Source organism: Rhodanobacter sp. FW510-R10 (genome assembly GCF_058781105.1).
The window spans coordinates 1,208,669-1,264,387 of sequence record NZ_JBYSWL010000001.1 but is presented as its reverse complement, the minus strand read 5'-3'; the positions used below and the strand labels follow the sequence as shown (position 1 = coordinate 1,264,387).

The following is a 55,719-nucleotide window of genomic DNA, read 5'->3' as shown; positions in this document are numbered from 1 at the left end:
CGCAACCCATGGACACCAGGATGTCGAGTTGCTCCTGGGTCTCGATGCCTTCGGCGATCACCTGCATGTTGAGGCTGCCGGCAAGGGCAATGATCGCAGCGATGATGGTGGATGAATTGGCATGGTCGTCGGCGCTCAGCGCATGCACGAAGGCCTGGTCGATCTTGACCAGGCACAGCGGCAGCGCATGCAGGTAGCTCAACGACGAGTAGCCGGTACCGAAATCATCCAGTGCCGCGCCAATACCCTGCTCGCGCAGGCCCTGCAGCACCGCGCGCACCTGTTCCAGGTCGCCGAGCAAGGTGCCCTCGGTGACCTCGATGATCAAGCGGTCGCGCGCCACTCCGGTGCGCTCCAGCAAGGCCAGCAAGCGGGCCGCAAAGTCCGGGCGCCCGAGATGGCGGCCGGAGACGTTGATGGTAAGAAAAGTATCCGCCGGACAATCCTCGGCCAGGCGTTGGCAGCCCTGCTCGAAAATTTGCCAGTCGATGGCCTCGATCAAGCCACTGTCCTCCGCCACCTTGAGGAATTCCTGCGGGAGCAGCAATCCCCGCTGCGGATGATGCCAGCGCAACAAGGCCTCGAAGCCGACCAGTTTGCCGTCGGCCAGGCGCCGCAGCGGCTGGAAATACGGCTCGAACTGGCCATGTTGCAGGGCGTGCCGCAGGCGCGCCTCCATGCCGAGCATGCCGGTGATTTCAGGTGCCCAAGCCGCATTGAACAGCTCGACCCGATGGCGCCCCAGGTGTTTGGCCCGGTTCAGGGCCAGGTCCGCCTGGCGCTGCAGGTCGTCGGCCACTGCGCCACGGCCGTCAGCCACGGCGACGCCGATGCTGACCGAGGGCGCGATTTCCTCGCCAGCCACGAACAAGGTGCGGTTCACCGCGTCCAGCGCGCCACGCGCCACGGCAAGCGCAGCGCCAGGCGAGTCGACCACGTCGAGCAGGATGGCAAACTGGTCGCCGGACAGACGCGCCACCATGGCCGACGCCTTGACGCTGGCTATCAACCGCAAGGCCACTTCCTTGAGCACGGCATCGCCATGCACGTGGCCAAGGCTGCCGTTGACCACCTTGAAACGGTCGACCCCCACGTACAGGAGAGCGCAGCGGTGCCCGGGCGTCGCGCGCACGCGCTCGAGCACATGGCCCAGGTGCACATGTAGTGCCCGACGATTCGGCAGGCCGGTGAGCTGATCATGCAACAGTTGATGCTCCAACTGCCGCTGCACGCGTGTGCGGCGCAGTTGCTGACGGTGCAGCTCGCGCTGATGCAGCCCGATCTGGTGCTCGAGCCTGGCCCGCGTCTCGCGCAGGCTGCGCATTTCACGGCGCAGGAAGATCGCACTGGCAAGCTGCGGAGCCAGACTGGCGAGGACTGCCTCGTCGCGCGCGCCATAGCTCGCCATGGCATCGCAGGAACTCACCGCCACGACGCCCACCACGTCGCCGCCGTGGCACAGCGGTGCGCCCAGCCACGAGGTCGTGCGTCGCGCGGTCTCTGGGCCGATTTCACCGGCCGCACGCAAAGCCTCGATGTGCGGCTGTTGCAGCAACGTGGGCTCACCCCGGCGCAGTACGTATTCGCTCAGGCCCTGGCCGTTGATCCGGGTCTTGAGTTGGCGTCTGCCGGCGCTCACGCAATAGCGGAACTCGAGCCGTGAGGCATCCACTGATTGCAGCGCGATGGACAGACTTCGTGCATCGAGTAGGCTGCCGATAAGGTCGTGGGTGCGCGCGTAAAACGTGTCGTCGTCGATCTCGGCGCTGGCGAGGTGCGCCAGCTGCAACAAGGCCCCCTGCACCTCGCGCGCACGTTGCTGTTCCAGCACTTCCTGGAGCAGTTGGCCACTGCGGTCGTCCACGGGCGCGTCGTGCGCCCCAGTCCGTCGTTCCGGACCGGCGTGGCCCTGCTGCTCGAGCGCCGACAGGACGTGATTGGCGGCAAACTCCAAGAGTTGCCGATCCTCGGCGCGGTACCAGGCCCCACCCTTGGGATCGTGCACCAGCAACGCACCCTCGACCTGCGCACCACGGCGCAGCGGAACGCCCAGCCAAATCGGCTGCACGGTCGCATCTGACCCGGTGGTGGCAGTAGCCGGCAGCAAGGGTTGCCCTTGCCCGCCCAGGGTCCGGCCCTGGTCCAGCACCTGCCCCAACGGCGATCCAGGCAGGACGCGCAAGACTCGGCCGGCTGGTTCCGGGCCAGGATGTCCGTCGCTGGGCGGGCTGTCGTAAAGCAACTGCACGGCATCGGTCGCGCCCACGCACTGCACCACCAGCAGGTTGGGCGCAGCCATCAGCGTGGCCAGCACGCGGTGCACGCCGCGCAGCAGGTGCCGCAGGCCCAGTGCCGAGCCAGTGATATCGGCGATGGCCAGCAGTGCACGCTGCATGTGCTCGGCCCGTTCCAGCCGGCGTTGCGCCGGCGGCATGGCCAAGCCATGGATGGCACGCGACAGTCGAGCCAATGCCAGCGCCAGGCGACTGCCGAGCGCCTCGAGCAAGGCCGGTACCGAGACTTCCTCGAGCAGCCGGGCCAGCAAGACCACCTGATCAGCCTCCTGCAGGCGCACGGCAACCAGGCCCTGCGCCTGCGCCCTCCCGTCGGCCGCCGCCAGCGCGCTACGCACCAGGCGTTGTTCGACCGGCGTGCATGCGCCACCAGCGACGTCGGTCGGCGCCGTTACCACGCTGGAGTCGGTGGACCAGCACAGCAGGGCGTCGACCGCCAGACCGGAGGCATCGACAAGCTCAATCACGAGTGCCGCGGACTGCTGTGGGGTGGTCGCCACCTGCAGCCGCGCAAACCAGGCGGTTTGCCTGAGGTTGTCCAGTGCAACCGTCGCGACTTCAGGGAGCTTGCTCATGGCAAAGTGGGTAACCTGATCGGGAAACACGCCCACCCTGACCGGGCAGATACTGGCGGCGTACCGCTCCAGTCGTGCAAAGAGATCACATGCAAGGACCCGGCCAACCAGCCAATCATTCGCCGCGGATCGCGGCACTGCTCGTGCATGCTTGAGCAGGCCTGCAAGGACACCATCCGCGCCGCCTACGCGCAGCTGCAGGGCGGTCTGCCGGGCTTTCGCCCGCGCGCCGCGCAGCGGCGGATGATTGCCGAGGTGGCCAAGACCTTTGGCGAGGCCGGCGCCGTGGCCGCGATCGAGGCGCCGACCGGCACCGGCAAATCCATGGCCTACCTCTTGGCCGGGGTTGCCTTGGCCCGCGCCAGGCACAAGCGCCTCCTCATCACCACGGCCACGGTGGCCTTGCAGGAGCAGCTGCTGCGCAACGACATCCCGCAATACCTGGCGCTGACCGGCGGCACGGCGGTGGTGGCGCTGGCCAAGGGCCGGGCGCGCTACCTGTGCCCGCGCAACCTGGCGTTGGCCCTGCGCGGGCTGGACGCTGGTGAACAGCTTGGCCTAGACGGCTTCGAGGCGGAAACCGCGTTGTGGACCAAGCCGCCAACCACAGCCGACCGGCAAGCGCTGGAGCGGTTGGCCACGGCATTCGCCGAGCACAGCTGGCAGGGTGACCTTGACGCCGCCCCGGCAGCCATCGGTGACCTGCTGCGGCCAATGGTGACCACCAGCGCCGGCGGTTGCAGCGGCCGCAAATGCGCCTATTTCGCGCAATGTCCGTTCTTTGCCGCCAGGCGCAGCCTGGACGATGCCGAAATCATCGTGGCCAACCACGACCTCGTCCTGGCCGATCTCATCATGTCCGGCGACCTGGACCACCCGGGAGGCGTGATCCTGCCGCCGCCGGGGGACACCTTGTACGTGTTCGACGAGGCCCATCGCCTGCCCGGCAAGGCCATTGCCCGCGGCACCAGCGAGGTGCAGCTGGGCGCCGCGGCGCGCCAACTCGAACGCCTCGGACTCCTGGTCCACACCGCCTACGCCTTTGCCGGCAAGGCTTCGCTGGGCGGACTGGACGTGGCCCAAGGGGCGGAGAAACTACAACAGCTCGGCCAGGCCCTGGACCTGCTGGATATGGCCATCCGCCGCGACTGGGCCCCCGACGCGGATGACGGCGCCGCCGCCTATCGCGGCTCGCTGGGCCGCCTGCCAGAGTCCTGGGTGGAACAGGCGCGCGCGCTGCACATGGCCACGACCGCGCTGCAACGCTGGCTCACGGCCGTGCGCCGCGGTGTGTTGGAAGCCCCGGAAGGCGGCCCGCTGGAGGAATCCCTGGCCGGTGACCTCGGCCTGGCCCTCGAACGCCTTGCCCGACATGCCGCCTGCTGGGAGGCATGGGCCAGCATCGATGCCACCGACGAACCGCCACTGGCACGCTGGGCCACGCTGAGTGGCGAGCACCAGCTCGTCTGCCACGCCTCAGCAGTCTCAGCCGCCGGGCTGTTGCGCAGCGTATTGTGGGGACATGCCGGCGGCGTGCTGCTCACTTCCGCCACGCTCAGCACGGGCGGCGATTTCAGCAGCTACGCGGATGCCGTCGGCTTGCCGGAAGACGCGCTGACACTGAGCCTGCCCTCGCCCTTCGACCTCGGCCGCCAGGCACGGCTGGAGGTGCCGGTGATGCACCACCTGCCCGATGCACGTGAGGCGCACGCCGACGAAATCGGCGACTGGCTGGCCAGCCACCTCGATTGGGACGCAGGCAACCTCGTGCTATTCACCTCGCGCGCCAAGCTGCAACGCGTGCTGCAGCGCCTGCCCATCGCCCAGGTGCGCAAGGTACGCGCGCAGGGTTCGCTGCCCAAGGCCGACCTGCTCGCCGCGCACGGCGAGGACATCGCCGCCGGCAAGGGCAGCACGGTGTTTGGCCTGGCCTCGTTTGGCGAAGGCCTGGATCTGCCCGGAAAACTCTGCGAGACCGTGGTGATCACGCAACTGCCGTTTGCGGTACCCAGCGATCCGGTCGGCGCAACCTATGCCGAATGGCTGGAAGCGCATGGCCGCAATCCCTTCCTCGAAGTCAGCGTGCCCGAAGCCACGCGCCTGTTGATCCAGTACTGCGGACGCCTGATCCGCAGCGAAAGCGACCATGGCCGCATCGTGTTGCTGGACCGGCGCGTGGTGACGCGACGCTACGGCAGCGGCATGCTCCGCGCCCTGCCGCCGTTCCGCCGCGTCATCGACCATAACCCCTGAGGCGCGCGGCGCTCCCTTACACCGGCTCCCTGCGGGAACGCCCCTGGATGAAGGCGCGCGAACCGCCTTCGGCCTCGGGAGAAGTCCGGCGCAAGCCGGAAGCAGGGCGGGAAGCGGGCGGGGATTGGGCTTTAAGCTTGTTCAAAGCAGGATTGCGCATCCTTGCGGCCGGAAATCCAGCCGTTGAGGTAATGGCATGCATCGTTGGTTGCCGGTCGGCGTACTGCTGGCCCTGCTCGCGGCTCCGGTCGCGGCGCAGTCCGTGCTCAAAGTGAGCGCGGCGCAAACCCAGGCCCTGGGCATCAAGGTGGGCACGGTGCCGGCCGCCACGCAGGTGCCGCTCGAAGGCTTGCCAGCCACCGTGCTGGCCCCGCTGCAGGACAGCACGGTGGTGAGTGCTCCCTTCGGCGGCCTGACCATGGCCATCCTGGCGCGCGAAGGCGAGGCCGTGCGCCGCGGCCAGCCCCTGGCGCGCATCCAGAGCCGCGAGGCCATGACCCTCGGTGCCGACCTGGCCGCCGCGCGCGGCGATTTCCGCGTAGCCGAAGCCCAAGCCACGCGCGACCGGCAACTGCTGGAAGAAGGCATCATCCCAGCCGCCCGCGTGCAAACCGCCTTGGCCCAACGCGACAGTGCGGCCGCCCACCTGCGCGAGCTCGAGGCGGCAACCGCCATGGCCCCGCAGGCGGCTGGGGCCGCGCCCGGCACGTATGAGTTGCGCGCACCGCTGGACGGGGTGGTGATCGAGCGCGACCTGCGCCTGGGCGAACCGGTGGCGGCACTGAGCAAGGCCTTCATCGTCGCCAAGCCGGGCGTGGCCACGCTGGAAATGCAGATACCCGCCCGCTACGCGGCGCAGTTGCGCACGGGGCTGCAGGTGCGCACCGACGATGGCGCTACCGGCACCGTGGATGAAGTGGGTGCAGCCGTCCATACGGCCAGCCAGACCGTGCTGGTGCGCGCCAGCCTGCGCGGTGAACACCTGTTGCCGGGCCAGCAGACCAATGCCACGCTGCTGCTGCCCGCTCCCACGCAGGCCTGGCTGCTACCTGCCGGCGCCTTGACCGAGCACGCGGGTGCGCGCGTGCTGTTCGTCGCGCAGGGCGAGGGCTTCGTCCCGGTGACCGTGACCCTGCTGGCCCAGACCAGCGACGGCCTGAGCGTGGTGGTCGCGCCGCTGACCGCCAGCAGCCGCATCGCGCTGGCCGGGGCCGGCGCACTCAAGGCCATGCTGGCGGCCGGAGGCTGACATGCTGCAACGCCTGATCGCGTTCTCGCTGGCACAGCGCCTGCTCGTGGTGCTGGGCGCCCTGGCGATCGCAGGCGCCGGCGTCTGGGCCTACCTCAACCTGCCCATCGATGCCTATCCGAATATCGCGCCCACCCAGGTCAAGCTCATCCTGAAGGCGCCCGGCATGACTCCCGAGGAGGTGGAAACCCGGGTGGTGGTGCCGGTGGAGATGGAGCTGCTCGGCATCGAACATGCGCGCCTGTTGCGCTCGGTCTCCAAGTACGCGATGGCCGACGTCACGCTCGATTTCGACGAGGGCACGGATATCTACTGGGCGCGCCAGCAGGTGTCCGAACGCTTTGCCTCGGCGGCGGGCGCGTTGCCCGGTGACGTCAGCGGCGGCTTGGCGCCCATCGCCACGCCGCTGTCGGACATGTTCATGTTCACCATCGAGGGCGGCGGGCTGAGCCTGGCCGAGCGGCGCACCTTGCTGGATTGGACGATCCGCCCGGCGCTGCGGACGATTCCCGGCGTCGCCGACCTCAATGCACTTGGCGGGGAAGTGCGCAGCTTCCTGGTCACTCCCGACCGCGCGCGCCTGTCAGCCGCCGGACTGCATTTCCGCGACGTGTCGGACGCCGTGCTGCGCAACAACCGCAATGACGGTTCGGGCCGCCTGCGCGAAGGCGACGATGCGCTGATCGTGCGCGCCGAAGGCGCGGTCAGCACCCTGGCCGACCTGCGCCAGGTGGTCGTGGCGACGCGCGATGGCATGCCGTTGCGCGTGGGCGACCTGGCCGAAGTCAGCTACGGCAGCCTGACCCGCTACGGCGCGGTGACCCGCGATGGCGTCGGCGAAGCCGTCGAGGGCCTGGTGGTTGGGCTGCGTGGCGCCGACGCATCCAAGATCGTCGATGCGGTGCGCGCACGTCTCGCCGAGCTCCAATCGGCGTTGCCCAAGGGCGCGCGCATCGAGGTGTTCTACGACCGTGGCGCGCTCATCGAGCGGGCGGTCGGCACGGTGCGCAGCGCCCTGCTCGAAGCCACGGTGCTGGTGGTGATCCTGCTGCTGCTGTTCCTGGGTGACGTGCGCGCCGCGGTGGTGGTGTCGCTGACGCTGCCGCTGGCCGTGCTGATCGCCTTCCTGCTGATGCATTGGTTCGGGCTGAGCGCGAACCTGATGAGCCTGGGGGGCCTGGCGATTGCGATCGGCCTGCTGGTCGACGCCGCGGTGGTGGTAGTGGAAAACACCGTCAACCACCTCGTGCCCGGGCACAATGGCGAGGCGCCGCCCAAACTGCATCGTGTCTACCGCGCCGTCGGTGAGGTCGCGCAACCGGTGGTGTCGGGCATCATCATCATCTGCCTGGTGTTCATGCCGCTGCTCTCGTTGCAGGGGCTGGAAGGCAAGCTGTTTGGGCCGGTGGCGTTGACCATCATCTTCGCCCTGGCCGCCTCGCTTGCGCTGTCGATGACCGTGGTGCCGGTGTTGTGCTCGTACCTGTTGCCCGAGCGGCCCCACCGGGAGCCCTGGCTGATGCGCTGGATCACGCACGGTTACCGGCCGCTGCTGGACTGGTCGCTGGCACACGCGCGCTGGGTCGGCATGATCGCCGCCGGACTGCTCGCGATTGGCGTGGTCGCCTACCTGGCGATCGGCAAGACCTTCATGCCGGTCATGGACGAGGGCGACCTGCTGATCCAGCTGGTCAAGCAGCCCTCGATCGGGCTGGACGCCTCGCTGGAGCAGGACCTGGCGCTCGAGCGCGCGATCCTCTCGCGCGTGCCCGAGGTCGAGCACGTGATCTCGCGCGTCGGTTCGGACGAGCTCGGGCTCGATCCCATGGGCCTCAACGAATCCGACATGTTCCTGCAGCTCAAGCCCAAGAAGACGTGGCGCGTGCGCGACAAGGCCTGGCTGGAAGAGCAGTTGCGCCAGGTGACCCAGGACTTCCCCGGCGTCGACTACGGCTTCACCCAGCCGATCCAGATGCGCGTTTCGGAGATGCTCACCGGCAGCCGCGGCGATATCGCGGTGAAGGTGTTTGGCCCCGACCTCGGCATGCTCAACCAGATTGCCAATCGGGTCGCCGCCACCATGGAGCAGACCCATGGCAGCCAGGACGTGATTGCGCAGACCCAGGAGGGTGTGCGCTACCTTGGCGTGCGCATCGACCGCCAGGCCGCCGGCCGCCATGGCCTGGACGTGGCGGCGGTACAGGACGAGCTGCGCGGCCAGCTCGAGGGCCTGCCGGCGGGCACCGTGCTTGAGGAGCAGCGTCGGGTGCCGGTCATCGTGCGCGGCGAGAGCCGGCTGACGGCCACACCGGCGATGTTCGAGCGCGTCAACCTCGCCACGCCCGACGGGAACCAGGTGCCCCTGGACCGCGTTGCCAGCCTGCAGGCCACGACGGGCCCGATGCTGATCCACCGCGAGGACGGCTCGCGCTTCGTGCTGGTGCAGGCGAACGTGGCCGGCCGTGACCTGGTCGGCTTCGTCGAGGAGGTCCGCACCGCGGTCGCGCGCGACATCCATCTGCCGGCCGGCTACAGCATCACCTGGGGCGGCCAGTTCGAGAACCAGCAGCGTGCCGCGGCGCGCCTGGCACTGGTCGTACCGTTGGCCTTGGCCCTGATCTTCCTGGTGCTGTTCTCGACGTTCGGTTCCATGCGCCAGGCACTGTTGATCCTGTTCAACATTCCGTTCGCCCTGGTCGGTGGCATCGTCGCCCTATGGTTGTCCGGCCAGTACCTGTCAGTGCCGGCCTCGGTCGGCTTCATCGCCCTGCTCGGCATCGCCGTGCTCAACGGCCTGGTGCTGGTGGCCTACTTCAACCAGCTTGCGGCCACCGGCATGCCGCTTGACCAGGTCGTGCGCGAAGGCGCGATGCGCCGCCTGCGTCCAGTGCTCATGACCGCCTCCATCGCCGCCCTGGCGCTGGTGCCCCTGCTGTTCGCCTCCGGCCCCGGTTCGGAGGTGCAACGGCCGCTGGCAATCGTGGTGATCAGCGGACTGGTGACGTGTACGGCGCTCACCCTGTTGCTGCTGCCGACCTTGTTCCGCCGCTTCGGCGCCCCCGCCCAAGGCAGGAGTGGATGATGGACCAGAACCTGAAACGACTGACGGTGGTCGTCCCGGACGACCTCGGCGAGGCCCTGCTGGAAACACTGCTGGACATGCGTCCGGCCCTGCCCGGCTTCACGACGCTTCCCGTCTCCGGACATGGTGAGCGCTTCGACGGCGCCAGCGTACGCGAGCGCGTGCGTGGCCGCATCGAACGGCGCATGGCCTGGCTGGTCCTGCCCGCCGAGGATGTCACCGGGGTATTGCAGCAACTGCGCGAACGCATGCCGCATCCCGACATCGTCTGGTGGGTCGAGCCCGTCGAGAGCATGGGGAGGCTCGCATGAAGCCCTGGCTTGGCGTGCTCGCCGGCCTGGCCATGCTGCCCGCGGCACTGGCGGCGCAAACCGCGGCCGCGGTGCCCCCGCCCTTGCACTTGCCGGCGGAGGAACTGGCCCTGCCCGCGATTGCCCGCATGCCCGAGATCCAGGCCGCGATGGCACGGCTGTCGCGTGCCGAAGCCGATGCGCGCCTGCGCGACGTCGGCAGCCACGAGGCGACCCTGCTCATGATCCCACAGCGCCGAACCATCCAGAACGGCCCCACGTTCAACGAATGGGAGGCCGACCTCAGCCGCGGTGTACGCTGGCCGCACAAGGCGGGCCTGGACCGCGAGATCGGCGCTGCCGGCACCGAGGCTGCGCAACTGTCACTGGCCGATGCTTACCACGCCGGGGCCCGTCGCCTGTTGGCGCTGTGGACGGGGTGGCAACGCGGGCGCGCCGTGGTCGCGGAGCAGCACGCCCAGGTGGCCATCTGGGAACGCGACTACCAGGCGATCGGGCGCCGGCTCGCGCTTGGCGATGCAGCACGCCGTGACCAGGTCGCCGCCGAGGCGGCCCTGGCGCAGGCACGCGCCGCTGCCTTGCGTGCTGAAGCCGACCTGCAGGTCGCCACGCTGGCCTTGCACAGCACCTTCCCCGGCCTGCCCTTGCCCGGGCACGCTACGGTTGCCGGCGAGCCCGCGCAGCTGGATGGCAGCGACGCGCACTGGAGCGGACTGATCGTCGAGCGCAGCCACGAGATCGGCATTGCCGCAGCGCTGGCCCGGCAACGCGAAGCTGAAGCGCGGCGCGCACGCGCCGACCGCTTGCCCGACCCCACCGTTGGCGTGCGTGTACTCGACGATCTTGGCGGCCGCGAGCGCGCCGTGGGCCTTATCGTCAGCATCCCCATCGGCGTACGCCAGCGCAGCGCCACGGCGGCGGCGGCCGGTGCCGATGCGTTGCAGGCGGAAGCCGAATTGGCCGTGGTTCGTCGCGACATCGAACACGACGCGATCGACCGCGTGGCGCAGATGCGTGCCACACATGCGATCTGGGTACAGCGCAGCCAGGCCTTGCGCGCCGCCGCCGACAGCGCCAGCCGGACCGAGCGCGCCTATACCCTGGGCGAGAGCGGCCTGGCCGAGCTGCTGATGGCACGGCGCAGCGCGCTGGAGGCCGCGCTGGCCGAGCGCGGCGCCGCGATCGACGCGACGGAAGCCATGGCCATGGTGCGCATCGACGCCCACGACCTGTGGCACTACCACGCTGGCGAAGGCGACAACGAAGCACACGACGCCGGTCCAACCCTGCCCCTGCCCTGACCCCAGCCGGTGCGGACAGGGCGTTGACTCGGGTCAAGCGCGGCGGCAAGGCCAGGATTTATAGTTGCGGGCATGGCTTGCCACCCCACACACGACGGGTCGGACATCATGGCCGTCCAGACGGCCTGCTGTCAGCTACTCCTATGACCCACGAACACTCGCCGCGGCCGGATTGGGATCCTCATTCCGGACCGATGCTGGACAATCAGATCGCCGCCTTTGACCGCCTGCGCCGGGAATGTCCGGTGGCAACGGGCGCGCACGGCTACGTGACCTTGCTGCGGCACGCGGACGTGGTGCGCGCGCTGCACGATCCGGGCACGTTCAGCAGCGCGGTTTCGCGTTACCCGTCCGTACCCAACGGCATGGATCCGCCGGAGCATGGTGTCTTCCGCGCCATCGTCGACGGCTACTTCGCGCCCAACGTCATGGCGGGATTCGAGCCCGTCTGCCTGGACATCGCCGAACGCCTGGTGGCACGACTGCCGGCGGCAGGCATGGTGGACATCGTCACCGGCTTTGCCGAGCCGTTCGCGCTGCAGGTGCAGTGCGCGTTCATGGGCTGGCCGGAGGATTTGCACCGGCCGCTGCACCAGTGGACGCGCAAGAACCATGCGGCGATCCGCGCTCGCGACGAGGCGGCCATGGGCGCCGTGGCCTTTGAGTTCGACGGCACCATCCGCAAGCTGCTGGAGGAGCGGCGGCAGGCCGGTGCGTCGGCACCGGACGACGTCACCACGAGGCTGCTGCGTGAGCAGGTCCATGGCCGACCGTTGGCCACGGAGGAAATCGTCAGCATCATCCGCAACTGGACCGTCGGCGAGCTGGCAACGATTGCCGCCTCGGTGAGCATCCTCGTCTACTACCTGGCGGAACACGCCGAACTGCAGCAACGGTTGCGCGGGCAACCCGAATTGTTGCCGGCGGCTATCGACGAAATCCTGCGCATGCACGGTCCGCTGGTGATGAACCGGCGGGTCGCCACGCAGCCGGTGTGTATCGGCGGCCACGAGCTGCGGGCGGGGCAGCGCGTGGCCATCGTCTGGCCCTCGGCCAACCGCGACGAGGCGGTGTTCGGCGACCCGGATGAGCTGCGCCTGGACCGTGATCCGGCGCTGAACCTGCTGTACGGCGCGGGCATCCACGTGTGCCCCGGCGCGCCACTGGCGCGCCTGGAATTGCGCGTGCTCATGGCGGCCTTGCTGCGTCGTACCAGCGACTGGAACACCGTCGCGGGCCACGCCGCGGCGCGCGCAGCCTATCCGGCCAGCGGTTACGCCAGCGCGCCAATAGACATCCGCAAGTCCGGGGCCGAATAGGGCGCCGCGTGTGCGTCCGCTCGCGACGAAATGCCGCGGCGCCCGCGCCTGCGCGCTTTCGGCGCACCGGGTCCATCGACCAGCCGGTGCTCCTATACTTGAAACGTAGCGCCTGCGTCCGGCTGCAGCCGCCGGCCACCTTGCCCCGGTCACGAGTCCCCGCGATGTCCCCCAGCGCCAACGTGCTCGACCTGAACCAGTTGCGCCGCACCTGCCGGACCTGCGCCTTGTACGAGCTGTGCCTGCCGGCCGGGATCGACGGGCCAGGCCTGGTCCAGTTGGACGCCGTGGTCCGCGACCGCCGCCTGGTCAATCGCGGCGAGGCGCTGTATCGCGATGGCGAGCCCTTTACCGCACTGTACGCCGTGCGTTCGGGCGCCTTGAAAACCTATGTACAGAACGCCGCAGGGGACATACAGATCATCGGCTTCCACCTGCCGGGTGAGATCCTCGGCTTCGATGCCGTGGCCACCGATTTCCACGTCAGCTACGCGGAGGCACTGGAGCGCAGCAGCCTGTGCGAGGTGCCCTTCGTGCGCCTGCAACAGGTGGCGCGCGAGGTGCCGGCGCTGCAGCGCCAATTGCTGCGCGTGGCCAGTCGCGAGGTCGCAAACGAACACCAGCATCTGGTGGCCATGGGCAAGCAGCAGGCGCAGGAGCGGCTGGCTGGATTCCTGCAGAATATTGCCGATCGCTACGCCCGCCTCAGCCGCGACAACTCATCGCTGACCTTGCCGATGTCGCGGGCCGATATCGCGAATTACCTGGGCCTGGTGGTGGAAACCGTAAGCCGTGGGTTCACGCGCATGGAAGACATGGGCGTGTTGGCGGTCAACCGCAAGCAGGTGCGCATCCTGCGGCCGGACCTCCTTGCCAGCCTGTGCAGCGCCGACACTGCCGATCTGCCACGGCCACACGCGCAGTCGGGCGGTCGCCACTAAAAAGGGGTCCGTCACCAGCGATGGCTCGGACGCATGACGACTCAGCGACTGTCCACCAGCGGATGCTGGCCGCGCCACTCGAGCTGGAGCCAGAGCTTGCGGTTGTCATGGCCAAAGCCGCGCGCCTGATAGTCGGCGTATTTCACGAGTGCCGCCAGTCCGGGCAGCAGCGGCACGCTGAGCGAGGCATCCCATTCGGTGCCGTAGCGGCCGCCGTGGTCGGCGCGGTAGTCGTGCCAGGTCAGCGCCCATGACGGCCTGGTGTCGAAGGCACCAAGCGCAAGCGCGCCGCTGACGCCAAGGTAGCGGTCCTCGAGGCCACCGGGCGGGGTCACGTTGAACTGGTCATCCCAGCCATTGAACGCATGCAAGGTGGCCAGCGGCGTCTGCAGGGCATGCCGGCCATTGCCACCCAGGTGCTCCCAACCTGCGCGCGCGGTGATGCCCCGCTGGGTCCAGGTCGGTTCGAGCAGCCAATAGGCATGCGTGAAGTGCTGCGGATTGTCCGCATAGTCGCTCTGCCGCGCGGCCTCGACGCTCCAGCCCAAACCATTGCCGGCACGCAGCGCGCTGCCAGTCCAGCGCAAGCCCCAGGTCGCCGTCGATGCCGTGGCCACGTCCCTGTCGTCATGCAGATAGGCATAGGCGATCCAGCGCTGCGCCCCAGTGGCCCACGCGGCGTTGAGCAGGTGCGTGTTCAATCTGCGCTCCCGGGCCTGCCGGTTCAGCGCGTCCGGACCGGCTACCCGATGCACACGGTCGAGCCAGTCGTACTGCACCGTGAGGTGTGCCAGCGGCTGCCAGCTCGCCGCGAGCGCATCGAAGGTCTGCTCCGACTGGCGCCAGCCGCTGTTGCCAACCCAGCGTTGGTTGTCCAGTTGCAGGCGCTGGCGACCGAGGGTTACGCCGGTTCCCGCCCCCTGCCAACCCAGCCAGGCCTGGTTGAGGTCGCTGCCGGTCGGATCGGTCACTGCCGGATACTGGCTGCGGCCATTGGCGCCGCTGTTGTAGCGCGCACTGGCGCTGGCCGTGCCGGTGCCCTCCAGCAAACCGGTCCAGCCAGCCGCGAAGTGGCCGCGAAGACCAAGGCGCAAGCGCAGGGTGTTGGCGTTCGCGTCCTTGCTGAAGGCTGCATCGTCGACCTGTTCATGGCGCCAGCGGGCATCCCACTCCAAGGCCCAGGGCGGTGCCGTGGACGAATCGGCGTCCGGCAAGGGGGCCGCGGCGGACAACCCCGACCAGCCCAAGCCGCCCAGCAGGCAGCCGGCAGCCACGGCACGCACGAGCTCACGCATGTCATTACCCTCCGAAGAAACCAGGATCAGCGCTTGCCCGGCGTGGGTTGGCTCCCCACCAAGAGCCCGCGCACGGCGGCGACGAAGTCAGGGTCGAGCCGACCGATGACGTCGGTGCGGGCCGCGATGCGGCCGTCGGCGTCCAGCAGGATCAGCTCGCTGCTGTGGTTGAACTCGCCATCCGGCAGTTGCCGGTATTGGATGCCCAGCAGCGCGGCAAGCTGGCGCGTGGCGGACGGCGTGGCGTGGGCCAGCGTCCAGCGCTGCAGGTCGAGCTTGCGCATGCCTGCATACTTGCGCAGCGCCTCGGTATCGTCGCGCGCGGGGTCGAAGCTCACCGCCAGGATGTCGAGTCGCTGGCGCGCCGTCTCGTCGAGCGTCTTGCGGGTCTTCTCCACGGTCTCGATGATCATCGGGCAGACCATGGTGCACGAGGTGTAGAACATGGTCACCAGTTGCGGCCGGCCGCGTCGCGCCGCCATGGGCTGCACCTGCCCGTCCTGGTCGGTGAGCTGTACGGGAAGCTGGTAGACGGAGTCGCGGGGCAAGGCGGTGTTGGCCGCGAAGCCCGTGGAGGCCAGAAGCAGCGCGGCACACAGTCCAAACATCACTCGCAGCATGACCTTTTCCTCAGCGTGGTTTCGCGCAGCGAAAACCCAGGTTGTTGGTGGTGTCGACCGCCTTGAGCGCGGAGAGCATGGCCACCCGCATCAAGGTCGCGTAGTTTTCCTTTTCCTGCATGCTGATCGCCCCGGCGCCGCAGAATTTCAGCTTGTTCGCCCCGTCCTGGTCCCGGCTGTCGACGCCGACCAGCAGGGCGTTGAAGTCATCCACCCATTCCCACACCAGGCCGTTCAAGTCGCGCACGCCGAAGAAGTTCGCCTCGCCACCCACCGCTGGCAGGGCCTTGTTGGATGGACGTCCATACCAGCTCAGCATGCGCTCACGCCAGGCAGGATCGGCGCGCGCATCACTGCGCGAGGCATCGGCTGCCGCCGCGTACTCCCATTCGTACCAGGTGGGCAGGCGCGCACTTTCGCTCTCACAGAACGCCTGCGCGGCAAACCAGCTCACCCGCGTCACCGGCTGCCGCGCCAAGGCGCCCGCGCCGAGCACGGTCGGCGCCGACCAATGCGACAGGTAGGCCGCATCGGCCAACACCGTGGCCACCTTCCCCCGTTGCCATTCTGGATGGGCGGTGACGAAGGCAAGAAATTCCGCATTCGTCACCGGCTCGGTACGCAGCTGGAACGGTGCGATCCTGGGCTGCGCCGCCTTGCCATCCGCCGGCAGCACGCTGGCAAAGTCGCCGCCGGGCAGCGCCACGTAGCGACCCTCGGCTGCCGCCGGGCGGACCGCCAGTGCCAGCAGGGGCAGGCACAAGCAGCCTGCCCACCGCAGCCAGCGTGGCGGGCGCCGGGGCATCAGTGCTCCCCGCGTGGTGCGTTGGCGGGTGCAGGCTTCGCGCGCTCCTTGGCAACGTCTTCCTTGGTGATGCGCCCACCCGGGTTGCCCCAGCTGTTCAGCACGTAGGTCAGGATGTTCGCCACCTCGTCATCCGTGAGCTGGGCCATGGGCGGCATGACCGAGTCGTACTCCGCGCCGTTGACCGTGACCTTGCCGGCCAGGCCATGCGTCACCACGCTGATCGCCCGCTGCGGATCGGCCGCGAGGTAGTCGGACTTCGCCAGCGGCGGGAACACGTTCGCCAGGCCCTCGCCGTTGGACTGGTGGCAGACCGAGCAGGTGCCGGTGAAGAGCTGCCTGCCGGCCGCGACTTGTTCCTCCTTGGTTTGCGTGCCTGCCGCATGCGCCTTTGCCGCGACGGTGACCGCCTTGAGGTTCGGCTCGGAACGGTCACTCAGGTAGACCGAGTCGACTTCCTTGCCTGAATACACCAGCTTGTTCTCCGGCCCGTCCACCTTGAGGATGCCGAGCGCGCCCTTGTTGAAGGCGCGGAAGATCGAGTGGTCGACCAGCACGTAGCTGCCCGGCACATCGGTGTGGAACTCCACCGTGGCCGCGCCGCCGGCGGGGATCAGCGTGGTCTGCACGTTGTGCTGCGCCACGGTGCCGCCTTCGGGCTGGACCTTGTCGAAGATCTCGCCAATCACATGGAAGCTCGAGACCAGGTTCGGGCCGCCGTTGCCGATGAACAGGCGCACCGTCTCGTTGGTCTTGGCGGTCAGCGCCTTGTCACCGGTGAGCGCGCCTTCCATGCCGTTGAAGAGGACATAGGTCGGGTGCTCCTCGATCGCCTTTTCCATGTTGAACGGCTGGTGGCCCTTCTCGCGGTATTTGCCGGTCGTGTAGAAGTCGCCCTGCATTACGTAGTACTCGTGGTCGACCGGGGACAAGCCCTCGGGTGGCTCGACCAGGATCAAGCCATACATGCCATTGGCGATGTGCATGCCGACCGGCGCCGTCGCGCAGTGGTAGACGTAGATACCCTGGTTCAGCGCCTTGAACGTGAACTGCGATTCGTGCCCCGGTGCCGTGAAGCTCGACGCCGCGCCACCACCCGGCCCGGTCACGCCGTGCAGGTCGATGTTGTGCGGCATCTTCGAATCCGGCGCGTTCTTCAGGTGGAACTCCACCGTGTCGCCCTGGCGCACGCGGATGAAGCTGCCGGGCACCGTGCCCCCAAACGTCCAGAACGTGTAGCTCACGCCCTCGGAAATCGGCATCTCCTTCTCGATGACCTCGAGCTCGACGATGACCTTGGCCGGGTAATTGCGATGGATCGGCGGCGGGACGTGGGGCGGACTGGTCAACACCGCGTGGATCGGATCCCCTTGCGGCGGGCCAAAATCACCGCGCTGGCTGGGCAGCGACGTCGACACTGCGGGCGCCTGGGGCGCTTCCGCGGCGGGCTTGGACGAGCAGGCGGCCAGCGCAAGCATGCTGGCGGCGAGCAGGGCACTGACGGACAGGCGTTGCATGGTGACTCCCCGTGTGGATTCGAGGTCACACTAAGCGAGGTCAGTCACGCGCGATTGACTTGGGTCAGGGCTCTCCCAGTAAATGCTGCGTCGCGACAATACGCCGCAGTATGGCGCCGCCCAGCAGGCCATGGCACCGACAGCGCGTCACGGATTTGCCTGCCGTGGCAGGCAAGCATGTGTTCGACTCAGGCTGGGGTGTTCAATGACCGCCCGCTCTCGTACCAGCCCTTGGAACGATTCACGATCCAGACGACCGAAAGCATGATTGGCACTTCGATCAAAACGCCAACCACGGTGGCAAGTGCCGCGCCGGACTGGAACCCGAACAGGCTGATGGCCGCGGCGACCGCCAATTCGAAAAAGTTGGACGCGCCGATCAACGCTGAGGGCCCTGCGACGCAGTGCCGTTCGCCAGATATGCGGTTGAGCAAATAGGCAAGGCCCGAGTTGAAATAGACCTGGATCAGGATCGGTATCGCCAACAGCGCGATCACGAGCGGCTGGGCCAGGATCTGTTTGCCCTGAAAGCCGAACAGCAGGGTCAGGGTAACGAGCAACGCCACCAACGAAAGCGGCTGTAGTCGATCCAGCAACCGCTTCAATGCAGGCTCACCGCTGGCCGCGAGCAATCGCCGGCGCAGCAGCTGCGCGGCGACGACAGGCACGACGATATAAAGCGCGACCGAGAGTGCGAGCGTACCCCACGGCACCGTGATGGCCGAAAGACCGAGCAGCAGCGCGACGATCGGCGCGAAGGCGAACACCATGATGGTGTCGTTGAGCGCAACCTGGCTCAACGTGAAATACGGCTCGCCCTTGGCCAGGTTGGACCAAACGAAGACCATGGCAGTGCAGGGCGCAGCGGCCAGGATAATGAGACCGGCAATGTAGCTGCCAATTTGTTCGGCCGGCAGATAGGGACGGAAGAGCCGACCAATGAAGAACCAGCCGAGCGCGGCCATGGAAAACGGCTTTACCGCCCAGTTGACGAACAGCGTGATGCCGATGCCGCGCCAGTGCTCCCTGACCCGCCCAAGCGCAGCGAAATCGATCTTGACCAGCATCGGCACGATCATCAGCCAGATCAGCACTGCGACCGGCAGATTGACGCTGGCGACCTCGGCTTCGCCGATCGCATGGAAAATGCTGGGCAGGAAGTGCCCGAGCGCTATGCCGGCAACGATGCACAGCGCCACCCAAAGGGTCAGATAGCGTTCGAAGACGGACATGGCTCCCTACGCTTTGGCCACACGCTGGCCGTGCTCGTCAATCACGCGCTCGCCGTCTTCCTTGACGAACGCGCCTCGCTGCGGTGGCAGCAGATCGAGCACTTCCTCAGAGGGGCGGCAGAGCCTGACACCCCTGGGGCTGACGACAATCGGCCGATTGATCAGGCTAGGATGCGCCATCATGGCGTCCAGAAGCCGATCGTCGGTCAAGGCAGGGTCGCCCAGGCCGAGTGCCGAGAACGGCGTTCCCTTCTCGCGCAGCAAGGCGCGAGCGCCGATCCCCATGCGCGCGATTAGCCGTTCGAGCAAGATCCGGGTCGGCGGTGTCTTCAGATACTCGATGACATGTGGCTCGATGCCGGCATTGCGGATCAACGCCAGCGTGTTGCGCGAGGTGCCGCAGTCCGGATTGTGATAAATGACGATGTCCATCGCCTGCCAGCCTCCGTCAGCAACAACCGGATCGGGGACCACAGCAACTGGCGGCCGGCTGTTCATCGGGCGACGCGGACGCCGAATCCGGGGCACAGCACGCACCCTCGGCCGAGCACGTCGCGTCGGCGGCATAGTAGGTTGTCGCACCACCGACCGTGCGAAAACTTTCCCAGCGCGTGCCCTGAGGGTCTTCCGCCCACAATTTGTCGGACCGTGCATAACAGCAGACTGCAGCCTGCTCAGGCACGATGGCCGCGCCAGCCGCTTCCAGGCGGTTGCCCAGCGTGTTGAGATCGTCGTCGGTCTCCACTTGGAAACCCAAGTGGTCGACGCCGGGCATTCGGCCGGTATTGGAGATCGCGAAGTTCACCTTGGGGTCGTCCAGCATCCACTTCGCGTAGTCGGGCTTCAGGACCGCCGGGTCCGCCGCGAACAGCGCGGAATAAAAGCGCACGCTCGCATCGAGATCGGCGACGTTGAGGTGGACGTGGAATCGATTCATGTGATGGCTCCGGTCTTGCGCGGGTTGCAGGTGGCGACGGGATCGCAGTCCGCGGTCCCGGCACAGCAGTTTTCAGTCAAATATGCGAGCAGCGCGTTCATCTGGAGATAGTTCGCGCGCACGCGGATGATCCGGCCTTCGCGCTGGTCATGCACCAAGGCAGCGGCACGCAATACGTTGAGATGCGCCGTGAGCGTCGCCGGCGGCAAGTCCAGCCGTTCGCGCAGTTCGCCCACTGGCATCCCGTTGGTTCCAGCTTGGACGAGCGCGCGGAAGGCGGACAATCGAGACTCATGTCCGAGGGCGCTCAAGGCGCTGAGGGCAGCCTTCATTTCCATATTTTTAGTATTTCGGAAGTGTTTGAGCCCGTCAAGGCTCTCCGTCGCCCACACCCAAGGACAGGCGCCCTATTGGCGCCACGCGGCGGAAACCCCGCCGTCAGCTGCCCATATAGGGGTAGCGGTAATCGGTGGGCGGCACGAAGGTTTCCTTGATCGCGCGCGGGCTGATCCAGCGCACCAGGTTCAACATGGAACCGGCCTTGTCGTTGGTGCCCGAGGCGCGGGCGCCACCAAACGGCTGCTGACCCACCACGGCACCGGTGGGCTTGTCGTTGATGTAGAAGTTGCCGGCAGCGTTGCGCAGATGCTCCATGGCTTGCTGGATCGCGCCGCGGTCGCGGGCAAACACCGCGCCGGTCAGCGCATAGGGGCTGGTCCGGTCCACCACGTCCAACGTCTCCAGCCACTTCGACTCGTCGTAGACGTTCACCGTGACCACCGGGCCGAACAACTCGTCGCACATGGTGCGGTAGGCCGGGTTGCTGGTGAGGATCACCGTCGGGCGCACGAACCAGCCCTCGCGGTCGTCGCATTCCCCGCCGACCAGGATCTCCGCGTCGCCGGAGGCCCGCGCCTCCTCGATCGCCGCGCGCTGGGTCTGGAAACTCGCGCGGTCGATCACCGCACCCATGAAATTGCCGAAGTCGGCCACGTCGCCCATCGCTATGCCAGGCACCTGGTCGAGCAAGGCCTGCTTGAGCTGCGGCCACAGGTTGCCGGGCACGTAGATCCGGCTCGGCGCCGAACACTTCTGGCCCTGGTATTCGAACGCGCCACGCAGGATGGCGGTACCGAGCGCAGCGGGGTCGGCGCTGGCATGCGCGATGATGAAGTCCTTGCCGCCGGTTTCCCCCACGAGGCGCGGATAGCTCACGTACTGGTCGATGTTGTTGCCGACCGTGCGCCACATCTGGTGGAACACTTTGGTCGAGCCGGTGAAATGGATGCCGGCCAGGTGCTTGTCCGCCAGCACCGGATCGCCAATCGTCGCGCCGCTGCCGCTGACCAGGTTGATCACGCCATCGGGCAGTCCGGCCTCGCGCAGCACCTGCATCAGGAAGTGCGCGCTGTAGATCGCCGTGCTCGCCGGCTTCCACACCACGGCGTTGCCACACAGCGCGGGCGCGGTCGGCAGGTTGCCGGCAATCGAGGTGAAGTTGAATGGCGTCACCGCAAACACGAAGCCTTCCAGCGGGCGGTGTTCCAGGCGATTCCACATGCCCGGTGCGCTCTGCGGCTGCTCGCGCAGGATTTGCTCGTAGAACGCGACGTTGAAGCGCAGAAAGTCGATCAGCTCGCAGGCGCTGTCGATTTCCGCCTGGTGGCAGGTCTTGCTCTGGCCGAGCATGGTCGCGGCATTGACGGCGTCGCGGTACGGGCCATGCAGGAGCTCCGCGGCCTTCAGGAACACCGCGGCGCGCGCTTCCCAAGGCAGGGCCGCCCACTCGCGTTGTGCGCGCAACGCAGCCTCGATCGCCTGCTGCACCTCCGCCGCGCCGCCCTGATGCACGTCGGCCAGCACGTGGGCATGGCGATGCGGCATCACGGCCTGCGCCAACTTGCCGGTGCGCACCTCGCGGCCGCCGATGACCAGCGGAATCTCGATCTTCTCCGCCGTCATCCTCGCCAGTTGCGCCTGCAGGCTGGCGCGCTCGGGACTGCCCGGAGCATAAGTGTGGACGGGTTCGTTGGACGGGAGGGGGGCTGTGGAGATGGCGAGGGACATGACGACTCCTGGTTTGGACGTCCCATTGTAGGCCGCGCCTGCAGGTCGGGGCATCATCCGGCACGGGACCTGCGGCCTGCGTAGTCTTAACTTGCCGCGTCCCCTTTATTGCAAACAAAAAGGCTCCGCATCGCTGCGAAGCCTATGGCATGGATGGCGCCCGAAGTTGGACTCGAACCAACGACCCCCTGATTAACAGTCAAGTGCTCTAACCAGCTGAGCTATTCGGGCGTGAGCTGCGTAGTCTGCGCAGCGCGCCAGGGCCTGTCAAGGCTCGCGGCGGCGCGGTTCAGCCAGTCTGCACGCGGTAACAGGGCGTGTAGGCGCCGCCGCCGGGAAGTTTCATGCGCTGGTCGGCGACGAATGCCTGCAGCAGCACGTCGAGCGCATGCATGATGTCCGCGTCGCCGTCGATGAGGAACGGCCCGTGCGCCTCGATCGCGTGCATGCCCTCCTCCTTGACGTTACCGGCCACGATGCCGGAGAACGCCCGGCGCAAGTCGGCGGCCAGTTCGTGCGCCGGGAGGCCACGATGGATCTGCAGGGCCTGCATGGCGGCGTGCGTGGGGCGGAACGGCACCTGGAATGCGAGCGGGACCTGCAGCGCCCAGTTGAAAAAGAACGCATCCTTTGTGTCCATGCGGTTGTGCCGCACCCGATCGACGCCCTTGACCATCAGGCGCGCCACAGCCGCCGGATCGTCAATGATGATGCGGTAGAACCGGGTCACCTCGGGTCCCAGCACCAGTTGCAGGAACTGGTCGATCTGCGCGAAATAGCCAGCCGCCTGCGGCGGCCCGGTCAGGATCAGAGGGAACGGAATGCCGGCGTTGTCGGGGTGCATCAGGATGCCAAGCAGGTACAGGATCTCCTCTGCCGTGCCGACGCCGCCGGGAAACACGATGATGCCATGGCCCATGCGCACGAAGGCCTCCAGGCGCTTCTCGATGTCCGGCATGATCACCAGGTGGTTGACGATGGGATTGGGCGATTCGGCGGCGATGATGCCGGGCTCGGTGATGCCGATGTAACGGTTGTCGTACCGCCGCTGCTTGGCGTGCGCAATCGTGGCGCCCTTCATCGGCCCCTTCATGGCCCCGGGGCCGCAGCCGGTACAGATGTCCAGGCCACGCAGGCCGAGCTGGTAACCCACCAGCTTGGTGTAGTCGTATTCCTCGCGCGAAATGGAATGTCCGCCCCAGCACACCACCAGGTTCGGATCCATGTTCGGGCGCAGGATGCGTGCATTGCGCAGAATCTCGAACACCTGCTGGGTCAACCCGGCCGAGCCCTCGAGCGCATAGCCGATTTCCTCGAGCTGGGTCGCCATGTACACCACGTCGCGCACCACTGCCACCAGCAGCTCGTTGATGCCGACGATGATCTGGCCATCCACGAAGGCTTGCGCCGGCGCGTCGCTCAGCTCGATCTTGATGCCGCGATCCTGCTGCAGCACCTGGATGTCGAAGCCCGGATACTGGCCATGCATGCTGCGCGGATCGTCGCCCACCGAGCCCGAGGTGAGCACCGCCAGCGCGCAGCGGCGCACCAGCGCATGCAGGCCGGACCCGCTGGCGTCGCGCAGGCGCGCCACCTCGTTGCGCGAGAGGATGTCCAGCCCACCCACCGGCGAGATGCGGGCATTGACGGTGGCGGGCGTGGGTTGTGCCTGCTCGGCTGGCTGTTCGGCCATGCGGGTCGTACTCCTTACCGGTTATCGGTCATGGGAAAATCTGCAGCGCACCGCCCAGACAACGCTTGCCCCGGCGGCCTCCGCCGCTGCGCAGCCATCCACGACGGCCTCATCCGATGTTGAGGTGCATGAACGAGGCGACGCCAGCCATGAACATCTGCACCGCCATGGCGATCAATAGCATGCCCATCACCCGTTCCAGGGCCGTGAGCACGCTCTCGCCCAGCCAGCGGAACAAATACGTCGAGCTGAGCAGGATCGCGGAGGTGGCCAGCCAGGCCAGGACGAGGGCGATGATCCAGTCCACCGTACGCCCCGGCTGGGTGTTCGTAAGCAGGAGCAGCGCGGCCATGGCCGAGGGGCCGGCCACGCCGGGTATGGCCATCGGCACGATGAACGGCTCGCCTTCCCCCGCCGGCCCGAAAATACCGCCGCCATCGGCTGGTGGAAACACCATGCGGATGCCGATCAGGAACAGCACGATGCCGCCGGCCACGCTGATTGAATCGGCTTTGAGCTGCATGACCTGCAGCAGGTACTGGCCACCGAACAGGAACGCCAGCAGCACGCCGAGCGCAATCAACAGCTCGCGCACCAGCACCCAGCGCCGGCGTCGGGGTGGCACATGCTTGAGCAGGCTGAGAAAGAACGGGATATTGCCCAGCGGATCCATGATCAGGAACAACATGATCCAGGCCGACAAGGTGGTCATCTGGGTTTCCACTCGCGCCCCCGGTCCAGTGGTATGCCGTGCTTCGGCTCAGGCCTTGCGCAGGTCGAGCACGCAACCGCGCGCCGCGGCGGCCGCCGGCCCGAGCAGATGGACGATGGCCTCGGCTGTCGACGTCGGTCCCGGCCAACGCATGCTGTCCTCCCCGGCGTAGGCCTTCTGCCGCAACGGCGTGCACATCGGCCCCGGCAACACCGCATGCACGCGCAGCGGCGTGTCGTCGGTCTCCTCGTGCAGGATCGCGGCGAAGCGCTCCAGTGCCGCCTTGGACACGCCATAGGCACCCCAGTGCGCCCGCTGCAGCCGCTCGGGATCGTCGAGCACGAAGACGACGGCGCTGTCGGACGCACGCAGCAGGATGGGCATGCACGCCTGGGTCAGGGCAAAGGCGGCCGAGACGTTGACGTGCAACGCGCGCAACCAGTCGTTCGGCTTGTGCATGCTGATGGGCGTCAAGCCGGCAAAACTCACCGCGGTGTGCACGATGCCATCCAGCCGTCCGCAATCGCGCTCGAGCCCTTCAGCCAGCGCCGCGTAGTCGTCCGGCGTGGCCGCTTCCATGTCCAGCGGATGGATGATGGGTGCAGCCAGGCCCTCGTTGCGCAGCGCGTCGTGCAGCAGCTCGAGCCGGCGCTTGCGCCGGCCGGTGATCACGACGGTGGCACCGGCGCGCGCCACGGCACGCGTCACGGCACTGCCCAGCCCGCCATAGGCACCGGTCACCAGCACGACCCGGCCCTGCAGGGAGTCGACATCCGGCTGCCACTGCGCAGGCAGGGCAACGACCGGCAATCCGCTCAAGGGGTGCTCCCCGCCACGTCATGCGCCATGCGCGCCAACTCACCCGAGCGCTGCAGGTCCTCGATGATGTCGCAGCCGCCAATCAGGTTGCCGCGAATGAACAACTGCGGGAAGGTGGTGAAATTCGAGAAATGCGGCAACGCCGCGCGCACCTGGGGATCGGCAAGCACATTCACGCTGTGGAATTCCGCCCCGGCAGAACCCAGCGCCTCGACGGCCCGATGGGAAAAGCCGTCCATCGGAAGTTGCGGCGTGCCCTTCATGAAGAGCACGATAGGGTGCTCCAGCAAGGTGCTGCGGATTCGATCGTTGACGTCCATTGGTGGCGCTTCATCTTTCCATTGCATCCAGTTTGCTAGTGTACCAGTGCCGCTACGGCGACTCGCCGTTGCCTGCGCCACGTTTTTCTTCAATCCGTTGTTTATCCGGCTATTCAAGGAGGCCCTCATGGCAATCACCCTTCCACCGCTGCCGTATGAAAAGAATGCGCTTGAGCCGCACATCTCGGCCGAGACGCTGGAGTACCACTATGGCAAGCATCACCAGGGTTACGTGAACAAGTTGAACGACATGATCAAGGGCACCGCGTTTGCCGATGCCGCGCTCGAGGACATCGTGCGCAAGTCGTCCGGTGGCATGTTCAACAACGCCGCCCAGACCTGGAACCACACGTTCTACTGGAACTCGATGCGGCCCAACGGTGGCGGCACGCCCAGCGGCAAGCTCGCCGATGCGATCAACAAGGCGTTTGGCTCCTTCGACAAGTTCAAGGAGCAGTACAGCGCGTCGGCCGGTGGCAACTTCGGCTCGGGCTGGACGTGGCTCGTGCAGCGGCCGGATGGTTCCCTTGGCATCGTCAACACGTCGAATGCCGCCACGCCGATCACCGGCAGCGACAAGCCGCTGCTCACCACCGACGTCTGGGAGCATGCGTATTACATCGATTACCGCAACGCGCGCGCCAAGTACGTGGAGGCGTTCTGGAACCTGGTGAACTGGGATTTCGCGGCCAAGAACCTCGCCTGAGCCCACCCCCGGTGTGCAGCGAAAAACGGAGCCCGCAAGGCTCCGTTTTTTGTCTGCCGTTTGAACGGCCATTGATTGCAAACAACCGAGCCATGTAGGGCGGATCAATCCACAAGGGACTCCCTACGGTCGGGAGCGCAGCGACGGATCCGCCACTGGCGCCCCGGGCTCCAACGGCAAGGCGGATCCGGCCTGCGGCCTCGATCCGCCCTACATCTTGGGCGGCAACACGGAATCTTCCACACGACGCAACACCCGACGTTGCCAGGAAACCGCTAAGCGCCCCGGAGCGCGCGCAATACTGGCGCCGCCTGCGATTCGCGGCCAAGCGCCTTGGCCACGGCATCGACGCGAGCAACCAGGGTGACGGCATCGGGCGCGCACAGCGTGGCATGCCCGACCTTGCGCCCGGGCCGGGCCTGCTTGCCGTAGTCATGCCAATGTGCATCGACCGTCTGCAGCACCGGTCCCTTGGCCGGCAGCTCACCCAGCCAGTTGAACATGGCCGACGGACCGTCCACCCCGGTGTCGCCAAGCGGCATGCCGAGCACGGCACGCACATGGTTCTCGAACTGGCTGGTGTGCGCGCCCTCGATCGTCCAGTGTCCGGAGTTGTGCACGCGCGGCGCCATCTCGTTGCCGAGCAAGCCGCCATCGGTGGTGACGAAGAGCTCCAACGCCAGCACGCCGACATACCCCAGGCGCTCGGCCAAAGCCCGGGCCAAGGCATCGGCGCGTGGCTGCAGCGCGGCAATGTCCGGCGCCGGCGCGAGGCTCATGGTCAGCACGCCGTTGGTGTGCGAATTCTGGCTCAGCGGCCAGGTGCGGAATTCGCCGTCGCGCCCGCGCACGGCCAGCACCGACACTTCGCGCACGAAGGGCACGAAGGATTCCAGGATCAAGCCGTCGGGGACGGCTTGCGCGCCGAGCGCCTGCCACGCTGCATCGGCGTCGGCAGCCGCCTTCAGGCGGAACTGGCCCTTGCCGTCATAACCGAAGCGACGCGTCTTCAGGATGGCCGGCGTCCCGATGGCCACCACGGCGGCATCCAGCTCGGTGCGCGTGCCGACCGCCGCAAACTCGGCCGTCATAATCCCGCACTCCCGGAACAAGGTCTTCTCCGTGACCCGATCCTGGGATACTGCCAAGGCAAAAGGCGGCGGCCATACCGCCACCTTGTCGGCCAGCGCACGGGCCAACTCGGCCTCGACATTCTCGAAATCGAAGGTCACCGCATCGACCTGGCCGGCAAGCTCCAGCAGCCGGGCGTGCTCCGCCCAGCCGGCGACGACCAGGGGCGCGATATGCCCGGCGCAGGCATCGGCGTGCTCGTCGACCACCAGGCATTTCACCCCCAGCGGGGCAGCCGCCAAGGCCAGCATGCGGGCAAGCTGGCCCCCGCCAAGAATCCCGAGCACCGGCGGATTGTGCATGCTCATGAGCGCGGATCCGGCTGTGCCAGCACCGCCTGGGTCTGCCGTTCGCGCCAGGCCTGCAGCGCCTCGGCCAGCGCCGGGTCATGCAAGGCCAGCACCGCCACGGCAAGCAAGCCAGCGTTCACCGCCCCGGCGCGGCCAATGGCCAGCGTGCCGACCGGTATCCCGGCCGGCATCTGCGCGATCGACAGCAGCGAGTCGACCCCGGCCAACGCCTGCGACTGGATCGGCACGCCAAACACCGGCAGGCGGGTCTTGGCCGCCAACATGCCTGGCAGGTGCGCGGCACCACCGGCACCGGCAATGATCACCTGGACGCCCCGATCGGCCGCCTCGGCGGCATAGCTGAACAGGAGATCCGGGGTACGGTGCGCCGAAACCACGCGAACCTCATGCGCCACCCCCAACTCATCCAGGGTACTGGCGGTGTGTTGCATGGTGTCCCAATCGGAACGCGATCCCATCACCACGCCGACGCGTGGTGCTGCGGCTACCTGTGTCATGGCCCGGCCGGCTAAAAACGGGTATTGTACGGACATCCTCGCAGCCGGTCACGTCGTCGCCTTTGCCATGGACAAGCGCCTCCTGGACATACTCTGCTGTCCGGTCAGCAAATCACCGGTACGCCTGCTGGGCGAACCGGCGCTGAAGTCGCTGAACGACGCCATCCGTGCCGGGGACATTGTCACGGTCGCTGGCGCGCCGGTGAAAGAGCCGCTGGCCGAGGGCCTGATCACCACGGATCACAAGGTCATTTACCGCGTGCAGGACGGTATTCCGGTCATGTTGCCCGAAGAAGGCATCGGTACCGCCCAAATGAGCAATTTCCCGTCGACTTCGTGACGGGCGTCTGATCTTGGTGTGTTCCTCCAGCGGAAAGGCATGACACGGCAGGCTGATTGCCTTATGTTCACGCTGCGGCCGTAACTGCGCGCAGCGGCAACAATGCATTGCCTGGAGACGGTAATGAATGAATCGACCAGGGCACCAACTGTCCTACCGCTGGGTCGCCGCAACCAGGGCAGCGATGAGCGGGCAGGCGACCTAGTGGACGCCGTGCGCACGCTTGCCGGCAAGCACCTGTCGCAGTGCGCCAGCACGATGTTCGAATCCGTGGACGATGCGCTGTTCGACCTGGCCGAGAAGGCAGAGAACAATGCCGCCCAGACGCGGTATTTCGACGGCATGCGCGAAGTGCGCAAGTTGCGCTCGATGGCCGAGCGCAAGTTCCTGGCCACGATCAACCAGCAACTCGGCAACCTGTCGCACAGTGCGCCGGCGCCGACTGCTCCGTCCGCGTTCGAGAACGGCGCGCCGGCCGAGCTGTCCCTGGTCGCGAACAATGAGTTGGAAGAATCGCTGGCCATCACCAGCATGATCAGCAAGAACGAGGTCCGCCTGTCGCGCGACCTGTACGCAGTCAACCAGCGGCTCTCGGTGATCTGTGGCGGCCACCGGATCGACGACGCCAGCAACCCGATTGCCCCGGCCATCCTCGCGCAAAGCTTCAGCGTCGCCATGCACGAGCTGAACGTGGATGTACGGGTGCGGCTGATCATCTACAAGTTGTTCGACCGCTACGTGCTGTCCACGCTGGAAGGCCTGTACCAGGCGGTCAATGCCGAGCTGATCCGCGCCGGGGTGCTGCCGCAACTACGCCCGGAACTGCCGCACGGCAAGGGCCAGGCGGCGCCGGGCGATATCGTCCGCCAAGCCGCGTCGGCGGCGGACGTGCCCACGGTCGACGAGCTCGGCGATCTGCCGGACAACGTGTTGCAGACGCTGCAGACCTTGTTCAACGCCCGGCGCCGCGTCGAATTGGGTGGGTCCGGCAGCACGGGCGCGGCGACCGGCATGCGTGGCCAGGCGTCCGCCACGCCCCTGCCTTCCGCCAACGAGCTGTTGGGTGCGCTCAGCGTGCTGCAGAGCCAATTGGCCCGGACCGGCGTGGCGCCGCCGACCACCGCCGTCGATGACGCGCAAGCCCTGACCCGCGAAGTGCAGCAGCTGAAGGCGCACCTGCTCAGCCAGGTCGGCGCCTTGCGCGGCGAGCAGCCGAGCCGCGTCGCCGCGATCGACGAAGACACCATCGACCTGGTCAGCATGTTGTTCGAGTTCATCCTCGAAGATCCGACCTTGCCGCCGGAGATGCAGGTCTTGCTCGGCCGCCTGCAGATTCCCTATCTCAAGGCCGCGATCCTCGACCGCAAGTTGTTTGCGCATCGCCAGCATCCGGCACGGCGCCTGCTCGACAGCGTCGCCGAGATGGCCAAGGGCTGGTCGCCTGCGGCCGACGCCGATCGGCACCTGTACGGCAAGGTGAAGTCCATCGTCGAGCAGTTGATCCACGATTTCGACGACGACCTCGGCATCTTCGACCGCCTGCTGCTCGACCTGCAGCAGTTCCAGGAGTTGAACCGGCGACGCTCCGAAGTGGTGGAACAGCGCGTCGCTGAATCCACCCGCGGACGCGAGAAGCTGGAGATGGCGCGACGCCTGGCCGCGCGCGAGATCCTCGAGCGCATCGGGGCCTTGCACCTGCCGCCGCTGGTGCACGGCATCCTGGCGCGGGCCTGGGCCAACCATTTGGTACTGACCGTGCTGCGCCAGGGCGAGAACTCCCCCGAATTCAAGGCCGGCCTGCGCTTCGTCGACGAATTCATCATCAGTGCCCAGCCGGTCCAGGATGACGAGGGCCGGCGGCAGCTGCGGCACATGCTGCCGCGCATCGAGCGCACGCTGCGGCATGGCCTGGCCAACGTGGCGTTCCAGGCCCAGGACATCGAGCGCCTGCTCGCCCAGCTCCACTTGTACTACCGCCAGCAACTCGGCGATGCCGTCGATGCCGGCGAAGTGGCTGCTGCCAACAACGAGGATGCCTCGATCCTGGCGATCCCGGACACCATCGAACCGCTTGCCGAGCGCGCCAGGGCCGAAGAGCCGGCGCAAGCCGCGCCGGCGCAGGCCGCCGTGGACAGCCCGGAGCTGCGCCAGGTCGAGGCCTTGCAGCCGGGCACCTGGCTCGAGTTTTCTTCCGCCGATGCCGGCATGGTGCGCGCCAAGCTCTCGTGGATCAGCCCCATGAGCGGGCGCTACCTGTTCGTCAATCGCCGCGGCCTCAAGGTGGGCGATTACGCGCCGCAGGAGCTGGCGCCGCTGCTCGTCGACGGGCGCGCCCGTGTGCTTGCCGACAACACCTTGTTCGATCGCGCCCTGAGCGCCATCGTCGGGCGCCTGAGCGGGGATACGGCCACGCCAACCCCGGCCGCCGGGGACGACGAGTCGGCAACCGCCGACCAGCCTCCGGCGTGAGTCACGCCGATGCTCCCGGACTGCCGGATCCGGCAGTCATTGCCGCGGACGTCGAGCGGGCTTTCGCCGAGGACCTGGGTGCGGGCGATGCCACCGCCGACCTGCTGCCGGCCCAGGCTACCGCCACGGCCGTGCTGACCTGCCGCGACCACGCCGTGTTGTGTGGCGCCGCCTGGTTCGATGCCTGTTTCCGCCGCCTGGACCCGGACGTGGCGATCGCCTGGCGCGCCGCCGACGGCGCCGAGATTGAAGCCGGCGCGGCAATCTGCGAGCTCTCTGGTCGGGCACGCGCGCTGGTCAGCGCCGAACGCTCGGCCTTGAATTTCCTGCAACTGCTGTCCGCCACCGCGACCGTGACGGCACGCTTCGTTGCCGCCGTGGCCGGCACGGGTACGCGCATCCTGGACACGCGCAAGACCATCCCCGGCTTGCGTCGCGCGCAAAAGTACGCGGTGCGCTGCGGCGGCGGCAGCAATCACCGCATGGGGTTGTACGACGCCATCCTGATCAAGGAAAACCACATCATTGCCGCCGGCGGCATCGAGGCGGCGGTGCGCCGCGCGCGCCAGGCCCATGCCGACCTGCCGGTGGAGGTCGAGGTGGAAACGTTGGCCCAACTGGCGACCGCGCTGGAAGCCGGCGTCGATCGCATCATGTTGGACAATTTCACCCGCGAAGCCACCGTGGCTGCGGTGGCCCAGGCCGCCGGACGCACGCCGCTGGAGGTGTCCGGCAATGTCGAGCTGGACACCGTCGCGAGCCTGGCCAGCCTCGGCGTGGATTACATCTCGATAGGCGCGCTGACCAAACACGTGCACGCCGTCGACCTCTCGCTGCGCCTGCGCCTGGATTGAGGCCACGGCAGCCCCAGCGGCTTGCAAGTGGCCCCGGGCAGCCACACACTGCGACCATGGGCAATGCGTTCGACATGTTGATCTTGCTGGCGCTTGGCGCCAGCGTCGGGTTGTGGATGGAGTTCAGCGTCTGGCGCGAGCGCGCGGTGCGCGCCGCCCGCGCATTGTGCCAGCGCTACCAGTTGCAATTGCTGGACGAGACCGTGGGCCTGCGCCGCTTGCATTTCCGGCGCGTCGACGGTCGCCTGCGTGTCGAGCGCTGCTACGACTTCGAGGTGAGCCTGGATGGCAGCGACCGCCGGCCAGGCCAGCTGTGGATGATCGGCCAGGTCGTCAGCCACACCGCCTTGCCCACGCCGCCGGCGCCCGTCACGGCGGCCGACGAGACCCCGGTCGCGTCGCGCGACAACGTGGTGCTGCTCTCGTCGCGGCGCCCCGGTACGCTCACCCGGCCGCAGTAGGCACCCACGCCCCCTGAATCCCACAAGGCCAGGTTGCTATTTGACGATGCGCAGGTGCGGTGGCCGCAGCTTCGGCTTGCCGTCGGCATCGCCAGCGGCGGGATTGGCTGGCTCCGGGCTGGGCGGACTCGGCGGCTCCCCGCCGGCATCCTCGGCTGGGAACATCATGCCCTGGCCGTTCTCCTGGGCATACAACGCCAACACGGCCGCCAGCGGCACGCGGATCGTGTGGCTGGCGCCGGAAAACCGCGCCTGGAAGCTGATCCAGTCGTTGCCGAGATCCAGGTTGGCCACCGCGCGCATGGCCAGGTTGAGCACCACCTGCCCGTTCTTGATCACCTGCGGCGGCACCTGCACGCCTTCCTTGGTGGCATCGACCAACAGGTATGGGGTCAAGCCATTGTCCGCGATCCAATCGTAGATCGCCCGCAACAGGTACGGGCGATTGGAACTCATGGCTGCCGGCTCAGTGGTACTCATAGTCCGGTTGCATCGCCTGTTCCTGCTCGGTCATGCTGCGGGCAAAACCCTGGGTGTGGAACAGGCGGGCACCGTAGTCGGCAATCGGTTTGCCGGTGCGCCCCAGGTCGACGCCCAACATCGGCAGGCGCCACACCACGGGCGCCACCAGGCAATCGACCAGACTCATCTCCATGCCCATGAAGAACTTTGCCGCCTTGAACACCGGCAAGGTGCTGAGCAGGCTTTCACGCAGGCGCTTGCGCGCGGCGTCGACGCCGCGCCCCGTGGCGCTGGCAATCGTGGTCACCTCGGCCAGCCATTCGCGCTCGATGCGCACCGCCGCGGCCCGCAGCCGGGCACGGGACAGCGGGTCGATGGACATCAAGGGCGGGTGCGGATAGCGCTCGTCCAAGTACTCGCACACCACCGTGGGGTCGTACAGCACCAGGTCGCGGTCGACCAGGGTGGGCGTGCTCCCAAACGGGTTGAGTTGCTTGAGCTCGTCCGGCACGTTGCCGGGATCGACCACGATGCGGTCGTAGGACACGCCCTTGGCCGCCAGCACCAACCGCACGCGGTGGCTCTGCACGTCGTCGGCCGCGGTAAACAGGGTCAAGATGGTTCGGGAACGGATGCTCTGTACCAAGTGCGCCTCCCTGTCGATGGCCGGGTTTGCGGCGCGCGACCGACGCGCCCGAAAAGTATCCATCACACCTCGTGGACGTCCTTCCAGTACTCCCGCTTGAGCGCATAGGCAAGCAGGGTGAACGCCGCCAGGAACAACAGCACCCAGACGCCATAGTGATGGCGCTGCAAGGCAGCCGGCTCCGACGCGTACTGGAGGAAGTTGGTCAGGTCGCGCGTGGCCTCCTGGAACTGGGCCGGGGTCAGCTTGCCCGGCTGGGCGAGCTCCAGCTTCTCGACCGTACCAGGCTGGCCGTCCTTGCCGGGCGCCATGACCGCCGTCTGCGTGCCCTGCAGTTCCCACAGCGGGAATGGCATGGCCGCATTCGGCAGCACGGTGTTGTTCCAGCCGATCGGGCTCGCCGGATCGAGATAGAACGAATTGAGGTACGCGTTGACCCAGTCCGCGCCCTTCGCCTCGACTTCCAGCGAGAGGTCCGGTGGGGCCTTGCCGAACCAGGTCGTGGCGAGGTCTGCCGGCATCGCCGACACCGCTGCCTCGCCGTACTTCGCCCCGGTGAAGTTGAGGTTCTCCATCACCTGGGCTTCGGTCAGGCCAAGATCCTCGCCGATGCGCGAATAGCGCATGTACTTGAGCGAGTGGCAACCGACGCAATAGTTGAAGAACAACTTCGCGCCACGCTGCAACGAGGCCTGGTCACGCAGGTTCGTGCCCGCCGAAGGGAACCCGCCTTCCTCGGCCGCCTGCGCCAGGCTGGCGAAACCCAGCGCACACGTCAGTGCCGCAAGGACAAAATAGCGTAGCAACCCTTGCCGCTTAGTCATGCGTGGTCACCCGATCCGGAACCGGCTTGGTGGTCTCCCAGCCGAAATATGTGTAAGCCCAAAGGAACACGAAGAACCCAAAGTACAGCAAGGTCATCAGGCGACCAAACAGGTTCTCCCAGAACGTCACGTCGACGTCGCCAAACCACGCCGGGATGACCTCGGCCGTGGTGTCGGTGCCCACCGCGCACAGGCCGAAGAACGCGATCACGAACACCGTCAGCGCAATCTTGTAGCCACGGCCGCGATAGCGGATCGACTTGACCGGACTGCGGTCCAGCCAAGGCATGGCAAACAACACGAAGATCGACCCGAACATCGCGAGCACGCCCCAGATCGCGGTATCCAGGAACGAGGGCACCATGCGCACGATCGCGTAGAACGGCGAGAAGTACCACACCGGCTTGATCTGCGCCGGGGTGACCAGGTTGTTCGCCGGGATCGAGTTGTCCGGCTCCAGGAACCAGCCGCCCAGGGTCGGCGCGAAGAAGATGATGAACGCGGCGATCAGCAGCAGGAAACCGACGCCGACCAGGTCCTTCACCGTATAGTACGGATGGAACGGGATGCCGTCGGCCGGCGCCAGCGGGCTCCAGCGGTTGCCCTTGGTGCCGTGCTTGACGTCGACGCCATCAGGATTGTTCGAGCCGACTTCATGCAGTGCCGCGATGTGCAACACCACCAGCAACAGCAGCACGATCGGCAGCGCAACCACATGCAGCGCGAAGAAGCGGTTCAAGGTGGCATCGCCGGGCAGGAAGTCACCCATGATCCATTCCACCAGGTCGGTGCCGATCACGGGAATCGTGCCGAACAGCGAGATGATGACCTTCGCGCCCCAGAACGACATGTTGCCCCACGGCAGCACGTAGCCCATGAACGCCTCGGCCATCAGCACCAGGAAGATCAGCATGCCGAGCAGCCACACCAGTTCACGCGGCCGCTTGAATGAGCCGTAGATGATGCCGCGGAACATGTGCAGGAACACCACGATGAAGAACAGCGACGCACCGGTGGAGTGCATGTAGCGGATCAGCCAGCCCCACTCCACGTCGCGCATGATGTACTGCACGGAATCGAACGCGCCGGCCGCGCTCGGGTTGTAGTTCATGGTGAGGAAGATGCCGGTGACGATCTGCGCGATCAGCACCACCAGCGCCAGCGATCCGAAGTAGTACCAGAGGTTGAAGTTCTTCGGCGCGTAGTACTCGGTCATGTGCTTGCGGTACATCGGCAGCATGCCGGGCGTGCGCTCGGTGACCCAGTCACCGAGGTTGGACCATACGTTCGCCATTACGCAGCCCCCTTCGGATCCACGCCAATCTGGATCGTCGTGTCGTCAATGAAGTGGTAGGCCGGGATTTCCATGTTCTTCGGCGCAGGCATGTTCTTGTAGACCCGGCCGGCAATGTCGTAGTGCGAATGGTGGCAGGGGCAGTAGAAGCCACTCTGCCAATTCGGATCGAACGGCTCCGGCTCGATCTTGCCCTTGTAATCCGGCACGCAGCCCAGGTGCGTACAGATGCCGATCATGACCAGCCACTGCGGCTTGATCGAGCGTGATTCGTTCTTGGTGTAGTCCGGCTGCTGACTGCTGTCCGAATTGGGATCGGCCAGTCGCGTGGTCAGCTTCGGCAACGTCGCCAGCTGCTGTGGCGTGCGGCTGACAATGAAGATGGGCAGGCTGCGCCAGGCCACGATCAGCTGCTGACCGGGCTCGATCTTCTTCAACGATTGGGTAACCGGCGCTCCGGCGGCGCGTGCCCGCGCACTGGGTTGCCATGACTCCACGAACGGCACGGCCGCCGCGACGACCCCAATGCCGCCCACCGCCGCGGTGGTGACGGTGAGGAATCGGCGACGCCCATGATCTACGACTTCATCCGCCATCAGGCTCTCCGTTGCTTGGGATGCCACATAGGTCCGGGCCCCATAAAATCGCGTTAGTGTAGCGTCAGGGCTGACTCCGTACAATAAAGTCCAGCGACGAATCACGCGATCAGGATGTCTTTACCCGCTCGTTTCCACACCCGTGCAAGGCTGCCGGGAACGGCCCAATACTTGGCAGCCGAGGGGGCAGGAGCCGCGCGGCGCAACCCATCACGACTCGGCGTGACGCAGCCAGTCGCGCGGGGCGACTCACCCGAACCCAAGGCTCTGCCTCGATGAAATTTGTCACCGGCACGCTTGCCTTCATCGTCCGCTTTGTCGTGCTGGGTTTGCTCATCGCGTTCGTGATCGCCTGGTTCTGGCCGCGCAGCGGCACGTTGCTGCGCGCGCGCCTCGGCCTGCAGCCGCGGGCAGAGGCGCCCGTGGTGGCGCCGGATCGCGGGCCCGTGTCATATGCCGACGCGGTGGCACGCGCCGCACCCTCGGTGGTGAACATCTACGCCAACAAGATCGTCACCGAGCAGGCCGTACGCATGTACGACGACCCGGTGCTGCAACGGTTGTTTGGCGGCGCGCCGACGATCTACCAGCACCGCGAGCAGACCCTGGGCTCGGGCGTCATCGTGCATGCACGGGACCACGACTACGTGCTGACGAACAATCACGTCATCACCCGCGCAGCGGACATCCAGGTGCTGCTGTACGACGGGCGCATTGCCCAGGCGACCCTGGTCGGTGCCGACGAGGAGACCGACCTGGCCGTACTCAAGATCGACGCCAGCAACCTGCCGGCCATCCATCTCGCCGACCAGTCCGTCCTGCGCCCCGGCGATGTGGTGCTCGCGATCGGCAATCCGCTCGGGCTCAACCAGACCGTGACCATGGGCATCGTCAGCGCGGTCGGCCGGCAATTGAACGCGGCCAGCGCGGAGGACTTCATCCAGACCGACGCCGCCATCAACCTCGGCAACTCCGGCGGCGCGCTGGTCAACACGTCCGGCGAGCTGGTCGGCATCAACACCCTGCTGATCGGCAAGGCCGCCGGCGCCGAGGGCATCGGCTTTGCCATCCCGGTCGGCGTCGCCACCAAGGTGCTGGACCAGATCATCACCACCGGCCAGGTCGTACGCGGCTGGATCGGCGCCGACTATGCGTTCGTGCCGTTGCCGGCCAACAGCGGCCTGCCCGCGGCCGCGCGCGGCGCGCAGATCACCGACATCTACCCGGCCAGCCCGGCAGCCCAGGCCGGGCTGCAGGTCCGCGACATCATCCTGCGCATCGGCAACCAGGACATCGTGGGCCCGGCCGACCTGCGTCGCCGGGAAGCTGCGCTCACGCCAGGCAGCGAGGTCGAGGTGTCCGGCCTGCGCAACGGCACCGCGTTCCATGTCACGGTGCGCGTGGTCAAGCGCCCGCCATTGCGCAGTCCAAACCACCAGGATTGAGCCAGGGAAGGTCCGCGCGGTGCGCTCTATACACCGGCTCACCCCTCTACCTTGCCCACGGCGTTACATTCCGCCGTCATCCCCGCGCAAGCGCACTGCTGTCCGGAATAAATTCGTGCCTCGACCTTACCCAGAACCTCGAACCTCCATCGTCATCCCCGCGCAAGCGGGGATCCAGTGCTTTTGGGTGTCTGCGAAGGCCAAAGCACTGGATTCCCGCTTTCGCGGGAATGACGCCAGGTAGGGTTTCGGCGTGCTGGCGCGATGCTGCAGATGAGCCCAAGGCGGCCCAAAAACGTTCCGGACAGCAGTGCGCTTTCGCGGGAATGACGACGGGCGGTGTCTCGACCATGGCGGCAGTCGTTCAGGCCAGTTTACAGGCGCGACATCATCCCGGCCGCCGCACGCGCGGTGAGCGTCGGCTGGATCGCCGCCGCGTAGCGCTTGCGCAGCGTGGCCACGCGTTGCACGTAGACCCGTGTCTCGGCATACGGCGGCACCCCACCGTAGCGCTGCACTGCCGCGGGACCGGCGTTGTAGGCGGCGGCCGCAAGCTGCTCGTCGCCGGAGAAGTCCTGCAACAGCAGGCCCAGGTAGCGGGCGCCGCCGCGAATGTTCTGCTCGCTGTCGAACGCATCCAGCACGCCGAGGTCGCGTGCCGTCCCCGGCATCAGCTGCATCAGCCCCTGCGCCCCCTTGATCGACAGCGCGCGCGGATTGAACGCGCTCTCGGCATGGATCACCGCGCGCAGCAGCGCCTCGTCCACCCCGTAGGCGCTGCTGGCGGCGTGGATCACCGGGCCATAAGCGGTGAGGTTGAGCGGCACCCGATTCCACTGGATCGGCGAATGCAGGTCGCAAGCCGCGCAGGTGGCTATATAAGTGAACAACATCGTGACCACGTGACCGGCGCGACCGCCCGGCGGCCGCACGTTCGTGTATTCGACGCTGCCATCGGCACGCGCGATGCGGTACACCGCGCCGCGCCGCAGCGTGTCGGCCGTGGTCGGGCCAACGCCCGCGGTGAGCCGGGCCGCAGGTGTGGACGTCCCGATGGCCGCAGGTACCGCGCCCGGCACGGGTTTGGCGTGACCCGACAACGTCGCCGTGCCGGCCGCATTCACCAGGGACGCGCGCTCGACCTGCACCGATCCCAGCGTGCGGGCATCGGATTGCACGCCGCCCCGCACCCGGCCGAGCGCGACCGGCAGCGCGCCGTCGGCCTCGAGGCTGCGCGCGGTGGTCGTCACGGCCCCGGTGGCGAGCGTCAGGCTGGTCCGGCGCAAAGGCGTCGGCCCGCGCCGGGAGGGCGCCGACACGTCGAAGCCGCTCAGCTTCCGACACTGGCGGTACCCGGCCGTGCTCGTGCTGTAGGCCGTCTCGCCAGCCGCGCCGATGCAACGGTACAGGCTGCCGGCTTGTGCGGATGGCAGCAGCGGCGGGGCAAACAGCAGCGCGCAGCCCAGTGCGATCGCGCCCACGATCGTCCCCAGGCGCCATCCCCTGCCCGCGTCAATGCTCCCCTGCTGGTCTCTCGCCCCGGCCATGTGCGCAGTGTGCCGCCATGCGCGCCACCCGCCAAGTGCGGTGCACTTGGTGCGGAACGCCCTCTCTCCCCGGCAACGCCAGGGGAGAAGGCGCAAGCGCGACTACGCCGGGAATCCAGCCAAGGCTGCGCGCGGCCTGCTCCCTCGCCTCTGACGGCTTCATCGTCGGGGAAGAGGGAGCCAAGACTGCGACTGCGCCGAGAATTCAGAGGAGGCTGCCCGCCAATTCGAGACGTGGCCGGGGCGGGCGGGCGCAGGTAGACTGGGAAGTCTCCCGGATGCAGAAACCGCGGTACCTGCCTCATGAGCGACAAGCTGTTCATCAAGACCCACGGCTGCCAGATGAACGAGTACGACTCGGCCAAGATGGCGGCCGTGCTCGAGGCGGCCGAAGGCATGGAGCTGACCCAGGACGAGTCCGAGGCGGACGTCATCCTGATCAACACCTGCGCCATCCGCGAAAAGGCCCAGGAGAAGGTGTTCAGCCAGCTCGGCCGCTGGAAGGAGCTGAAGCACGGCGACAAGCCCGTGCTGATCGGTGTGGCCGGCTGCGTGGCTTCGCAGGAAGGGGCGGAAATCCTCAAGCGCGCGCCGTACGTGGACCTGGTGTTCGGGCCGCAAACCTTGCACCGCCTGCCGCAGCTCCTGGAGCGCCGACGCGCGACCGGCAAGCCGCAGGTCGACGTCAGCTTCCCGCAGATCGAGAAGTTCGATTGCCTGCCCGAGCCCCGCGCGGAGGGACCCACGGCCTTCGTCTCGATCATGGAAGGCTGTTCGAAATACTGCAGCTACTGCGTGGTGCCCTACACCCGCGGCGAGGAGCTCAGCCGTCCCTTCGACGACGTGCTGGTGGAAGTGGCAAGCCTAGCCGCGCAAGGCGTGCGCGAGGTGAACCTGCTCGGCCAGAACGTCAACGCCTATCGCGGCCCCATGTTCGACGGCGGCACGGCCGACCTGGCCGTCCTGATCCATGCGCTGGCGCAGATCGAGGGCATCGGCCGCATCCGCTTCACCACCTCGCATCCGCTGGATTTTTCCGACTCGCTGATCGAGGCCTACGCCAACGTGCCGCAACTGGCGAACTTCCTGCACCTGCCGGTGCAGTCCGGCTCGGACCGCGTGCTGGCGGCAATGAAGCGCGGCTACACGGCGCTCGAATACAAGCGCAAGATCCGCAAGCTGCGCGCGGTGCGCCCGGGCATCTGCATCTCCACCGACTTCATCGTCGGCTTCCCGACGGAGACCGAAGAGGACTTCGAGAAGTCGCTGCAGCTCGTCGACTCGGTGGGCTTCGACCAGAGCTTCTCCTTCATCTTCTCCGCGCGCCCAGGCACGCCGGCGGCCAAGCTCGCCGATCCGACGCCGCCGGAGGTCAAGCGCGAGCGCCTGCACCGCCTGCAGGCGGCGATCAACGCCAATGCCACGCGCATCAACGCCGCCATGGTCGGGAGCGTGCAGCGCGTGCTGGTGGAAAAACCCAGCACGCGCAATCCCGAGGAGCTGACCGGGCGCACGGAAAACATGCGCTTCGTCAACTTCGCCGGCCAGCGGGACCTGATCGGCCAGTTCGTCGACGTACTGATCACCGACGCCATGGCCAACTCGCTGCGCGGCCGCGTGGAAACGGAAATGGGGTCAGGTACATTTTTCGATCCCGTTCGATGATTTCTCCGGCATCCCCCATCGAAAAATGTACCTGACCCCATTTCCACTTCCATGACGCCAGCCCTCAACCGGCGCAGCTTCGCGCTCGATCCGCAGGACAACGAGCGGCTGGCCAACCTGTGCGGCCCGTTTGGCGAACACCTGCGCCAGGTCGAACTGCGCACGGGTGTGGAGATCAGCCATCGCGGCCATCTGTTCCAGATCATCGGTGACGAGAGCCGCGCGCGCACTGCGGAGCGGGTGCTGCGCCAGCTCTACGACGCGACCGCCGACGAGGTGCTGAGCGGGGCGCAGGTCAACCTGCACCTGGTCGAATCCGGCGTGGACGCGCTGCAGGCGGAAGACGCCGAGGCTGTCCAGGAAGTGGCCATCCGGGTCAAGCGCGGCACGATCCGCGCACGTGGCCCGAACCAGGAACGCTACCTGCATGCGATCGCCAGGCACGACATCAACTTCGGCGTCGGGCCAGCCGGCACCGGCAAGACCTATCTCGCCGTGGCCAGCGCCGTGGAAGCGCTCGAGAGCAACCGCGTGCAGCGCGTATTGTTGGTGCGCCCGGCGGTCGAGGCCGGCGAAAAGCTTGGCTTCCTGCCCGGCGACCTCTCGCAAAAAGTCGACCCCTACCTGCGCCCACTGTACGACGCGCTGTACGAGATGCTGGGCTTCGAAAAGGTTTCGCGCCTGATGGAGCGCAACGTCATCGAGATCGCCCCGCTCGCCTACATGCGCGGACGCACGCTCAACGATTCCTACGTGATCCTCGACGAGGCGCAAAACACCACGGTCGAACAGATGAAGATGTTCCTGACCCGCATCGGCTTCGGCTCCCTCGCGGTGATCACCGGCGACGTCACCCAGGTCGACCTGCCGCGCAACACGCGCTCCGGCCTGCGCCAGGCCATCGAAGTGTTGCGCGGCGTGGACGACATCAGCATCACCTTCTTCACCTCGGCCGACGTCGTACGCCATCCGCTGGTGGCGAAGATCGTGCGCGCCTACGAAGCCTACGAGCAGCAGCACGACGCCGAGCAGGACCGGCATTGACCGGCCTTCCGCCAGTCCCGCGGCAACGGAAGTCCGCCGTACTTCCTACCCCGTCATTCCCGCGAAAGCGGGAATCCACCGCACTCCTCACCTCGTCATTCCGCAACCCTCCCACTCGTCATTCCCGCGAAAGCGGGAATCCACCGCACTCCTCACCTCGTCATTCCGCGACCCTCCCACTCGTCATTCCCGCGAAAGCGGGAATCCAGGCTCTTGCCCCCGGATCCGGCGGGGTCCATAAAGCGGAAAGCACTGGATTCCCGCTTTCGCGGGAATGACGAGGTAGGGAGTGCGATAGGCTCCCGCTTTCGCGGGAATGACGGGCGGAAGGCTTGCGCGAATGACGGGTGGGAGGGTCGCGCAACGACGGGTGGGAGGGTTGCGGAATGACGGGTGGGAGGGTTGCGGAATGACGAGAGAGAGGGCGCGGGAATGACGAGCCGGGGTCCGGGATTCATCGGGACGTCCATACCCATGCTTGAGCTTGCGGTCCGCTATGGGACCGGCCGTGCCGGCGTGCCGGCGCCGGGCAGCTTCCGCCGCTGGGCCGAGGCGGCACTGCGCGGCGCGCGTCGGCGCCAGCCGGCCGAGCTCTCGATCCGCATCGTCGACCTCGCCGAGGGCGCCGAGCTGAACCACGCCTTCCGCGGCCGCGGCTATGCCACCAACGTCCTGTCCTTCCCGGCCGAACCGCCGCCGGGCGTGCGCTGGGCGCTGCTTGGCGACCTTGCCATCTGTGCCCCGGTGGTCGCACGCGAGGCCGGCGAACAAGGCAAGCGCGCCCGCGACCACTGGGCCCACCTGACCGTCCATGGCGTCCTGCACCTGCTTGGCTACGACCATCTCGTGGACCGCGAAGCCGAAGTGATGGAGGCGCTGGAAACCCGCATCCTCGCCCGCCTGGGCATTGCCGACCCCTACGCCTGAGCCTGATCCATCACGGTTTTTCCGCTAAACTCCAGCAACCACCCGCAACCTGGGTAGTTTCCAAGCTCTAAATGAACGAAGACCCTGGCAGTACCAACGGCCCGGCGCACCGCACGTGGTGGGACCGACTGGGCCACATGTTTTCCGGCGAACCCCGCAACCGTCCCGAACTCCTCGCGGAGTTGCGCGCAGCACAAAGCAACGGCCTGCTCTCCGCCGACACGCTGGCGATGATCGAGGGTGCCATCGAGTTCACCGAGCTGCGCGTGGACGACGTCATGATCCCGCGCACCCAGATCGTGATGCTGTCCGCCGACTGGAGCCTGGCCGAGATCGTGGCCGCCGTGGTCGAATCCGGCCACTCGCGGTTTCCGGTACACGGCGAGGACAAGGAGGACATCCTCGGCATCCTGCTGGCCAAGGACCTGCTGAAGTTCTTTGGCAGCGCGGAAAAGTTCGACATCCGCGGCATCCTGCGCCCGGCCGTGCTGATCCCCGAATCAATGCGCCTGAACGTGCTGCTTGCCGAGTTCCGCCTGACGCGCAACCACATGGCGCTGGTGATGGACGAGTACGGCGGCGTCGACGGCCTGGTCACGATCGAGGACGTGCTGGAGGAAATCGTCGGCGAGATCGACGACGAGCACGACGAGGCCGAACCGGTGCTGATGCACGAGCAGCCCGACGGCGACTGGCTGGTGAGCGCGCTCACCCCGATCGACGACTTCAACGAACGGATCCAGGCCGAACTGCCGGATGACGAGTACGACACAGTCGGCGGCCTGATCACCTCCGAGCTCGGCCACCTGCCCGAAGTCGGCGAGACGACCACGCTCGGCGCCTACCTGTTCAAGGTGACCGCCGCCAACGATCGTCGCGTGCAGCAGTTCCGCGTCAGCCGCCAGCCCGAGCTGTAGTCCGGTGCCGCAGCGACGTGAGCCACGACGCCCGCGTCGCCCCAGTCCCTCCGCCACTCCAGCGCCATCTGCGACCCCACTGCGGGCACCATTCCCACGCCGCAAGCGGAAAAGCACTGGATGACCGGCGTTTGCTGTTGAAAAGCACTGGATTCCCGCTTTCGCGGGAATGACGAAGGGGAAGTTCAGGGATGACGAGGGGGCTGTCGGGAATGACGGGGGAAGTTCGCGGGAATGATGAGAGCAAGTTCGCGGGAATGATGCCGGTGCGGGTTCCGGCTTTCGAGGACTCCATTGCTTGTTTGCCCTGGCCATGGCCTTCCCTTTGCGTCATTCCCGCGAAAGCGGGAGGCGCTTTTCAACAGACGAATGTCTGGTCATCCAGTAGCCCCATGAAACGTGAGCTCCACCCCGCCACCTACATCATGGCCAGCCGCCGCAATGGCACCTTGTACATTGGCGTGACTTCCGACCTGATTCAGCGCGCCTGGCAACACAGGGAAGGCGCCGTTGACGGGTTCACCAAAAAGTACGACGTCAAGATGCTCGTCTGGTATGAATTACATGCCACCATGGAACATGCCATCGCCCGCGAAAAGACGTTGAAGAAGTGGAACCGCGCATGGAAACTCCAACTGATCGAGTCGGCCAATCCCGAGTGGCGCGATCTCTGGCCGGAGGTCACAGACGCGCCATCCGCCGAAGACGTGGGGCGTCCCGAATGAAAAAGCACTGGATTCCCGCTTTCGCGGGAATGACGCCGTTGAGGGGTGACGCCGTTGAGAGGCCCGGACTACGGCCGCTTGCGACGACCTTCTTCGTTCCTGCCGCGGCTCCTCGTCAATTCCCACCAGACCTTCTTCGTTCCTGCCGCGGCTCCTCGTCATTCCCGCCAGACCTTCTTCGTTCCTGCCGCGGCTCCTCGTCATTCCCGCCAGACCTTCTTCGTTCCTGCCGCAGCTCCTCGTCATTCCCGCCAGACCTTCTTAGTTCCTGCCGCGGCTCCTCGTCATTCCCGCCAGACCTTTGTCATCCTCGCCACCTTCCCTCCTCGTCATTCCCGCGAAAGCGGGAGGCGCTTTTCAACAGACGAATGTCTGGTCATCCAGTAGCTTTGCGTCATGATCCATGAGTTTCAACACACCTCCTGCCCGATCAACCAGTGCGAGTGCACGCTGTCGGCGCGCGTTGGCCCCCCGTTCGATGGCGGCCATCTCCCCCCAGCTCAGCACTTTCGTGCTCCATGGATCGCCCAGTGGGCGTTGCTGGTCGTGCTGGCGGTGTGTTCGGCGCTGCTGCCGGCACGGGCTGGCGTGGCCAATGCGCCGGGCGCAAATCTCGAGGTCGCGCTGGTCACCTATGGACCGGGGGAGGTGTACTGGGAGCGCTTTGGCCACGACGCCATCGAGGTGCGCGACACGGCATCGGGCGAGGCGCTCAACTTCAACTACGGCCTGTTCGACTTCAACCAGAAGGACTTCTTCCTCAATTTCGCCCGCGGTCGCATGCGCTACATGATGGGCGCCGACGACACCGTCCGCGAAGCCGACGACTATCGCGCCCAGGGCCGCTCGATCACCCGGCAGCGCCTCGCCCTCGGCGCGGAGCAGGCCGCCGCGTTGCGCGATTTCCTGCTGTGGAACGTGCAGCCGCAAAACGCCGTCTATCCCTACGACTACTACGTGGACAACTGCACCACGCGCGTGCGCGATGCCCTGGACCATGCGCTTGGCGGCGTGCTGCGTGCGCAATTGCGCACCCGCGGCGGAGGCCAGACCTATCGCGAGCAGACCGTGCGCCTGATGAGCGCGCAGCCCGCCTTGATGCTGGCGCTGGATCTCGGGCTCAGCGCGTATGCCGACCAGCCACTCAACGACTGGCGCGAGAGCTTCCTGCCCGCCGAACTGGAGCTCGCGCTGCGCCACGTGCAGGTGGCGGGCACTGACGGCCTGCGCCAGCCGCTGGTGGCGAGCGAACAGGTACTGGCGTCGAACCGGTTGCCGCTGCCGCCGGAACACGCCCCGGACCTGCGCCTGCCGCTGGCCTTGGCCGGCCTGGTGCTCGCCCTGCTGCTGGTCCTGGCCGCGCGCTACTGGCAACCCGGCTATCTCTTCCTGGGCTCGCTCTACCTGCTGGCCGCCGGGCTGGTGGGCGTCATCTTGCTGACGCTGTGGTTCCTCACCACCCACCACGCCGCCTGGGCCAACGCCAATCTGCTGCTCTTCAATCCCCTGGCCTGGCTGTTGCTGCCCAGCCTGTGGCGCACGCGGCACGGCATGCGCCCGTCGCGATTCATGGATGGCGTGATCAGCCTGCAGCTGCTGGCCATCCTCGGTGCCGCGCTGCTGCACGTGCTGCCCACCACGGTGCAACAAAACCAGCCTTGGCTGCTGTTCGCGCTGCCGGTGTGGATTGCGCTGTCCTGGACCATGCGCCGCCGCCGCTGAAATGGGGTCAGGTTTGAAATGGTGTCAGGGACATTTTCCGATTGGCGATACCTAAAACATAGCGGACCGGCGGTCGGAAAATGTCCCTGACACCATTTCACGTGCTCATTTCCCCCTGACCCCATTTCAGCGGCATCATGCAGGCATGAACGCGACCAAGCAGCCCGCACTGCCGGCAGGCCAGGACCAGCCGATGATCGTCAACTGCGTTGCCTATAACGCGGACGGCACGCGCATCGGCGACCTCGGCATGGACGCGATCAGCGACGTGCTGGCCCGGCCGGACACCTTCGTCTGGCTCGGCCTGCACGAGCCGGACGAGGCGCTGCTGCTCAAGCTGCAGGAAGAATTCGACCTGCACGACCTGTCCATCGAGGACGCGCACAACGCCCACGAGCGCACCAAGATCGAGAGCTACGGCGACTCGCTGTTCCTGGTGGTGCAGACCGCGCAGCTGGTCAACGGCGAGCTGGCATTCGGCGAAACCCACATCTTCTTCAGCGACCGCTACCTGATCACCATCCGCCACGGCGCCTCGCTGTCGTACGCGACCGCGCGACGTACCTGCGAGCAGTCCCCGGCCCTCATGGCGCTGGGGCCGAGTTACGCGCTGTACGGCGTGCTCGACTTCATCGTCGACAACCTGCTGCCCATCGTGCGCGACTTCCGCGAGGAGCTGCAGTTGCTGGAACAGGACATCTTTGCCGAGACGTTCAAGCGCAGCACGGTGCGCCGGCTGTACGACATGCAGCGCGACCTGATGACCCTGCGCCTCGGCGTGGCGCCGCTGCAGGACATCATCAACCAGCTCGTGCGCCTGCACCCGGAGCTCATCCCCGACGAACTGCGCGTGTATTTCCGCGACATCTACGACCACATCTTCCGCGCCAACGAGTCCATCAACGCGATGCGCGAAATGCTCACCGCCGCGATCAACGTCAACCTCTCCCTGGTCACGTTCGGCCAGAACGAAGTGATGAAGAAGCTCGCCGGCTGGGCCGCCATGCTGGCTGCGCCCACCTTGCTCACCAGTTGGTACGGCATGAACTTCAGCCACATGCCCGAGCTTGGGCAACCCTGGGCCTACCCGGTGATCATCGGCGTCGTGCTGTGCGTGGTCGGCAGCATCTACATCGGCCTCAAGCGCGCCAAGTGGCTGTAGGGTGAAATGGTAAATATGCGAGATATTGCATGTTATGGCACGACGTGCATAATTGAGCCATGCAACGCGTCGTCTGGGTCGGCACCAGCAAACAAGACCTGATGGCGTTCCCGGCATCGGCGCGACGCAACGCCGGCTATCAACTAAGCAAGGTGCAGCACGGCCTCACGCCGGACGACTGGAAGCCCATGCCAACAGTAGGCGCAGGCACGCGGGAGATCCGCATTCGAGACCGGGCGGGCGCGTTCCGCGTGCTCTACGTGGTGATCGCCGCCGACGCGCTCTATGTCTTGCATGCTTTTCAGAAGAAGACGCAGAAGACCGATCTGCCGGATATCCGGCTGGCACAACAGCGATTCAAGCAAACGAGACCATCATGACCCGCAAAAAGCAAACGGAACGCGGCGACCCGCGCGGCGTGTTCTTCGATCTGTTCGATGCTGACGAGGCGACCGAACTGAGCATGCGTGCGGAGCTTCTACGTGGGCTGCAAGCGTGGGTCAGCGAGGCCGGGATTCAGGCCGAGGCTGCCAAGAAGCTCGGCATCACCCAATCGCGTGTCTCCAACATTGCGCGTGGCAAAATCGACAACTTCAGTCTCGACCTGTTGGTGCGGCTTGCCGCACGTGCCGGCTTGCGCCCGCAACTGAAACTGGCGGCGTGATTCAGCTGGCGAGTGGCTCGCGCTCCAAGCCGATTAAGCATGGGTTGTCGTCATCCATGTCGGCATATACAATGTGGCATATGCCAAGGGAGGACGCCATCATGCCAGCCCGATCGACACTGCAAAAAACCAGGTTGGCGAAGCTGTTTCGCAACAACCGCAGCCAGGCGGTGCGTATCCCCGTCGAGTTCGAGCTGCCCGGTGACAGTGTGTTGATCCACCGCGAAGGCGGCAGGCTCGTCATCGAGCCCGTGGCCGGACCCACCAACATCGTGGAGCTGCTGGCCGAGTGGCAGCAGGAAGCCCCCCTGGGGCCGGAAGACCAGCTCCCGGCCATCGATGACGCGCCGGCGCGACCGGAGGACGTCTTTTGAATGGGTATCTGCTGGACACGAACATCATCAGCGACGCCATTCGCAACCCGCGCGGCAAAGTTGCCAGGCACATCGATAAGCTCGGGCCAAAAAGCATCTTCACCAGCATCATCGTCGCGGCCGAGCTGCGTTACGGCTGCGCAAAAAAAGCTTCGGCCAAGCTGCAAGCCAGGGTGGAAGCCGTGCTGCAAACCATCCCGGTGCTGCCGCTGGACGTCCCGGTCGATGCCGCGTACGGCGATATTCGCGCCGCACTCGAGGCCGCCGGCCAGCCCATCGGCCAGAACGACCTGCTGATTGCCGCACACGCCGTCACGTCGGGCCTGACCTTGGTGACCGACAACGCCCGCGAGTTCAAAAGGGTCCGTGGCCTCAAAGTGGAAAACTGGCTCTGACCTGCCATCCGGTAAATGAGTGAATGCGGTGGAGATGCGATGCAGGCAAGATGATTGAATCGCTGCGTGGCGATCTGGCTGCGCTCCACAAGGCGAGCGTCATCGGCAAGGTGACGATGCGCGAATTCGACGCGGCCTGCCCGCGCCGCTGCGGGAACCGGGCGCCGTCGAGATCAAGCGCCAAAAACAAAGGCACTGGATCCCGGATATCGCTGCGCGATTCCGGGATGACGATCAAAACCAGAGTTTCCCAGGGGCTCAGTAATCGGCCGGAGTCATGATGTGGCGTGGCAGGCGATGAAGAGTACCGATTAACTTCCGTTGGTGTTGCAAGGCTAAAGACCTTAGGAAGGTCTGAATAATTGCCGTCATCCCCGTGAAAGCGCACTGCTGTCCGGAATAAATTCGTGCGTGAGCACCGAAAGCGTTGCGACGCACGGCTGGATGACTGTCACGCGCAACCTGGACTCAAAAATGGGGACTTACCCCTTCGTGGCTTACCCCTCTCCTTTGCCCCGACGTTCCAATCCGCCGTCATCCCCGCGAGGCGCTCTTCAACAGCCGAAGGCTGGTCAAGCGGGGATCCAGTGCTTCTGGTGACCCGCAAGAGCCAGAGCACTGGATTCCCGCTTTCGCGGGAATGACGCCAGGCGGTGTTTCGGCGCCTTGTGCGATACCGTAGATGAAGCAAAAGCTGTTCCGAAAACGTTCCGGACAGCAGTGCGCGAAAGCGGGAATGACGATCAAGGGCGAATTGTTCAGAGCTTCCTTAGGTGCCCGTAAGGGCCGAAGCACTGGATGACCAGGCATTCGTCTGTTGTAAGAGCACCTCCCGCTTTCGCGGGAATGACGCCAGGTAGGGTTTCGGCGTTCTGGCGCGATACCGTAGATGAGGCAAAGGGCGGTTCCGAAAACGTTCCGGACAGCAGTGCGCGAAAGCGGGGATGACGATCAAGAGCGAGTTGTTCAGAGCTTCCCTTACTCAGTTCCCATCCAAATGATGCATGCGTCACAAGAATAGCCGCCCGTGGGCAACTTGTGACGGGTTTGGTACAGAACCTGCTTGAGCTGGGCAGCTCACCACGGGGACGGCGGCATGACGCGCCAGCAAGTACAAGCCGGCTTCACCTTGATCGAACTGATGATCGTGGTGGCGATCATCGCGATCCTCGCGGCGATCGCCATCCCGGCCTACCAGGACTACGTCGTCCGTGCCCAGGTCAGTGAGGGCATGAGCCTGAGCAGCGGCGCGAAGGCGGCGGTCTGGGATTTCTTCAGCAACACGGGCCGGTTGCCGCCAAGCAACGAATCCGCCGGCCTGCCCGACGCCGCGTCTATCTCAGGCAGTTACGCATCCAGCGTCAACGTCACCGGCGGCAAGATCACCGTGGCCTTCCAAGGACCCAAGGCGAACACGCAGATCAACGCAGACACGTTGGTATTGTCGCCGACCAGCCACGAAGGCAGCATTTCCTGGACCTGTACTCCCAGCACCCTGGACGGCAAGTACCTCCCGTCGGCTTGCCGGAAATAAGTGCGGCCATGCGGGGCCGCGGACGCTACGCGCAGATGTTCGTGGCCGCATAGCGTCATTTTATGACGCCGGCCGTCACGGCCTGTGCGCCTACTTGCGCTCGAGCCGTCACCCCAGGGTCGTCGCCGCCACAAGGTGTTGTCATCCCACGTGATCCTGCTCACAATGCAGGCAGCCGCAGGCAGCAGGAGCGTCCCTGGCATTCAGGGTGGCATGCGACATGCTTTCACCATCTTGAGCTTCTTGGTCGTCACTGACCATGAATGTGCGGACCAGCCCATCAGGGGACGCCGGGGTCGGGGCTCACGGACATCAACAAGGTAAGTAACTACCACAGAGGATTCATCCCATGAAGAACATGCAAAAGGGCTTTACCTTGATCGAACTGATGATCGTGGTTGCGATCATTGCGATCCTGGCCGCGATCGCCATTCCGGCGTATCAGGACTACGTGGTGCGCGCGCAGGTCTCTGAAGGCGCTACGCTGTCGGATGGTGCGAAGACGGCAGTTGCGGAGTTCTATAGCAACCGCGGACATCCACCACTGAATAACCAGTCAGCCGGCTTGGCGCCGGCAGCAAGCATCGCTGGAAGCTACGTGAAGACTGTGACTGTCGCTTCCGGCAAAATTACCGCTGAGTTCGCCGATAGCGGTTCTCAGAAAGCTAATACTGCAATTAATGGGAAGGCGTTCGTCCTGTCCCCGGTAGTGGCAAACGGGGGAAGTATCGTGTGGACGTGCACCGGCAGCACCGTTGCGCAAAAGTATCTGCCTACCTCTTGCCGTAACCCATAAATCAGCAAACGTCGCGTTCAACACGCAATCGAAGGGCCGCCTTGCGCGGCCCTTCTTTTTTCCGGATAGGCTGAGCCATGCGCCAGCGTTCCATCGCCATCCTAGCCACGGCTGCCTGCGCATGCGTGGCGCTTGCCCTCGCCGCCTACTGGCCAGGCCTGCACGGCGGCTTCCTGTTCGACGACTTCGCCAACCTGCCGGCGCTGGGCAGCAGCGGGCCGATCGACAACTGGCCCGCGTTCTGGCGCTACATCACCTCTGGCACCAACGACCCATTCGGGCGGCCGCTGACGCTGCTGACCTTTTTGCTCGACGCGCACGACTGGCCGGCCGATCCCTTCCCGTTCAAGCGCACCAGCCTGATCCTGCACCTGGCGAACGGTGCGCTGCTCGCGCTGCTGCTGGCACGGCTGGGCCGCGCGCTGTACACCGATAGCATTCGCGGGCGCGGGCCGACCCCTGGGGTAGGGGACACGACAAGCCGCGGGGCGGATCCAGGGACGGTGCCTGCCTTGCCTCACGGCGCCGTGGCCGCGGTTGCGGGCGATGCGGAACTGGCCTGGCGCATCGACCTGGCGGCCTTGCTTGGCGCGGCCCTGTGGTTGCTGCACCCGCTGCTGGTGTCCACCACGCTGTACATCGTGCAGCGCGAGGCCATGCTGCCGGCCACGTTCATCCTGCTAGGCCTGCTGGCCTGGCTGCATGGACGCGAGCGGCTGCGCGAAGGGCGGCTGCGCAGCGGCCTGGCCTGGGTCTGCGTTGGCCTGGGCGGCGGCACCGCGCTCGCGGTGCTGGCCAAGGCCAATGGCGCCCTGCTGCCGCTGTATGCGCTGGCGATCGAGGCTACGGTGCTGACGCGCAGGCCGTTTCGCGCGGCTCTAGCGGAGGAGAGCCTGGGCACCCCTCTCCGTCGTCATTCCCGCGAAAGCGGGAATCCAGTGCTCTTGTCGGAACCGGCCGAAGGGCAAAAGCCCTGGATTCCCGCTTCCGCGGGAATGACGCCGGGGGAGATTCCCGCTACCGCGGGAGTGACGACGGAGGGGATTCCCGCTACCGCGGGAATGACAACGGGGGAGATTCCCGCTTTCGCGGGAATGACGACGGAGGGGGTTCCAGCTTCTGCGGGAATGACGACGGGGCGCGTGTACCGCGTTGCCATGTGGGTGCTGGCGGTTATCCCGAGTGCCACAATCGTCGCGCACCTCGTCTGGGTCGGGGTGCGCGGCATCGTAAGCGGCGAGATGGGCGTGCGCACCTGGACCATCGGCCAGCGACTGCTGACCGAGCCGCGGGTGCTGTGGGATTACCTCGGCCTGCTGTGGCTGCCGCGGCCGTTCTCGCATGGCCTGTTCAACGACCAGTTCGTCGCCTCGACCTCGCTGTGGCAGCCGGCAACGACACTGCCGGCGCTGCTCGGCGTGCTGGCGCTGATTGCCGGCGCGTGGTGGCTGCGCCACCGCTTTCCGGCGTTGGCGCTCGTGGTGTTGTTTTATTTTGCCGGCCAACTGATCGAATCCAGCTCGCTGCCGCTGGAGCTGTATTTCGAGCACCGCAACTACGTGCCGGCGCTGCTGATGTTCTGGACGCTGGCGCTGTGGCTGGCGGACACGCGCCAGCCACCGCCAGGGATTCGAGACAGACAAGCCCAAGGACAAGGACTGGCCGACGCGCGCCAGCCACGGCCAGGGATCCGGGGCAGACAAGCTCAAGGACAAGGACTGGGCGATGGGCGCCAGCTCCCGCGGCTCAAGCTCGCCTTGATGCTCGTGCTGCCGCTGGGTCTTGCCGTGATGACCTATGCGCGGGCCGAGCTGTGGGGCGACCCGCAGGCGCAATCCATGCTGTGGGCGCAGATCAACCCGCAGTCGCCGCGCGCGCAGGCCAACGCAGCCCAAATTGAAATCCAGGCTGGCCAGCCCCAAGCCGCGCTGCGCCGCCTGCAGCCGCTGCTGGCTGCCCAACCGGCGCAGGCGCAATTGGCGTTCAACTGGATCGATGCGCGCTGCGCGCTGGGCGGGGTGACTCCCGCCGACATTGCCTTGACGCGCGAGGCCATGCGCACCACGGCCAACCCCGGCACGCTGCTGACGACCTGGTTCGCGCGCAAGCTGCCCGAGGTGGCAGCCGGGCACTGCCGCGGGCTGGCCCTGACCGACATGGGCGGCTGGCTCGATGTCGGCATGGACAACCCCAGGCTCGCCGGCGCCGGCCGGCGCCAGGATCTCTGGTATGCGCGGGGACAACTGGCCTTGCTGCAGCACCAGCCCGATGCCGCCGTGGCCGATTTCAGCCGTGCGTTGGACCTTGACGTACGGGCCGCGATGGCGTTGCAGGGCGCAGCCACGCTCGGCGCCGCTGGCTATCCGACGCAGGGCCTACAGCTGCTCGATCACTACACGCAGGCGCACCGGAACACCGCCGCCAAGCCCGGCTTCGGCATGCCGCGGGTACACGCCTGGGTGCTGACGCGTCAGGACTACTGGCCACACGAGCTCGCCCACCTGCGCCACCAGCTCGAACTCGACGCGGCCAGCGCCAAGGAAGGTCTGAATAATTGCCGTCATCCCCGCGAAAGCGGGGATCCAGTGAGGTTACGCTGTTGAAATCAAAGACACTGGATTCCCGCTTTCGCGGGAATGACGATCAAGAGCGAATTGTTCAGAGCTTCCCTAAGTCCAATACTGTGCGTTAGGCCATGTTTGATTGGAGGCAGCTCGTGCCAACCGTGCTACGGATCGGCAGTTACCGTTTCTTCTTCTACGCGAACGAGCATGGCGAGCCTTGTCATATCCATGTACAGCGAGAGCGCATGCTGGCCAAGTTCCGGTTGGAACCTGTGGCCTTGGCACGCAGCAGCGGCTTCGCGGCCAGTGAACTGAAGAAGCTGGTAGGCTTGGTTTCAGCACATCAAGCAACGTTCGTGGAGGCCTGGAATGAGTTCTTTGGCGTATAGGGTCGTTCCCCACGCAATAGACGTTCACTGCACAAGCGATGAGCTCGTGGTCTCACTAAATGATGGGCGCGTTCTGTCGGTTCCACTGGCTTGGTTTCCGCGCCTTGCCAGCGCCACGCCCGAACAACTTGCCACGTTCGAGCTGCTCGGTGAAGGCGAGGGCATTCATTGGCCAGCCGTCGACGAGGATGTTTCAGTGGTGGGCGTTCTGGAAGGTAGAGCCTCTGTCGAGTATCGGGGTGTACGGGCCTGACAGTTCGCCGCGGCCGACCGTCATCCCGCCACGCGGGCTGCCAACGGCTGAGTTCCGGCCTTTGATCCCTGACGCAAACACGGTCCCCTGATGCGCCCATTCTCCCTGCGTTCGTTATGGCCGCTATGTGTGTTGTTGGCGGCGTTTGCCGCCACGACGGCGGTGTACTGGCCGGGGCTGTACGGCGGCTTCCTGTTCGACGACTACCCCAACATCGTCGACAACCACGGCGTGCAGATTCGCGACGCCAGCGTGCCGTCCCTGGCCCGCGCCGCGCTGTCCTCGCCATCGAGCGAGTTCAAGCGTCCGCTGGCCTCGCTGAGCTTCGCCGCCAACTACCTGGCCACCGGACTCGACCCCTACTGGATGAAGCTGACCAACCTGCTCATCCACCTGTTCAACGGCCTGCTGGTGTTCTTCCTCACCCGGCTGCTGTTGCGCAGCGCTGACCTTCGTTCTTTCCCAGGAACCGATGCTTGGACGCCGGCCCCGACAGCGGGCGCCACGCGGCGCATGGGCATCGTCGCGGCGCTGGTGGCCGGGGCGTGGATGCTGCTGCCGATCAACCTCACCGGCGTGCTGTACGTGGTGCAGCGCATGGAGAGCATGGCCAACGCGTTCGTGCTGGTGGGCCTGATCGGCTATGTCGCCAGCCGGCGCCATATGCTGGCGCCGGTGACGGCCATCGGCAGCGGAGCCGAGCCGTCATCGCCTGTCGGCAGCGAGCCGGCAACCCCCGCCGGGGATGACCTGTCCACAGGGCAGTCCCGCCGGTCACCAGCGGTCTCCCAGCGCAGCCGCAACGGCTTCATCGGATGTGTCGTGAGCATCATCCTGCCCACCGCCCTCGGCGTGCTGGCCAAGGAAACGGCGGTGATGCTGCCCTTGTATGCGGTGCTGATCGAGTGGGCGCTGTTCCGCTTCCGCCGGCCTGCCGGCGTGCCACCGCGCGTGGGCGCGACCACCACAAGCACCACGCCGACCGGCATCGACCGCCGGCTCATCGCCTTGTTCACCGTGGTGCTGGTGTTGCCGATCATCGTCGGCCTGGCCTGGCTGCTGCCCAGCCTGCTGCGCGCCAGCGCCTGGGCCACGCGCGATTTCACCCTGGGCACGCGGCTGCTGAGCGAAGCGCGCATCGTCGTCGACTACATCGGGTGGACGCTGTTGCCGACGCCGCACGCGCTTTCCTTCTATCACGACGACTTCAATGTCTCGACCAGCGTCCTCTCGCCCTGGACCACGCTCGCGTGCATGCTCGTGCTCGCGGCGCTGGTGGCGTTTGCCGTGTGGGTGCGCAAGCGCCAGCCGCTGCTGGCGCTGGGCATCGCGCTGTTCCTCGGCTGCCAGCTGCTCACCGGCACGATCCTGCCGCTGGAGCTGATCTACGAGCATCGCAACTATTTCGCCAGCTATGGACTGCTGCTGGCGATCGTGCCGTTGCTGGCCGCGCCGCCGCCGCGCGGCTGGTCCTTGTCCGCACTGGTCAGGGACCAAAGTGATGCGTTGGCAGCGGAGGCGCCTGCTGCACCGGTGGAGGCTTCGCACGTTCCGGTTGCCGCCGCTGCGGCTGGACCGCAGGTCACGGTCGACACGGCTGCGTACCTCGACCCGGACGTCCAGACTCCCGCTGACACCGATGCGCATGCGCTGCCCATGGCGC

General features: G+C 66.4%; 53 protein-coding genes and 1 tRNA gene (2 of these 54 only partly in view). 31 read left to right on the top strand and 23 right to left on the bottom strand.

The features are described 5' to 3' along the window. Positions 1–2,869, bottom strand: partial view of a putative bifunctional diguanylate cyclase/phosphodiesterase gene (locus AC3WJB_RS05315; RefSeq protein WP_492679428.1) — the 5' portion only. The gene continues 134 nt to the left of window position 1, outside the view; the window shows 2,869 of its 3,003 coding nt (coding positions 1–2,869); its start codon is at positions 2,867–2,869; its stop codon lies beyond the left edge, outside the window. 147 nt (positions 2,870–3,016) lie between these two features. Here AC3WJB_RS05315 and dinG point away from each other — a divergent pair, with 147 nt between their 5' ends. The 7 genes from dinG to AC3WJB_RS05280 all read left to right on the top strand — a co-directional run bounded on the left by dinG (position 3,017) and on the right by AC3WJB_RS05280 (position 13,325). Continuing rightward, on the top strand, positions 3,017–5,122 hold the full coding sequence (dinG, locus tag AC3WJB_RS05310; protein WP_492679426.1) for an ATP-dependent DNA helicase DinG: 2,106 nt from the start codon (positions 3,017–3,019) through the stop codon (positions 5,120–5,122). A gap of 196 nt (positions 5,123–5,318) precedes the next feature. Next, positions 5,319–6,371: an efflux RND transporter periplasmic adaptor subunit gene (locus AC3WJB_RS05305; RefSeq protein ID WP_492679424.1), complete on the top strand. Its 1,053-nt coding sequence runs from the start codon at positions 5,319–5,321 to the stop codon at positions 6,369–6,371. Position 6,372: 1 nt separating this feature from the next. Beyond that, on the top strand, positions 6,373–9,453 hold the full coding sequence (locus tag AC3WJB_RS05300) for an efflux RND transporter permease subunit (protein ID WP_492679422.1): 3,081 nt from the start codon (positions 6,373–6,375) through the stop codon (positions 9,451–9,453). Continuing rightward, positions 9,453–9,764, top strand: coding sequence for a DUF3240 family protein (locus AC3WJB_RS05295; protein WP_492679420.1), 312 nt, complete (start codon positions 9,453–9,455; stop codon positions 9,762–9,764). The genes AC3WJB_RS05300 and AC3WJB_RS05295 overlap by 1 nt, the downstream gene beginning before the upstream one ends. Further along, positions 9,761–11,065 carry a TolC family protein gene (locus tag AC3WJB_RS05290; RefSeq protein WP_492679418.1) on the top strand — a complete coding sequence of 435 codons (1,305 nt, stop codon included), beginning with the start codon at positions 9,761–9,763 and terminating at the stop codon, positions 11,063–11,065. Before AC3WJB_RS05295 ends, AC3WJB_RS05290 begins: the two co-directional genes overlap by 4 nt. Positions 11,066–11,208: 143 nt before the next feature. Beyond that, on the top strand, positions 11,209–12,384 hold the full coding sequence (locus tag AC3WJB_RS05285) for a cytochrome P450 (protein WP_492679416.1): 1,176 nt from the start codon (positions 11,209–11,211) through the stop codon (positions 12,382–12,384). A gap of 164 nt (positions 12,385–12,548) precedes the next feature. Beyond that, the gene (locus AC3WJB_RS05280; RefSeq protein ID WP_492679414.1) at positions 12,549–13,325 is read left to right on the top strand and encodes a helix-turn-helix domain-containing protein; all 777 of its coding nucleotides are present in this window, start codon (positions 12,549–12,551) and stop codon (positions 13,323–13,325) included. A gap of 41 nt (positions 13,326–13,366) precedes the next feature. Here AC3WJB_RS05280 and AC3WJB_RS05275 read toward each other — a convergent pair whose 3' ends face one another. The 14 genes from AC3WJB_RS05275 to AC3WJB_RS05210 all read right to left on the bottom strand — a co-directional run bounded on the left by AC3WJB_RS05275 (position 13,367) and on the right by AC3WJB_RS05210 (position 25,342). Further along, positions 13,367–14,620, bottom strand: a complete 1,254-nt coding sequence (locus tag AC3WJB_RS05275) for an alginate export family protein (protein WP_492679412.1) — start codon at positions 14,618–14,620, stop codon at positions 13,367–13,369. Between the two features lie 26 nt (positions 14,621–14,646). After that, positions 14,647–15,240, bottom strand: a complete 594-nt coding sequence (locus tag AC3WJB_RS05270; RefSeq protein WP_492679410.1) for an SCO family protein — start codon at positions 15,238–15,240, stop codon at positions 14,647–14,649. Positions 15,241–15,250: 10 nt separating this feature from the next. After that, entirely contained in the window at positions 15,251–16,045 is a 795-nt protein-coding gene (locus tag AC3WJB_RS05265; protein ID WP_492679408.1) for a formylglycine-generating enzyme family protein, read from the bottom strand. Further along, positions 16,045–17,562 carry a copper-containing nitrite reductase gene (nirK, locus tag AC3WJB_RS05260; RefSeq protein WP_492679406.1) on the bottom strand — a complete coding sequence of 506 codons (1,518 nt, stop codon included), beginning with the start codon at positions 17,560–17,562 and terminating at the stop codon, positions 16,045–16,047. Before nirK ends, AC3WJB_RS05265 begins: the two co-directional genes overlap by 1 nt. A 188-nt stretch (positions 17,563–17,750) precedes the next feature. Further along, complete coding sequence (gene arsB / locus AC3WJB_RS05255) at positions 17,751–18,794, bottom strand: ACR3 family arsenite efflux transporter (protein ID WP_492679404.1); 1,044 nt, start codon at positions 18,792–18,794, stop codon at positions 17,751–17,753. Between the two features lie 6 nt (positions 18,795–18,800). Further along, on the bottom strand, positions 18,801–19,226 hold the full coding sequence (gene arsC, locus AC3WJB_RS05250; protein WP_492679402.1) for an arsenate reductase (glutaredoxin): 426 nt from the start codon (positions 19,224–19,226) through the stop codon (positions 18,801–18,803). A 16-nt stretch (positions 19,227–19,242) separates the two neighbouring features. After that, positions 19,243–19,731: an ArsI/CadI family heavy metal resistance metalloenzyme gene (locus AC3WJB_RS05245; RefSeq protein WP_492679400.1), complete on the bottom strand. Its 489-nt coding sequence runs from the start codon at positions 19,729–19,731 to the stop codon at positions 19,243–19,245. Further along, positions 19,728–20,063, bottom strand: coding sequence for an ArsR/SmtB family transcription factor (locus AC3WJB_RS05240; protein WP_492683080.1), 336 nt, complete (start codon positions 20,061–20,063; stop codon positions 19,728–19,730). Before AC3WJB_RS05240 ends, AC3WJB_RS05245 begins: the two co-directional genes overlap by 4 nt. 106 nt (positions 20,064–20,169) lie before the next feature. After that, positions 20,170–21,798: an L-glutamate gamma-semialdehyde dehydrogenase gene (gene pruA / locus AC3WJB_RS05235; protein WP_492679398.1), complete on the bottom strand. Its 1,629-nt coding sequence runs from the start codon at positions 21,796–21,798 to the stop codon at positions 20,170–20,172. A gap of 154 nt (positions 21,799–21,952) precedes the next feature. Continuing rightward, a tRNA-Asn gene (locus AC3WJB_RS05230) sits at positions 21,953–22,029 on the bottom strand. Positions 22,030–22,087: 58 nt separating this feature from the next. Then, complete coding sequence (gene ppnN, locus AC3WJB_RS05225) at positions 22,088–23,491, bottom strand: nucleotide 5'-monophosphate nucleosidase PpnN (RefSeq protein ID WP_492679396.1); 1,404 nt, start codon at positions 23,489–23,491, stop codon at positions 22,088–22,090. 109 nt (positions 23,492–23,600) lie between these two features. Continuing rightward, positions 23,601–24,203, bottom strand: coding sequence for a YhgN family NAAT transporter (locus AC3WJB_RS05220; RefSeq protein WP_492679394.1), 603 nt, complete (start codon positions 24,201–24,203; stop codon positions 23,601–23,603). A gap of 48 nt (positions 24,204–24,251) precedes the next feature. Beyond that, complete coding sequence (locus AC3WJB_RS05215; RefSeq protein ID WP_492679392.1) at positions 24,252–25,022, bottom strand: SDR family NAD(P)-dependent oxidoreductase; 771 nt, start codon at positions 25,020–25,022, stop codon at positions 24,252–24,254. Then, positions 25,019–25,342 (bottom strand): glutaredoxin family protein, encoded by a 324-nt coding sequence (locus AC3WJB_RS05210; RefSeq protein ID WP_492683078.1) that lies wholly within the window; start codon positions 25,340–25,342, stop codon positions 25,019–25,021. The genes AC3WJB_RS05215 and AC3WJB_RS05210 overlap by 4 nt, the downstream gene beginning before the upstream one ends. Positions 25,343–25,469: 127 nt before the next feature. Between AC3WJB_RS05210 and AC3WJB_RS05205 the strand changes: the two genes are divergently transcribed. Continuing rightward, positions 25,470–26,048 (top strand): superoxide dismutase, encoded by a 579-nt coding sequence (locus tag AC3WJB_RS05205; RefSeq protein WP_492679390.1) that lies wholly within the window; start codon positions 25,470–25,472, stop codon positions 26,046–26,048. A 275-nt stretch (positions 26,049–26,323) separates the two neighbouring features. Here the strand turns inward: AC3WJB_RS05205 and AC3WJB_RS05200 are convergent, their stop codons facing one another. Beyond that, positions 26,324–27,487 (bottom strand): 5-(carboxyamino)imidazole ribonucleotide synthase, encoded by a 1,164-nt coding sequence (locus tag AC3WJB_RS05200; RefSeq protein ID WP_492679388.1) that lies wholly within the window; start codon positions 27,485–27,487, stop codon positions 26,324–26,326. Continuing rightward, on the bottom strand, positions 27,484–27,987 hold the full coding sequence (gene purE / locus AC3WJB_RS05195; protein ID WP_492679386.1) for a 5-(carboxyamino)imidazole ribonucleotide mutase: 504 nt from the start codon (positions 27,985–27,987) through the stop codon (positions 27,484–27,486). Before purE ends, AC3WJB_RS05200 begins: the two co-directional genes overlap by 4 nt. Positions 27,988–28,054: 67 nt before the next feature. On the opposite strand from purE, the gene AC3WJB_RS05190 reads away from it, so the two are divergent. The 4 genes from AC3WJB_RS05190 to AC3WJB_RS05175 all read left to right on the top strand — a co-directional run bounded on the left by AC3WJB_RS05190 (position 28,055) and on the right by AC3WJB_RS05175 (position 32,111). Beyond that, complete coding sequence (locus tag AC3WJB_RS05190) at positions 28,055–28,327, top strand: Trm112 family protein (RefSeq protein WP_492679384.1); 273 nt, start codon at positions 28,055–28,057, stop codon at positions 28,325–28,327. 123 nt (positions 28,328–28,450) lie between these two features. Continuing rightward, a complete protein-coding gene (locus AC3WJB_RS05185) occupies positions 28,451–30,796 on the top strand; it encodes a DUF1631 domain-containing protein (protein ID WP_492679382.1) in 2,346 nt (781 codons plus the stop codon). Next, positions 30,793–31,650: a carboxylating nicotinate-nucleotide diphosphorylase gene (gene nadC, locus AC3WJB_RS05180; protein WP_492679380.1), complete on the top strand. Its 858-nt coding sequence runs from the start codon at positions 30,793–30,795 to the stop codon at positions 31,648–31,650. The genes AC3WJB_RS05185 and nadC overlap by 4 nt, the downstream gene beginning before the upstream one ends. Positions 31,651–31,724: 74 nt before the next feature. Next, positions 31,725–32,111 carry a DUF3301 domain-containing protein gene (locus AC3WJB_RS05175; RefSeq protein WP_492679378.1) on the top strand — a complete coding sequence of 129 codons (387 nt, stop codon included), beginning with the start codon at positions 31,725–31,727 and terminating at the stop codon, positions 32,109–32,111. A 36-nt stretch (positions 32,112–32,147) separates the two neighbouring features. Here AC3WJB_RS05175 and AC3WJB_RS05170 read toward each other — a convergent pair whose 3' ends face one another. The 5 genes from AC3WJB_RS05170 to petA all read right to left on the bottom strand — a co-directional run bounded on the left by AC3WJB_RS05170 (position 32,148) and on the right by petA (position 35,933). After that, on the bottom strand, positions 32,148–32,567 hold the full coding sequence (locus tag AC3WJB_RS05170) for a ClpXP protease specificity-enhancing factor (RefSeq protein ID WP_492679376.1): 420 nt from the start codon (positions 32,565–32,567) through the stop codon (positions 32,148–32,150). 10 nt (positions 32,568–32,577) lie between these two features. Next, a complete protein-coding gene (locus AC3WJB_RS05165; protein WP_492683076.1) occupies positions 32,578–33,219 on the bottom strand; it encodes a glutathione S-transferase N-terminal domain-containing protein in 642 nt (213 codons plus the stop codon). A gap of 62 nt (positions 33,220–33,281) precedes the next feature. Next, complete coding sequence (locus AC3WJB_RS05160) at positions 33,282–34,043, bottom strand: cytochrome c1 (RefSeq protein ID WP_492679374.1); 762 nt, start codon at positions 34,041–34,043, stop codon at positions 33,282–33,284. Next, entirely contained in the window at positions 34,036–35,337 is a 1,302-nt protein-coding gene (locus AC3WJB_RS05155; protein WP_492679372.1) for a cytochrome b, read from the bottom strand. The genes AC3WJB_RS05160 and AC3WJB_RS05155 overlap by 8 nt, the downstream gene beginning before the upstream one ends. After that, complete coding sequence (petA, locus tag AC3WJB_RS05150; protein WP_492679370.1) at positions 35,337–35,933, bottom strand: ubiquinol-cytochrome c reductase iron-sulfur subunit; 597 nt, start codon at positions 35,931–35,933, stop codon at positions 35,337–35,339. Before petA ends, AC3WJB_RS05155 begins: the two co-directional genes overlap by 1 nt. A 275-nt stretch (positions 35,934–36,208) precedes the next feature. Here petA and AC3WJB_RS05145 point away from each other — a divergent pair, with 275 nt between their 5' ends. Further along, positions 36,209–37,378 (top strand): S1C family serine protease, encoded by a 1,170-nt coding sequence (locus AC3WJB_RS05145; RefSeq protein WP_492679368.1) that lies wholly within the window; start codon positions 36,209–36,211, stop codon positions 37,376–37,378. 374 nt (positions 37,379–37,752) lie between these two features. Here the strand turns inward: AC3WJB_RS05145 and AC3WJB_RS05140 are convergent, their stop codons facing one another. Beyond that, a complete protein-coding gene (locus tag AC3WJB_RS05140) occupies positions 37,753–38,859 on the bottom strand; it encodes a lytic transglycosylase domain-containing protein (protein WP_492679366.1) in 1,107 nt (368 codons plus the stop codon). A 369-nt stretch (positions 38,860–39,228) separates the two neighbouring features. On the opposite strand from AC3WJB_RS05140, the gene miaB reads away from it, so the two are divergent. The 18 genes from miaB to AC3WJB_RS05050 form a co-directional block, all read left to right on the top strand. After that, positions 39,229–40,590, top strand: a complete 1,362-nt coding sequence (gene miaB, locus AC3WJB_RS05135) for a tRNA (N6-isopentenyl adenosine(37)-C2)-methylthiotransferase MiaB (RefSeq protein WP_492679364.1) — start codon at positions 39,229–39,231, stop codon at positions 40,588–40,590. Positions 40,591–40,641: 51 nt separating this feature from the next. Continuing rightward, complete coding sequence (locus AC3WJB_RS05130) at positions 40,642–41,634, top strand: PhoH family protein (protein WP_492679362.1); 993 nt, start codon at positions 40,642–40,644, stop codon at positions 41,632–41,634. Positions 41,635–42,108: 474 nt separating this feature from the next. Continuing rightward, positions 42,109–42,561 carry an rRNA maturation RNase YbeY gene (ybeY, locus tag AC3WJB_RS05125; protein WP_492679360.1) on the top strand — a complete coding sequence of 151 codons (453 nt, stop codon included), beginning with the start codon at positions 42,109–42,111 and terminating at the stop codon, positions 42,559–42,561. A gap of 71 nt (positions 42,562–42,632) precedes the next feature. After that, positions 42,633–43,478, top strand: coding sequence for a CorC family transporter (locus AC3WJB_RS05120; RefSeq protein WP_492679358.1), 846 nt, complete (start codon positions 42,633–42,635; stop codon positions 43,476–43,478). A 392-nt stretch (positions 43,479–43,870) separates the two neighbouring features. Further along, positions 43,871–44,203, top strand: a complete 333-nt coding sequence (locus AC3WJB_RS05115; RefSeq protein WP_492679356.1) for a GIY-YIG nuclease family protein — start codon at positions 43,871–43,873, stop codon at positions 44,201–44,203. Between the two features lie 396 nt (positions 44,204–44,599). Further along, complete coding sequence (locus tag AC3WJB_RS05110) at positions 44,600–45,925, top strand: lipoprotein N-acyltransferase Lnb domain-containing protein (RefSeq protein WP_492679354.1); 1,326 nt, start codon at positions 44,600–44,602, stop codon at positions 45,923–45,925. 145 nt (positions 45,926–46,070) lie between these two features. Further along, the gene (locus tag AC3WJB_RS05105) at positions 46,071–47,087 is read left to right on the top strand and encodes a magnesium and cobalt transport protein CorA (RefSeq protein WP_492679352.1); all 1,017 of its coding nucleotides are present in this window, start codon (positions 46,071–46,073) and stop codon (positions 47,085–47,087) included. Between the two features lie 59 nt (positions 47,088–47,146). Beyond that, positions 47,147–47,467: a type II toxin-antitoxin system RelE/ParE family toxin gene (locus AC3WJB_RS05100; RefSeq protein WP_492679350.1), complete on the top strand. Its 321-nt coding sequence runs from the start codon at positions 47,147–47,149 to the stop codon at positions 47,465–47,467. Then, the gene (locus AC3WJB_RS05095; protein WP_492679348.1) at positions 47,464–47,751 is read left to right on the top strand and encodes a helix-turn-helix domain-containing protein; all 288 of its coding nucleotides are present in this window, start codon (positions 47,464–47,466) and stop codon (positions 47,749–47,751) included. Before AC3WJB_RS05100 ends, AC3WJB_RS05095 begins: the two co-directional genes overlap by 4 nt. Positions 47,752–47,852: 101 nt before the next feature. Further along, positions 47,853–48,125 (top strand): antitoxin, encoded by a 273-nt coding sequence (locus tag AC3WJB_RS05090; RefSeq protein ID WP_492679346.1) that lies wholly within the window; start codon positions 47,853–47,855, stop codon positions 48,123–48,125. Further along, positions 48,122–48,520, top strand: a complete 399-nt coding sequence (locus AC3WJB_RS05085; protein WP_492679344.1) for a type II toxin-antitoxin system VapC family toxin — start codon at positions 48,122–48,124, stop codon at positions 48,518–48,520. The genes AC3WJB_RS05090 and AC3WJB_RS05085 overlap by 4 nt, the downstream gene beginning before the upstream one ends. A 50-nt stretch (positions 48,521–48,570) precedes the next feature. Next, complete coding sequence (locus AC3WJB_RS05080; RefSeq protein ID WP_492679342.1) at positions 48,571–48,801, top strand: hypothetical protein; 231 nt, start codon at positions 48,571–48,573, stop codon at positions 48,799–48,801. Between the two features lie 815 nt (positions 48,802–49,616). Beyond that, positions 49,617–50,054, top strand: a complete 438-nt coding sequence (locus tag AC3WJB_RS05075) for a pilin (RefSeq protein ID WP_492679340.1) — start codon at positions 49,617–49,619, stop codon at positions 50,052–50,054. Positions 50,055–50,403: 349 nt separating this feature from the next. Further along, entirely contained in the window at positions 50,404–50,850 is a 447-nt protein-coding gene (locus AC3WJB_RS05070; protein WP_492679338.1) for a pilin, read from the top strand. 77 nt (positions 50,851–50,927) lie between these two features. Further along, positions 50,928–53,453 carry a tetratricopeptide repeat protein gene (locus AC3WJB_RS05065; protein ID WP_492679336.1) on the top strand — a complete coding sequence of 842 codons (2,526 nt, stop codon included), beginning with the start codon at positions 50,928–50,930 and terminating at the stop codon, positions 53,451–53,453. 113 nt (positions 53,454–53,566) lie between these two features. Further along, positions 53,567–53,803: a DUF4160 domain-containing protein gene (locus AC3WJB_RS05060; protein WP_492679334.1), complete on the top strand. Its 237-nt coding sequence runs from the start codon at positions 53,567–53,569 to the stop codon at positions 53,801–53,803. Continuing rightward, complete coding sequence (locus tag AC3WJB_RS05055) at positions 53,784–54,056, top strand: DUF2442 domain-containing protein (RefSeq protein ID WP_492679332.1); 273 nt, start codon at positions 53,784–53,786, stop codon at positions 54,054–54,056. Before AC3WJB_RS05060 ends, AC3WJB_RS05055 begins: the two co-directional genes overlap by 20 nt. A 90-nt stretch (positions 54,057–54,146) precedes the next feature. Beyond that, a protein-coding gene (locus tag AC3WJB_RS05050) for a hypothetical protein (RefSeq protein ID WP_492679330.1) crosses the window boundary here: on the top strand, positions 54,147–55,719 show its 5' portion. The gene runs 734 nt beyond the window's last position; the window shows 1,573 of its 2,307 coding nt (coding positions 1–1,573); the start codon lies at positions 54,147–54,149; the stop codon falls past the right edge of the window.

What these genes read in the sequence shown, in the direction of transcription:
- arsB (WP_492679404.1), bottom strand. Translation starts at nt 18,794, where the DNA reads ATGTCCGTCTTCGAACGCTATCTGACCCTTTGGGTGGCGCTGTGCATC.
- AC3WJB_RS05205 (WP_492679390.1), top strand. Translation starts at nt 25,470, where the DNA reads ATGGCAATCACCCTTCCACCGCTGCCGTATGAAAAGAATGCGCTTGAG.
- AC3WJB_RS05290 (WP_492679418.1), top strand. Translation starts at nt 9,761, where the DNA reads ATGAAGCCCTGGCTTGGCGTGCTCGCCGGCCTGGCCATGCTGCCCGCG.
- ybeY (WP_492679360.1), top strand. Translation starts at nt 42,109, where the DNA reads ATGCTTGAGCTTGCGGTCCGCTATGGGACCGGCCGTGCCGGCGTGCCG.
- petA (WP_492679370.1), bottom strand. Translation starts at nt 35,933, where the DNA reads ATGGCGGATGAAGTCGTAGATCATGGGCGTCGCCGATTCCTCACCGTC.
- AC3WJB_RS05245 (WP_492679400.1), bottom strand. Translation starts at nt 19,731, where the DNA reads ATGAATCGATTCCACGTCCACCTCAACGTCGCCGATCTCGATGCGAGC.
- AC3WJB_RS05100 (WP_492679350.1), top strand. Translation starts at nt 47,147, where the DNA reads ATGCAACGCGTCGTCTGGGTCGGCACCAGCAAACAAGACCTGATGGCG.
- AC3WJB_RS05065 (WP_492679336.1), top strand. Translation starts at nt 50,928, where the DNA reads ATGCGCCAGCGTTCCATCGCCATCCTAGCCACGGCTGCCTGCGCATGC.
- AC3WJB_RS05275 (WP_492679412.1), bottom strand. Translation starts at nt 14,620, where the DNA reads ATGCGTGAGCTCGTGCGTGCCGTGGCTGCCGGCTGCCTGCTGGGCGGC.
- AC3WJB_RS05175 (WP_492679378.1), top strand. Translation starts at nt 31,725, where the DNA reads ATGTTGATCTTGCTGGCGCTTGGCGCCAGCGTCGGGTTGTGGATGGAG.
- arsC (WP_492679402.1), bottom strand. Translation starts at nt 19,226, where the DNA reads ATGGACATCGTCATTTATCACAATCCGGACTGCGGCACCTCGCGCAAC.
- AC3WJB_RS05270 (WP_492679410.1), bottom strand. Translation starts at nt 15,240, where the DNA reads ATGCTGCGAGTGATGTTTGGACTGTGTGCCGCGCTGCTTCTGGCCTCC.
- AC3WJB_RS05055 (WP_492679332.1), top strand. Translation starts at nt 53,784, where the DNA reads ATGAGTTCTTTGGCGTATAGGGTCGTTCCCCACGCAATAGACGTTCAC.
- purE (WP_492679386.1), bottom strand. Translation starts at nt 27,987, where the DNA reads ATGACACAGGTAGCCGCAGCACCACGCGTCGGCGTGGTGATGGGATCG.
- pruA (WP_492679398.1), bottom strand. Translation starts at nt 21,798, where the DNA reads ATGTCCCTCGCCATCTCCACAGCCCCCCTCCCGTCCAACGAACCCGTC.
- AC3WJB_RS05210 (WP_492683078.1), bottom strand. Translation starts at nt 25,342, where the DNA reads ATGGACGTCAACGATCGAATCCGCAGCACCTTGCTGGAGCACCCTATC.
- AC3WJB_RS05110 (WP_492679354.1), top strand. Translation starts at nt 44,600, where the DNA reads ATGATCCATGAGTTTCAACACACCTCCTGCCCGATCAACCAGTGCGAG.
- AC3WJB_RS05115 (WP_492679356.1), top strand. Translation starts at nt 43,871, where the DNA reads ATGAAACGTGAGCTCCACCCCGCCACCTACATCATGGCCAGCCGCCGC.
- AC3WJB_RS05130 (WP_492679362.1), top strand. Translation starts at nt 40,642, where the DNA reads ATGACGCCAGCCCTCAACCGGCGCAGCTTCGCGCTCGATCCGCAGGAC.
- AC3WJB_RS05160 (WP_492679374.1), bottom strand. Translation starts at nt 34,043, where the DNA reads ATGACTAAGCGGCAAGGGTTGCTACGCTATTTTGTCCTTGCGGCACTG.
- dinG (WP_492679426.1), top strand. Translation starts at nt 3,017, where the DNA reads ATGCTTGAGCAGGCCTGCAAGGACACCATCCGCGCCGCCTACGCGCAG.
- AC3WJB_RS05090 (WP_492679346.1), top strand. Translation starts at nt 47,853, where the DNA reads ATGCCAGCCCGATCGACACTGCAAAAAACCAGGTTGGCGAAGCTGTTT.
- AC3WJB_RS05190 (WP_492679384.1), top strand. Translation starts at nt 28,055, where the DNA reads ATGGACAAGCGCCTCCTGGACATACTCTGCTGTCCGGTCAGCAAATCA.
- AC3WJB_RS05095 (WP_492679348.1), top strand. Translation starts at nt 47,464, where the DNA reads ATGACCCGCAAAAAGCAAACGGAACGCGGCGACCCGCGCGGCGTGTTC.
- AC3WJB_RS05170 (WP_492679376.1), bottom strand. Translation starts at nt 32,567, where the DNA reads ATGAGTTCCAATCGCCCGTACCTGTTGCGGGCGATCTACGATTGGATC.
- AC3WJB_RS05200 (WP_492679388.1), bottom strand. Translation starts at nt 27,487, where the DNA reads ATGAGCATGCACAATCCGCCGGTGCTCGGGATTCTTGGCGGGGGCCAG.
- AC3WJB_RS05300 (WP_492679422.1), top strand. Translation starts at nt 6,373, where the DNA reads ATGCTGCAACGCCTGATCGCGTTCTCGCTGGCACAGCGCCTGCTCGTG.
- AC3WJB_RS05120 (WP_492679358.1), top strand. Translation starts at nt 42,633, where the DNA reads ATGAACGAAGACCCTGGCAGTACCAACGGCCCGGCGCACCGCACGTGG.
- AC3WJB_RS05295 (WP_492679420.1), top strand. Translation starts at nt 9,453, where the DNA reads ATGGACCAGAACCTGAAACGACTGACGGTGGTCGTCCCGGACGACCTC.
- AC3WJB_RS05285 (WP_492679416.1), top strand. Translation starts at nt 11,209, where the DNA reads ATGACCCACGAACACTCGCCGCGGCCGGATTGGGATCCTCATTCCGGA.
- AC3WJB_RS05265 (WP_492679408.1), bottom strand. Translation starts at nt 16,045, where the DNA reads ATGCCCCGGCGCCCGCCACGCTGGCTGCGGTGGGCAGGCTGCTTGTGC.
- AC3WJB_RS05080 (WP_492679342.1), top strand. Translation starts at nt 48,571, where the DNA reads ATGATTGAATCGCTGCGTGGCGATCTGGCTGCGCTCCACAAGGCGAGC.
- AC3WJB_RS05070 (WP_492679338.1), top strand. Translation starts at nt 50,404, where the DNA reads ATGAAGAACATGCAAAAGGGCTTTACCTTGATCGAACTGATGATCGTG.
- AC3WJB_RS05220 (WP_492679394.1), bottom strand. Translation starts at nt 24,203, where the DNA reads ATGACCACCTTGTCGGCCTGGATCATGTTGTTCCTGATCATGGATCCG.
- AC3WJB_RS05305 (WP_492679424.1), top strand. Translation starts at nt 5,319, where the DNA reads ATGCATCGTTGGTTGCCGGTCGGCGTACTGCTGGCCCTGCTCGCGGCT.
- AC3WJB_RS05155 (WP_492679372.1), bottom strand. Translation starts at nt 35,337, where the DNA reads ATGGCGAACGTATGGTCCAACCTCGGTGACTGGGTCACCGAGCGCACG.
- AC3WJB_RS05240 (WP_492683080.1), bottom strand. Translation starts at nt 20,063, where the DNA reads ATGAAGGCTGCCCTCAGCGCCTTGAGCGCCCTCGGACATGAGTCTCGA.
- nirK (WP_492679406.1), bottom strand. Translation starts at nt 17,562, where the DNA reads ATGCAACGCCTGTCCGTCAGTGCCCTGCTCGCCGCCAGCATGCTTGCG.
- AC3WJB_RS05105 (WP_492679352.1), top strand. Translation starts at nt 46,071, where the DNA reads ATGAACGCGACCAAGCAGCCCGCACTGCCGGCAGGCCAGGACCAGCCG.
- ppnN (WP_492679396.1), bottom strand. Translation starts at nt 23,491, where the DNA reads ATGGCCGAACAGCCAGCCGAGCAGGCACAACCCACGCCCGCCACCGTC.
- AC3WJB_RS05185 (WP_492679382.1), top strand. Translation starts at nt 28,451, where the DNA reads ATGAATGAATCGACCAGGGCACCAACTGTCCTACCGCTGGGTCGCCGC.
- miaB (WP_492679364.1), top strand. Translation starts at nt 39,229, where the DNA reads ATGAGCGACAAGCTGTTCATCAAGACCCACGGCTGCCAGATGAACGAG.
- AC3WJB_RS05075 (WP_492679340.1), top strand. Translation starts at nt 49,617, where the DNA reads ATGACGCGCCAGCAAGTACAAGCCGGCTTCACCTTGATCGAACTGATG.
- AC3WJB_RS05145 (WP_492679368.1), top strand. Translation starts at nt 36,209, where the DNA reads ATGAAATTTGTCACCGGCACGCTTGCCTTCATCGTCCGCTTTGTCGTG.
- AC3WJB_RS05280 (WP_492679414.1), top strand. Translation starts at nt 12,549, where the DNA reads ATGTCCCCCAGCGCCAACGTGCTCGACCTGAACCAGTTGCGCCGCACC.